This window comes from Fictibacillus sp. 5RED26, assembly GCF_015903895.1.
GTDB classification, from domain to species: Bacteria; Bacillota; Bacilli; order Bacillales; family Fictibacillaceae; genus Fictibacillus; species Fictibacillus phosphorivorans.
The window spans coordinates 1,436,163-1,493,833 of the sequence record NZ_JACZDU010000001.1; the positions used below are offsets into that span (position 1 = coordinate 1,436,163).

The following is a 57,671-nucleotide window of genomic DNA, read 5'->3' on the forward strand; positions in this document are numbered from 1 at the left end:
CTTGAATACTAGGAATTCCATAATGATCTTGAACGTTAGATGCTATTGCTTCTAGGTCCCGCTTTACATCTAGATCGGTGCTACCTCTGCCCACTAAAAGGATATGTGAATTTTTTCTTAACGTAACCGCGCTTTTAATGATCTTCTCCCATAACAAATGTGAAATGGCTTGATGTACACCGAAAGGACGTCCGTATTTCACTTCAACTTCTGGATATGTAGTCTGCAGTTGCTGAAGCTCTTTCGGTATGTCTATTTTTATATGGTTCGCACTTAATAAGAACACAGGAATGACAGAGATGCTTGTTGCTCCTTTTTCTATACAGGTTTCAAAACCTTGAGCGATAGAGGGTTCACTAAGCTCTAGAAAACAAATCTCCTTAATGGGCACATCAATTTGTGCCATACAGAGTCTCACAAATTCTTCTGCTTCCATACGTCCTTTTTCCAGTCTTGTACCGTGACAGATAAAGAGCAATGCCTTCATTTACAATGCCTCTCTTACGTCAGCAAGCTTATTCCGTTCATCGTTCAGCTGTTCAAACCATTTCAGTTCACTGCGAAGACGAACAACCTCACCAACAATGATCATACTAGGATTCTCAATATGTTCTCTAACCACAATATCCTCAATCGTATCGAGTGTACCTGTAACGGTTCGTTGACTTTCTAAGGAACCCCATTGAACGAGAGCAACTGGTGTTTCTTTGCTTTTCCCATTTTTCGTTAACTGTTCACAAATATAACCTAGGTTACCCACTCCCATATAGATCGCTAATGTATCAATACCGTTTGCTAGACTTTCCCATTTCAGTTCATCTTCTTCGCCTTTTTTACGATGACCTGTGACTACGGCATAGCTTGAAGCCATGTTTCGATGCGTAACAGGAATACCCGCATAAGCGGGTGCTGCAATCCCTGATGTTATCCCTGGAATGACCTCAAACGGTATGCGGCTTTTGGCAAGTGTTTCTGCTTCTTCTCCTCCTCTTCCAAACACGAAGGGGTCGCCACCTTTTAGGCGAGTTACTACTTTTCCTTTCTGAGCGTGTTTAACTAAGAAACTGTTGATCGTCTCTTGCTTCATGAAATGGTAGTTTGGCAGTTTACCGCAATAAATTAAATCGCAATCAGGTTTTGCATAAGAGAGCAATTCTTTGTTCACTAATCGATCATATAAAATGACATCCGCTTCCTGAATACAACGCAGACCTTTTACGGTTATCAACCCTGGATCTCCCGGACCAGCTCCGACAAGATACACTTTTCCCATCATCATCACTCCTTAAGGATTTAAAATCGTTTCACGTTCATAGAGCACAAAGCCGTTCCCCGTACGAATTCGTTTCTTTTCATAAAGAGAGATCTCATCAACTTCAGGCTGTTTCAAAAAGTACTTTTCGAGCTCGATGTCAACCAACTGAAAAGCCTGTTCATCTGTTGAAGCGGCTATCACAACAGGAATAACCTCTGATTTCAAAATCACTTCAAAACGGTATAAATACATAGCTTGACCCCCTTTTATGAGACTTTTTCTTCTAACTCTTCTGCGATTCGGTCCAGTTCTATTTGAAGATGTTCCAACCCGACACGGTCTATATAATCAAAAAAGCTTTCGGATGGAAGTTTCTTTTCTTTAAATACAGTGAGGAATCGTAAAAGTACCTTGTCAAGTGAATCTGCATGAAACTTTCCTTTAAGCTTTTCATTAAACTTTCCTCCATCATCAAGTGTGCCACCCACATAGATCTCAAAGGCTTGAACCATCTTCTTCTCTTTCGTTTTTAACAATACACCTTGTAGACCAATATCTGCGATCTGACGCTGTCCGCAAGAGTTAGGGCAACCTACCATATGAATGCGAACGGGAACATCGAGTGCTATTTTCTGATCAAGGTTCTCAGCAATTTTCCGCATCCTTTCTTTCGTTTCAACGAGTGCTAAGTTGCAGTACTCGATCCCTGTACAAGAGACGGAATGTCCTATAAAAGAAAGAGGCTGAGTAGTAATGCGTTTGAAAATGCTTTCTTTTAAAAGCAAGTCGACGTTTTCGTGTTTCACATTTGGAATAATTAAGTTTTGAGAATTCACCGTTCGAATTTCACCGTTTCCGTATTTCTTAGCAATTTCAGCAAGCTTTAAAACTTCATCAGCATGAAGTCGACCAACAGGTATGTTAAAGCCGATATAACTTAATCCGTCTTGCTTTTGAGGATGAACGCCATAGAAGTAACCTCCGTTCCAAGTTTTAAGAGCATCTTTTCCTTTAGAGTGAAGCGGTCCGGTATATTCTAATAACTTTTCTTTGAATTTATCTGGTCCCCAATCTGCCATTAAGAATTTCAGGCGTGCAAGGTGCCGTTTTTCCCGATAACCGTAGTCACGGAAAATCGTAGTAATTGCGATCGACACTTCTTTGACCTGATGCGGTTCAATAAACACATCAAGGGGCTGTGCTAAGAATGGTCTAGATGAAAGACCGCCGCCGATCTTTATGTGAAAGCCAGGAATCTCTTTATCTTCAATTTCCTTAAAAGCTGGAGTATAGGCTACACAGTTGATCTCAGCATGAGCACTATTGTTCACATTTGAACTAATGGACATTTTGTATTTTCTCGGCAAATTAGAGAAATCTTCATTATGCTGAAAGAACTCATAAACTTCCTTTACAATTTCAGTGGTATCGAAGAGTTCGTGTGGATCGATGCCCGCGATTGGGTTCCCCATGATGTTTCGCGTAATGTCCCCGCATGCACCCGCGCTCGACAACCCAACTGCTTCTAACCGATAAAAGATATCTGGAATCTGTTCAATCGTCAGCCAGTGAAATTGAATGGCCTGTCGTGTCGTGATATCGAATACGTCTCTTCCGTAATCTTTGCAAATATAAGCCAATGCTTTTACTTGTTCATAATTTAAAATGCCAGATGGAACATTGACCCTCATCATAAAATATCCATCTTCTTTAGGACGCTGCAGATAGAGCCCTGCCCACTTGAAACTATCCCATTCTTCTTTTGGGATAGAGGAGAAGCCGTTTTCTGCGTAATAAGGAATATCTTCAAATATTTTCAAGCCGTCTTTTACGAGCTTTTTTTGTTCGGTCTTATTAATCTTCGGATTTTCTGCCCATGTCTTTTCATATGCCATTCTCTCATTCTCCTTTTTATTTAGTTAAATCAGCTTCCTTTTTTCCAGAAGATTTAAGATGCTCTCTACAATCTCAGAAACGCTTTGTTCGTTAGTATATATGGTGAAATCTGGTGAAATCGGTTCTTCATAAGGTGAATCAATTCCAGTAAAGTCAGGAATTTCACCTTTTCTCGCTTTGCTATATAAACCTTTTGGATCTCTTTTTTCACATTCTTCAATCGGACATGAAACAAAAATTTCTATAAATTCCTCTTCTGAAACGATTCTTTTCGCCATTTCCCGATCTTGTATAAAGGGAGAGATAAAAGCTGTAAGTACGACTGTTCCGTTATCTACAAAAAGCTTTGATACTTCAGAAATGCGTCGAATGTTTTCACTTCGATCTTCATCAGAGAATGAAAGATCGCGGTTTAATCCATTACGAATGTTATCTCCATCCAATACATAGTTTCGGATGTTTCTCTCGTACAGTTCTTTTGCGAGCGTATTGGCGATAGTTGATTTGCCAGAACCTGAGAGACCAGTAAACCAAAGTACAAAACTGGAATGGTTGTTTTGTTTTCGCCTAGCTTCTTTTGAAATTGAACTATCGTGCCAAATGATATTGTGCGGTTTGCTCATTTGAATCTCCTATTCTATGATTTGCATCATTTCGATTTAGTCCATTTATTAATACCTCTACTACTTCTTTTCGGCTGAACGTACTAGGTGGAAGTTCTCCATTACGAAGAAGCTCTCTTACCTTAGTTCCAGATAAGATGACATGTTCTTCCGTTGGGTGTGGACATGTTTTCGAAGAAGCCATACCTTCGCATTTATTGCAATAAAAGCTATGTTCAAAAAACAACGTTTGGATGCCGATCTCATCTTCTGTAAACTGTGAAAAGATCTCTTGTGCTTCATACGTTCCGTAATAATTTCCTACTCCAGCATGATCGCGACCTACGATAAAGTGTGTGCAGCCGTAATTTTTTCTGACAATCGCATGAAAAATGGCTTCACGAGGACCTGCATATCGCATTGCTGCAGGAAATACAGCAAGAAACACGCGGTCAATAGGATAATAGTTTTTTAGAAGAACATGATAGCTTTCCATTCGAACATCAGCTGGTATATCATCAGACTTTGTTTCCCCTACTAGCGGGTTTAAGAAGAGTCCGTCTACAATTTCAAGTGCGGCTTTTTGAATATATTCATGAGCACGGTGAACGGGATTTCTCGTTTGAAAACCTACTATGGTGCTCCAACCTAATTCGTTAAATCGTTTTCTCGTTTCACTCGGATCGAGATGATACTCTTGGAACAAATTTTTCTTAATACGTCTAACAAGTGTAATCTCGCCACCTACATAAACAGAATGTCGTTCGAACAGCTTCTTAACTCCTGGATGATTTTGGTCGGATGTCTTATAAACTCGCTCTGCTTCAATTTGTTTAACAGGAGTATAAACATCACCTACTTTAAGAATCCCGTAGGTTACACCATCGTATGTTAAACGAACTTCTTCACCTCTTATAAGTGTTGATCCTGTATCAGAATCTACCGGTAACGTGATGGGCAAGCTCCAAACCGTTCCATCGCTGAGCCTTATATCGTGGACAACGGATTGATAATCTTTTTGGTTTAAAAATCCTTTTAAAGGACTATAAGCTCCAATCGCGATCAATTCAAGATCGCTGAGTGCAGTTGCATCAAGAATAATTTCTTTTTTAAGGTTGTAATGTGGTGTTTCAGGCTTGAACCGAGTGATTAATTGCCCTCCATGTGGCGTACTCATAATGTCTCTCTCCTCCTAGTATTTCTCTATTTATTCTCGTGAAGCCCGCATTCTCGTTTTCCTGTACCTGACCATCGACCGGCACGAAGGTCGTCTGCGTTAACAGCTGCCTGTGTACATGGCTCGCAGCCTATACTTGGATACCCATTGTCGTGTAGTTTGTTATACGGCAAGTCATGTTTATGTGCATATCGCCATATATCCTTCCACGTCCAATGGATGAGCGGACAAATCTTGATGCTTTTAAATCGCCCGTCCCGATTAACAAATTGCGTGTTCTGGCGGGTAGGTGACTGTTCACGGCGTAGACCTGAAAGCCAGGCTGTTACTCCGTTTAGTTCTTCTTCTAAAGGAATCACTTTTCGAATCGTGCAGCATTGATTAGGATTTAATTTCCAAAGCTCTTCACCGTGCTTACTCGCCTGTTCTTCAAGAGATAAAGTCGGTGTTTTCAATTTGATGCGAAGAGATGGATATCTTTTCTTCGCTTCTTCAATAACTTCATACGTTTCTAGAAAATGCAGATGGGTATCAAGGAAAACAATTTGAGCATGGGGCTTTACTTGATGAACAAGATCCACTAAGACGCTTCCTTCAATTCCGAAGCTGCACGCATAAACCAGATCATCTTCATACGTTTCATAAGCCCACTTCAAAGCATGCAGCGCGCCTTTTGTGGGGTTTTCACTATCAAAATCACGGGTATTTTCGTCCCATGTTTCGTACGTTAGCAATCTGCTACCTCCTTTTCGCCATAAAAAAAGCGGCTTTAACGTTTTTAGGGCTTTGCCCATTCGTTAAAACCGCCTCTAGTTTTCTAGTCAGCGAATTATTTAATTCTTATCTTCTCGTTCTTTTCAAGCTGAATCACTTTTCCATCTTGAACGACCAAAGTGATTGATCCAAATTTAATACTGCTCAGCATTTGTTGAAGCTGAGGAAGAAAATCGTTTGCACTATTTTCGTTCGCCACTCCACTGCCTCCCTTTCTAACATTCATATCTTTTCAAAGGCTCTTTCAAAAAGTTGTTGTTTTTTGTTGATTTATGTTTTGGCTTCATTGAAAAGTTGATTGGAGTGCAAGGTGCGAGACTCCTGGGGGATCAGCGGGACAGGTGAGACACCTAAGGACACAAAGTGTCGAGGTGGCTCACCGCACGCCCCCCGGAAAGCGAGCATCCTGGAACGGATATCAACCACTTTCAAGAGCAACAAAAGCCAAAAAACAAAAAAACCTTCCCATTTCGGAAAGATAGTGGAGGTAAACATATTACCTTATCTTCCAAAATGTAAATACATTCTGCTGGAGTTAGCACCTTACAATCGCAGGTTGCCGGGTTTCATCGGGCCAGTTCCCTTCACCACTCTGGATAAGAGTTTAAATTTTATAAAATCATAACATATCTGAAATGGATATCAAGACCTATTTTTTCATTTTTCTATTTTTACAAAAAATTTAAACAAACAGTTGACTTTTTATGTTTTTGAATCATATAGTATTAACTAAAATTTAATCCGTATCGCTGATCGGTAAACCGAAGGCTCTTAACACTTCTTGTTAAGGGCCTTTTTATTTTGAGGAGGAAGATTATGAAAAAGTTAATCGTATTGGCTCTAATTGGTCTTGTTGCACAGTTGATTGATGGTTCACTTGGTATGGCTTATGGGGTTACATCTACTTCATTGCTCTTAGTGGCGGGAATTGCTCCTGCGGCTGCATCTGCGTCCGTACATCTTGCCGAAGTCGTAACCACTGCCGCATCCGGCGCTTCACACATTAAATTCGGAAACGTTGATCGTCAAGTTGTTACTCGGTTAATTCTGCCGGGTTCAATCGGAGCATTTGTAGGTGCTTGTTTTTTAAGCAACCTTCCTGGAGATCTAGTAAAGCCATATATCTCTATCTTTCTAATTATCCTTGGGATTTATATCTTATATCGTTTTCTGTTTAAACTTGGAGAAAAGAAAGCAACAGCGAATGGTAAACCCTTTACGAAGAAACAACTTATTCCACTTGGATTATTAGCAGGTTTCTTAGATGCTACAGGTGGAGGAGGCTGGGGCCCGGTCACCACTCCGGTCCTTATGGCAAAACAGGATATGAAAACCAGAAAAGTGATTGGGTCTGTAGATACGAGCGAATTTGCTGTAGCTGTATCTGCTTCAATTGGATTCTTCATCGCCCTCGGCTGGGAACAAGTAGAATGGCTGTGGGTAGGGGCATTAATGCTCGGAGGAGTGATTGCAGCTCCTATTGCCGCATGGTTAGTCCGTCTCATTCCTTCTCACATACTCGGAGTATTGGTGGGAGGACTGATTATTATTACCAACACTAGAACACTTCTTCATACTCTTGGTGTATCAAATAACACGTTATTCTCAATCTACTTTGTTCTTGTTGCGTTTTGGGCAGTAGGGATAATCTATGCGATAAAAAGCAATCCAGAAAATAAAAATCCGAAATTTTTAAAAAATTCAGTTGACTATTGATAATGACCTATGTATTATAAATCTTAATTCAATATTCAAATCTTCTTATCCAGAGAGGCTGAGGGACTGACCCTATGATGCCCGGCAACCAGCGGAAACGCATGGTGCTAATTTCAGCAGAACAATTAATGTTCTGAAAGATGAGACTTCGATCGGGTGAAATCATCGGGACCTCTTCTTTTGGAAGAGGTCTTTTTTTCTGGGATAAGTTGAAACTGAATGCGATTGGATACAAAAAAATGACGTTGAGGAGAGATTTGAAAATGACTGATCAAAATGCAAAAAGACAGTATGGGTTTGAAACGATTTCTTTACATGAAGGTCAAAAAGTTGATCCGACTACAGGAGCTCGTGCTGTTCCGATCTACCAGACCACTTCCTATCAGTTCAATTCAACAGAGCACGCAGCGAACTTATTTGCCCTCAAAGAGTTCGGAAACATATATACGCGTTTGATGAATCCAACGCAAGATGCGTTTGAACAGACCATCGCAAAACTTGAAGGCGGTGTTGGTGCTCTTGCTCTTGCTTCCGGTCAGGCAGCCATTACAAATGCTATATTCAATATCGCTGGCTCTGGTGATGAAATCGTCGCTTCTACCTCTCTATATGGTGGAACGTATAACCTGTTCTCTGTCACTCTCCCCAAGCTCGGCATCCATACACAATTTGCTGAAATTGATAATCTTCAATCGTTTAAAGATGCTATTACAGAAAAAACAAAAGCCGTATACATTGAGACCATCGGGAATCCAAAAATTGATGTAGCCGATATTCAAGCGATTGCTGACATCGCACATGACGCAGGAATTCCTCTTATTGTAGATAATACGTTGGCTACGCCTTACCTTTGTCGCCCGATCGAACATGGAGCGGATATTGTTGTCCATTCTGCAACAAAATTCATCGGAGGACATGGTACTTCAGTAGGTGGAGTTATCGTCGATTCTGGAAAATTTGATTGGAGCAATGGGAAATTCCCAGGCTTGACTGAGCCAGATCCAAGCTATAAAGGAATTGTGTATACGGATGCATTTGGTCCACTTGCTTATATTCTTAAAGCACGTGTTCAGCTGCTTCGAGATCTAGGTTCGTCTATCGCACCGTTCAACTCCTTTCTATTTATTCAAGGATTGGAAACACTTGCTCTGCGTATAGAACGTCATGTTGAAAATACATTGAAAGTAGCGAAGTTCCTAGAGAGTCATCCATCGGTCGATTGGGTAAATTACGCAGGGCTTCCAAGCAGCCCTTACTATGAACTTGCCCAAAAATACCTCCCTAATGGCGCGGGTGCGATTTTAACATTCGGGGTTAAAGGCGGTGTAGACGAAGGTAAAAAGTTGATCGAAAATGTTAGCATCTTCTCTCACCTGGCAAACGTGGGAGATTCAAAATCATTGATCATCCATCCAGCTAGCACCACTCATCAACAACTCTCTGAAGAAGAACAAAGAAAATCAGGCGTAAGTCCAGAACTAATCCGTCTTTCGATCGGAATTGAAACAGTAGATGATCTAATCTATGACTTAGATCACGCATTAAAAGCGATCTCACTTTCTCCAAGTGGATTGTAGATTACAACGCTTAAGCTGCTCGAAGGAACCCTTTGAGCAGTTTTTTTGTTTCCAAGATTCTTCTTCTGTTAGCGAGCACCTTAACCGGAAACCAGCTTTATAAACAACCTTGTATACAAATACAGCATTGTCATAAATCAGTTTCTCCTTACAAATACTATTGGTAACAAATTTTAGAATGAGGGCTCATGATGTCTACCATTGTAAAAATGATTGTTTCCATGTTTTTATGTCACATTCTTTTTTTCGGACCAAAAGTCAATGCAGGTGTAGTAAATCGTTTTGAAGTAGAGAAATATGGAGATGTAATCTGGGAAGTTCCTTCAAAAAAGAAACAAGTTGCGATTACATTTGACGATGGACCAGATCCCGTATACACCACTCAGATCTTAGATGTTCTTAAAAAGGAAGGTGTACATGCAACATTTTTTCTTATTGGAAAGCGGGTTGAGAAGTATCCAGAAATCGTAAAAAGAGAGCTAAAAGAAGGACATGAAATCGGCAACCATACGTATAATCACCCTAGTTTCCACACCATTTCAAGGCATAAAGTTGTGGTTGAAACAAGAAAGACCGAGCACCTTCTCGACCCTGCTCATCATTCAGATTACATAAAATTGTTTCGACCTCCAGGCGGAACAGTTACAGAGAACAGTCTAAAAGTCTTAAAAAAAGAAGGATACAAAGTTATCCTATGGTCTTGGCATCAAGATCCCCGCGATTGGACAAATCCAGGATCTGAAAGAATCGCCAGACACATCCTAACGAATTTAAAAAACGGAGATATTATACTTTTGCATGATTCTGGAGGTAATCGCAGTCAAACGGTTGCTGCATTAAAGATTATACTTCCCAAGCTTAAGGAAATGGGTTATGAAATTGTAACGGTTGATGAACTATTAAAAATGCACCCACGATACAATGAGTTCCATGAAACTGAAATGAAGAAAGAAGAAGTACCCTTATTAATCGAATAAAGAATGAAGAGAACAATTTTAATGATTAGATTGTTCTTTTCTTTTTTATTTAAACCTCCCTACTGATCACTTTGTTTAGACGCTTGCTCACTATTTGTTTTTAACATTAAATAAAAGCGCTTGCATTTTATAATCACTGTACTATAATACTACTTGTATACAAGTATACTCGTTCTACAAAAGGAGGTTATTAAGTTGAACGATTCTATGGAATTTCTTTATCCTGAAAAGTGGCTTTCCAAAGCTTCTACTGGGGAACGTGTCGCTTGTGAGCTGAGAATGCGGATTATCTCGGGACTCATTGAAAGCGGTACCACTCTTTCTGAAAATAAATTAGCTGCTGAATATAATGTAAGCCGCTCTCCTATACGAGAAGCACTTAAGGTTCTATCGAATGAAAACTTAATTCGTTTAGAGCGTATGGGTGCAGTTGTGGTCGGCTTAACTGAAAAAGAAATTGAAGAAATTTATGATGTTCGGCTTCTTATTGAGACGTTCGTGTTTGAACGACTTGTTAAAAACGACACGGCGCACGTTGTTAAAGAACTTACAAAAATTTTTGAGATGATGCAGATTGCAATTAAGTACAAAGATGCTGATGAGTTCGCTCTTCAGGATGTCTTGTTTCATGAAACAATTATTCGTTCTATCAACCATTCGTACATCACGATGATCTGGAACAATACAAAACCAGTTATGGAAAGCTTCATTTTATTATCCATGCGCATGCATTTCAATGAAAAGTACGATGACCTTTCTCGAATCATGAAAAACCATGAACTCTATATTGATGCGATTTCATCAAAAAATAGAGAAATTATGATTCAATCGCTGCATCAAAATTTTGATGATGTTCAAGGAAAAGTAGATGATTTATGGATGTCACAACAAATGCTATCGAAAGCACGGGAGCAAGAAAAGGAGTAAATAAATGATGGATATCGACGGTTCACAACATAGAAAAAGCTATATGATAGGAGTCGACATCGGAACTACAAGTACTAAAGCAGTGTTGTTTAATGAAAACGGTGAAATTCTTTCACAAGAAAACATTGGGTACCCGCTTCACACGCCTGATATTTCTACAGCGGTACAAGATCCAGAAGAAATTTTCCGAACGGTTTTGCAAACCCTTACAAATGTTATCAAACGTTCTTCTATTCCATCCAGCTCTATTTCGTTCATTTCATTTAGCAGTGCCATGCACAGCGTGATTGCAATGGATGAAGATGATCAGCCCTTAACACCTTGCATCACTTGGGCAGATAATCGCAGTGAAGCTTTGGCACGAAAAATAAAAACACAATGTAACGGACATGAGATCTATAAACGAACAGGCACTCCTATCCATCCGATGAGTCCATTAAGTAAAATCGCTTGGATTGTAAATGATCAGCCTGAAATCGCAGCAAGAGCAAAAAAATATATAGGGATTAAAGAATTCATTTTTCAGCGCCTATTTAACGAATATGTTGTTGATCATTCTCTAGCCTCAGCGATGGGGATGATGAATCTGAAAAAGCTGGATTGGGATGAAGAAGCTTTACGTGTTGCAGGAATTAATCGTAATCAATTATCAACCCTAGTCCCTACAACAACGATCTTCAATGATTGTCATCAAGATATAGCCAAGCAGATCGGAATCGATCCGAAAACAGCATTTATTATTGGAGCAAGTGATGGCGTGCTGTCAAACCTGGGTGTAGATGCGATTGGTAAAGGCGAAATAGCCGTAACTATTGGTACGAGTGGTGCGATACGTACAATCATTGATCAGCCAAAGACTGATGAGAAAGGCAGAATTTTTTGCTACGCACTAACAGAGAATCACTGGGTCATCGGTGGGCCAGTTAACAACGGCGGTGTTGTCCTGCGCTGGATACGGGATGAATTCGCAGCTTCAGAACTTGAAACAGCAAAGCGTCTAGGAATAGATCCTTATGAAATTTTAACTAAGATAGCAGAACGTGTGCGACCTGGAGCTGATGGTTTACTGTTTCACCCTTATCTCGCTGGTGAACGTGCTCCACTTTGGAATTCAGATGTTCGAGGATCTTTCTTCGGTCTAACGTTGTCTCATAAGAAAGAACATATGATTAGAGCTGCACTTGAAGGAGTGATCTATAACCTTTATACCGTTTATTTGGCTTTGGTTGAATGTATGGATGAACCTGTGAGCCGAATCCAAGCGACTGGTGGCTTTGCTCGATCAGAAACTTGGCGTCAGATGATGTCAGATATTTTTGATACAGAGGTAGCGGTGCCAGAGGTTTACGAAAGTTCTTGCTTAGGGGCATGTATTCTAGGGTTATATGCAACAGGAAAAATAGAATCGTTTGAAGCGGCTTCAAAAATGATCGGGAGTACATATACTCACTCTCCAAATAAAGAAGCGGTAAAAGAATATAGAGAATTGTTACCCATATTTATCAGTCTATCTAGAAAACTTGAAGAAGATTATTCACGTATTGCAACGTATCAAAGAAGTTTAATCACTAGAGAAAATTAGTATTAGGGGGATCTATCATGCCATTATTTATCGTAGCTTGTGGAATTTTAGCATTGTTATTATTGATCATGTATTTCAAATTAAACACATTCATTTCTTTAATCATCATATCATTCGGTGTTGCATTAGCACTAGGTATGCCACTTGGAGAAATTGTTAAATCCATTGAAGCAGGTCTTGGTGGAACGCTCGGTCATTTGGCGTTAATCTTCGGTCTAGGTGCCATGCTAGGTAAACTGATTGCAGATGCCGGCGGTGCTCAGCGGATTGCTATCACACTCATTGAGAAATTCGGGGAAAAGAAAATTCAATGGGCGATTGTTGTTGCTTCTTTCATTATAGGTATCGCTTTATTCTTTGAAGTAGGTCTTGTTCTATTAATTCCGATCGTTTTTGCTATTTCAAAACAATTACGCGTTTCCATTCTTTATCTAGGTATTCCAATGGTAGCAGCTCTTTCAGTAACACACGGATTCTTACCTCCTCACCCAGGGCCAACGGTAATTGCAGGAGAATTTGGTGCTAATATTGGTGAAGTATTGCTTTATGGTTTTATTATTGCGATCCCTACTGTAATTCTTGCAGGACCAGTATTTACAAAGATTGCAAAAAAGATTGTTCCTGACTCATTCAACAAAACAGGAAATATCGCTTCACTAGGTGAACAGAAAGTATTTAAATTAGAAGATACACCTTCATTTGGTATCTCAGTGTTTACAGCGATGCTTCCAGTTATTTTAATGTCTATCGCTACTGTAATCACACTTGTTCAGAACACGATGGGTATTGCAGACTCAAAATCATTTGAAGTGATCCGCTTTGTTGGTGACGCATCTACTTCCATGCTGATCTCATTACTCGTAGCTGTTTATACGATGGGATTAGCTACAAATATACCGATTAAAACAGTTATGGATTCATGTACGACAGCTATCACTCATATCGGAATGATGCTATTAATCATCGGTGGAGGCGGAGCCTTCAAACAAGTATTGATCAACGGTGGCGTTGGCGATTATGTAGCTGAGTTGTTCAAAGACACTACGTTCTCCCCGATTTTACTAGCATGGATTATCGCAGCCATCCTTCGAATTTCGTTAGGATCTGCAACGGTAGCTGCATTAACAACAGCGGGTCTAGTCATCCCATTATTAGGTCAAACCGATGTTAACCTTGCGTTAGTTGTCCTTGCAACAGGAGCTGGTAGTTTAATAGCATCACACGTGAATGATGCAGGCTTCTGGATGTTCAAAGAGTATTTTGGCTTAAGTATGAAAGAAACGTTTGCAACATGGACTTTATTAGAAACCATTATTTCAGTGGCTGGATTAGGTTTCATCCTTCTATTAAATCTATTTGTATAACAAATGTAAGAAATCCCTATCGAATAATCTTCGATAGGGATTTCTTTATGTATTGTGCGTTGTAAGCTTTAATTATCATTCCGATAATTGTATATCGAATTCTTCTAGAAGATCTTTGAACGCTGGCCGTTCATTCCCGTCTCGGCCTTTGACATGTGTAGCTGTTACTAGCGAGTTTAACACTGCTTCTTCTACAGCTTCTCCAACAGCACGAAATGCTAGATCCATATCTTCTTCATGTATCGTTGGAATCATAGTAATCTGATTCGGTTTATTATGAGGAATCTTAGTTGCTGTCGAAAAACCAATCACCACTTCCCCGCTGCCGTGCGTAATAATCGAACCCGTTCTTGACAAACCTGTCACAGATCTCTTAATAATTCGGTTCAGTTGTCTTTCAGAAACGGGTAGATCTGTAGCTACGATAATCATGACAGATCCTTTGTCCTTTTCTTCCCACAATTTTAGTAAAGCTTCCTTTAATTCTTGTCCGATAGCTCTACCGTTTATCAGCAGGTCGCTTAATATGCCGAAGTTTGACAATACAAGTACTCCAATCGTAAACGTTTCATTGTCGATTGAAAAACATCTTGAAGACGTACCGATTCCACCTTTTAAGGAATAGCAAAGCATTCCCGTTCCTGCTCCAACACTACCTTCCTTTACTTCCTTTCCAGCATTTTCTATAGCTTTTACGACATGATCTCTTTTTACAAATTGTGCTCTTACATCATTCAAAAACATGTCATTACATTCACCAACGATAGGGTTTACTGTACCTGTTGTCTGGCCAATCTCAGGATTCTTATCTAACATATATTGAATTAAGGCATCTGCGGCGGTTCCTATACTCAACGTGTTAGTCAGTATGATAGGAGTTTCTAACACCCCTAGTTCTTTCATCTGAATGGTTCCCATCGTTTTCCCGAATCCATTGATCACATGACTCGAAGCGATAAGTTTGTCCATAAATGTATTTCCATCATGAGGAATGATGCTAGTAACCCCTGTTTGCATAGCTCCTTCGCTTAGCGTTACATGCCCTACTGTAACTCCTTCGACATCTGTAATTGAGTTAAAAGCCCCGGTTTCTATCTTACCAATCTTCACCCCGAAATCTCTAATCCGTTTCTGTGTCATGTAAGTAGCACCTCCTTATTTTTAGTTGAAATCTTGCTTACGAAGATATTCTTCATATGCTGATATCTTTTTACGCAACATATTATCAATTTCCATTAATACTTGTATCTGGTTTTGAACATGATCTTGGTGATTTTTTAATAAGTTCAACCTCTTATGAGTAGTTTGATCACCCTGTAAAAATAAAGAAGCATATTCCTGAATCTGAGCAAGCGGCATTTTCGTTTCTTTAAGTTTGATAACAAAACGCAGCCATTGAACATGGTATTCAGAGTAACGTCGATCACCACGAACTGTTCGCTCTGGTGAAATAATCTTTTCTTTTTCATAAAATCGCAGAGTATGTGTACTAATGTTAAGGAGTTTAGCAACTTCTCCAATGGTATACATGTCTATCACTCCAACTGATATCTAGTTTCTTGACTTAGAGTTTACTCTAATCAGTATAATAAAACACAAGAGGAATTACCAAATGAATAAATTTGAGGAGTGATTTTAATGAAATACACAGTAATTACGGGAGCGAGCTCTGGAATTGGATACGAAACGGCACTTGCATTTGCTGCTAGAGGTAAGAATTTAATTATTGCAGCTCGGAGAAAAGAAGAATTAGAGCAACTTAGAGCAAACGTATTGTCTATGTATCCAGATCTTGACGTTGTTGTTTACACAGTTGATCTATCAATAACCTCTAAAGTACATGATTTCTATGAAAGTCTTAAGGAACATGAGATTGAAACTTGGATTAACAATGCGGGCTTTGGGAACTTCGCTTCAGTTGGAGAGCAAAATTTAGATAAAATTGAAACGATGATTCATTTAAATATTGAAGCATTAACCGTTCTTTCTTCTCTTTATGTTAGAGATTATGCTGAGGTTGAAGGAACACAGCTTATCAACATATCTTCTGGCGGAGGCTACACGATTGTTGCAGACGCCGTAACGTATTGTGCATCCAAATTTTATGTGAGTGCCTTTACAGAAGGACTCGCACAAGAATTAAAGAGTAAAGGACAAGCCATGCAAGCAAAAGTGTTAGCTCCAGCTGCTACGGAAACAGAATTTGCAAAGCGTTCCATGGATCTCGACGAGTTTCAATATGAAGGAACAGTTCCTAAATTTCATACAAGTAAAGAGATGGCGGATTTTTTGCTGAATTTATATGATAGCGAAAAAGTTGTGGGTATCGTTGATGGTGAAACCTATGAATTTCACTTAAAAGACCCAATCTATCCGTATGCAGCTAGACAAAGAAAATAGTCTTACCACCTCTGAATTATGATAGACTGAATCAAGAAGATTAAGAAGTCTCCTGTTGGAGGTATGCACATGTATTCAAGCGAGATAAGAACAAAGAACCACGATCGAAAAAATGTGAATACTACTTTAAGCAATTCGTTATACACTGAAATTAAGATATTAGCTAAAAAACTTGATAAACCAGCGAATGAACTTATTGAAGAAGGTATGGTTCATGTATTGAATCAGTATAAAAAGAACAAGAAGTAAGCAAGAAAACGCACAGGAATGATTCTGTGCGTTTTTTTTATAACTCTTAACAATTAAATCGACTTAAATCACAATAAGTTGGATAAAAAGATAAGGTAGTATTTAAATTGTTGTTTCAGGGATGTGACCTACTTGAATCCTTATGTTGATGTAATTATTCGATCTATAATTGCCTTTTTTTCTATATTTTTTGCTGCTCGTATTTTAGGCAAACAAACCGTTTCAAGAATGACGATCTTTGATTTTATCGCTGTCGTCACGCTTGGTTCTGTCACTGCAAACTTAGCATTTGCCTTAGAAGTAAAAGCGCGTTATATCTTTCTCGTGTTCTTCATCTTTGTTCTTCTGATCTATCTTTCTGCATTTCTTTCCTTAAAGAGTAAAAGAGCTCGCAAATACGTAGCAGGAGATCCGACTGTCGTTATTGAGAACGGAAAAATATTAGAGCATAATATGAGGAAAATGCGTTACACCCTTGATTATTTAAATCAGCAACTTAGGCAAAAAGATATTTTCTCCATAGACGATGTAGACTACGCACTCGTTGAGAATAACGGACTTCTCTCTGTAAAGAAAAAAGAAGCGCACCTTGCTGTCACCCGTAAAGACTTACATATCTTTAAAGAAGAAGTGAAGCTCCCCATCGAGTTGATGATGGATGGTGAGATTCTACTGAACAACTTAAAAGAGAATAACATCTCTAAAGAATGGCTGTTATCGGAACTCAAGAAACGTAATCTTACAATTGAAAGTGTAGTTTATGCACTACTTACTAGCAACAATAAATTGTATATAGATATCCATGACGATAAACTACATTCTCCTATGGATGTTGAGTGATTCTCTCCATACGTCCTTTGTATAAAAAGAGAGATTCTAATAAAAGCCGCTTTAAAGTTTACATAATAATATTACAGTCCTCTTATTTCCAATTCTGCTCAATGAAAGTGTCTCTGCCTGAAGTTTCGCGCTCTTCTTTATATGCTTTTGGGTTTTTCTTGTAAAAATCTTGATGATACTCTTCAGCTTCATAAAACACGCTTGCTGGTAAAATTTCTGTTACGATCGGCTTTTTAAACTTTCCGCTTTCTTCTAAATTCTTTAAAGATTGTTCGGCAAGTTCTCTTTGTTCTTCCGTATGATAAAAGATCGCCGTTCTATATTGTGTTCCTCGGTCGATAAACTGTCCTTCATCATCCGTTGGATCAATTTGCGGCCAATACAGATCTAACAATTTTTGATACGGAAAAACCTCCGGATCAAATGTGATTTGAACCGCTTCACGATGCCCGGTCTCACCTGTTTTAATCTGTTCATAGGTTGGGTTGTTAAGTTCTCCACCTGTGTAACCAGATACGATACCATGAATGCCAGGTAGCTCATCGAACGGTTTGACCATACACCAAAAGCAACCCCCTGCGAATGTTGCAAGCTGTTTATTACTCAAACTAATTCCTCCTAAAAACAAAAACTCAATTCATAAAAAGATTTTATCGTGATAATTCAAAAAAGAACAGTGATTGCACTTACCTGTTCATAGGATAACCTATATACGACATACACTGTAAGCACTATGGATAAAGTGCGGTGAGGAATTTGAATTTTAATTTTATTGAAATTGAATCAGAAATTTATAAACGGTGTAATGAGCTTCTTTCCCTCCAAAAAACGGATGGAACTTGGCGTTTTTGTTTTGAGAATTCTGTGATCACAGATGCGTATATGCTCATTTTATTACGAACCATAGACTACAAAAATGAAAACCTTATTAAAAGGATAACCAATCGAATCCTTTCCAAACAGTCTCACGATGGCTTATGGCGTATATATCCTGATGAGGAACCGGCGAATTTGTCAGCTACGATCCAAGCCTATATAGCTCTTTTGTATTCAAAGCTCCCTCCACACACTGAAGAATCACTTCAAAACGCCAAACAATTCATTCTAAATAATGGTGGATTAAAAAATGCTGACCTTTTAACAAAAGTCTTTTTAGCTATGAACGGTTTATATCACTGGCCAGAGCTACCAATCGATCCAGCCATTCTCTTTTCACTGCCTCTTACTTCTCCCATTAACCGTTATGATATCAGCAGCTATGCTAGAGCCCACTTTGCTCCTGTTCTGTTAATGATTGAAGGTAAAAAGAAACTAACTTCAAGCTACACACCTGATCTATCAGTATCATTAGGAAAATCAGATCAAGGTTCCAACATTGAAGATTGGATAAATCTGTTCTCCTTGTTGAACATAAGAGAATCTTACATGAAAACGAAGAAAGAAAATATACTTTCATACATTCAAAACCATATCGAACCTGATGGAACACTTCTTAGTTATGGGTTAACCACTATTTTCATGGTTTACGGTCTGCTTTCAGAAGGATTTAATACATCATCACCGGTTATTCAAAACGCTCTGAACGGGTTGATGAATATGTTTTGTGAGGTAGATGATACGTTGCATCTGCAAAATTCACCATCCACTACATGGGATACGTCTCTCATGCTTTATACATTGCTTGAAGCGGGTGTTCCACATACAAACGCCCACGTATTAAAAGGAGCAAGATTTCTACTTACACAACAGCAGAATAAATATGGTGATTGGTCTGTTCATAATCCTGATGCAATCCCAGGAGGCTGGGGCTTTTCTATAGGTAATACGCAGCACCCAGATCTAGATGATACTCAAGTGTCACTCCGTACCACTGCGCAATACTGTCGTACCCACTCTTCTTATTATTCAAGCTATGAAAAAGGGCTTGGATGGCTTCTATCTATGCAGAACGATGATGGCGGATGGGCAGCCTTTGAAAAGAATACAAATCGTTATCTAATCGGAAGCCTACCCATAAAGCACGCAAAAGACGCTCTAGTTGATCCATCCACTCCAGATATTACAGGCAGGATTCTAGAATTCTTAGGAAATTATCACGGCATGAATCAAGATCATCTCTCAATAACAAAAGGTGTGAACTGGCTACGAGCGAATCAAGAATTAGATGGTTCATGGTATGGACGATGGGGAGTTTGTTATATTTATGGGACATGGGCTGCTGTTACAGGTTTAATCGCCTGTGGCGTTCACAAAAATGATAAAGAAATTCAAAAAGCGAAAAACTGGTTGTTATCGATTCAAAATAAAGATGGAGGTTGGGGCGAGTCTTGTAAGAGTGATACGAAGAGAATGTATGTTAGCCTAAACAAAAGTACACACTCTCAAACAGCTTGGGCGCTTAACACATTAACGGCTATCTCGGACCAGCCTAATCTCAGTATGAAAAAAGCTGTTAATTGGTTGCTAACTAAAAAGAAAGAAGCCAGCTATCCAACAGGAGCCGGCTTACCTGGCGCTTTTTATATCCATTACCATAGTTATGATAAAATCTGGCCGTTACTTGCGCTCTCTCACTATTATAGAAAATACTATTGAGTGGAATCATTTGCATCCTGATCCATATTCTTATCCTTCTTTCGCAAAATACCTATACCTAACACAACAAGTAAGATCAGATATAAAGTAAACCACCATAATGTCCAATTTCTCCCTACAAAATCTGTAAATTCCATTGTATTCGTGTGCATATGGTTACTCAACGCCCATATTAATAATCCGGCTGGAAGTAAAAAGGGATGATAGTTCGGAAACTTAGATAGATGCTGTAATCCCTTTAGTGCTGTAAATAGACAAATGACAATCTTAACAAGAATTCCAAATATCCATACAACACCAATGATGACCTCTACTCTCTCAAAAATATTGATGATTGAAATATCTCTCATCAACTCATAAGTAGGATAACTTTGCCGTTTAACCATATAAGCTCCTTCAACACCTACAGCAATAAATACGGTTAAGATAAGAGCTAATCCTCCAAACAAGATTCCTCCCAGATAGTTCTTAGAGAGTTTTTCTTTGTTTTTCACATAAGTGAGAACACTTCCTAAAAGAATGATCTCGATGAATGGAAATCCAGTCGTCGTATACGCACCTTGTGAAATTTTTAACATCCCTTGTTCGAAAAAAGGCTGCAAGTGTGAAAATCTGAATTGATTCGTAGTAAGGGCTAACGAACAAATGAAAAAGAGAATCATAAAAGGCGTTAAAAACTCATTTACACGACCAATGTTATTTAATCCATAAAAGCAGGAATATGCTGCAAGTAGAACGATCATAATCTGAAAAGTCCATGGACTTGACTCTGGTATAACATTTGAGATCATAAAGTTACTAAGGTTTCTAACCACATAGGAAGCTAAATGTAGAGCATAAAAGATGATGATAATATTTAATATCGTGCCAACTACCTTACCTCCAGCTACTTCGGTGATACGAAAAATAGAGCGAAACTGGTACCGTTTAAGAATCAATATCCAAATAATGTTTAGGGTCAAACCGATTATTACCGCAAATAACATAGAAATCCATGCATCCTGAGCAGAGAAAAAAGCGGTTAAGTTAGGTGCCATTAGCAAGGAACTACCCATTATAAAACTGATTACGATTAAAACAAGCTGCCATCGATTTATAGTATGGTTCATGTTTATCCTCCAAACATCAGTTTATATAGTGGTGAATATATAGCATCGATCCATTTTGAAAAAGGAAGCCATTGTCTATTGGAGAGGAATGCTGCCACATTCAACATTGAAAAAATCCAAAAAGTCGTAAGTGTAATACGATAGGGTTTATTTTTGCTCATGAATGGTTTCCACCCTCGCTCCTACAGATTCAAGTTTTATGGATACATTTGTTTCTAGTTCCGCATCGGAAAACTCTTCACTCCAATTTTCTTTGTATTTCTTCCAGACTTCAGGATGCTTATTATAAAGCAACTTCCCTAATCCAAAAACATCCGTCTTTTCTTTCTGTGCCTTTTTCACCGTGCTTTTTATATGACGTGCTAGCTCCTCATTTACTCGTTTTTCCATCTCGATAAGGGTCCTTGGATCACCAACATCGACTGCACATGTCACTTCTTGTAGAATGGCTTTCCCTTTTACATTTACTACATATTTCAAATGACCATTTGTGTAATGAACCTTTGTTTTAGAGTCAACGTCTTTTACCATGAATCCTACGTTACCTTTCTGACTATCACATTTGTGACTCAAAATAAAAATATCCTTTACTCTTTGATTGATAATAGACCAACCTCTCGTTTGATCATTGTTCAACCAGGTCACCATTTTTTCTTTGTTGAAGACAGCCAGTCCAGTAATTCGATAAGTTTTATCATTTGCATTTATATTTTCTAAATTGGATGTTTCGCTTTGACTATCATTTATCTGAACAATTTCTACGCCTTGAATGACCGGATCCCTAAATTCACCATATCGCCAACGAACGACATCTTTCTCCTTAATTCCATCTGATATACCAGTAGAGGTGGCAGCTAAGCGCACTCTGTTCTTTAATGATTCACCAGGGTTCTTAAAGATTGGCGTATAAATAGAGAGAATATTTTTGGCAGTCGAATTTTTTGCAACAAACATGATGAGATTATCCCGAACTTCATGGTTTCGCTCCATAAAATCAAATAATGGAGCTAACCCTTCGGTCCTTGCATATTTTTCACCAATAATGACACTTGTAATATGTGAAAAAAGCAATTTTCGAGGTAAAATGTTTCTTCCTTTTTCAACAGCATCATAAAGGGTCTCACCTGAAACGGTATACGTGTAAACCGATCCCCCAGATCCTCCTGATGGTGCACCACCTTGCCCACCTGCTGTGCCTCCTGGATTCACCACTTGAAAATGAACGATCGTTTTATTCTTTTTATAATCCACACCAATAGAGGATACAATTAGGAGTTCGTTAAGCTCTACTCGACCAGCACATCCAGATAGTATCAATGAGAATGAGATGATTACAGCAACTATATTCCATCTCCTCATGATTTTTTTACCCATTTTCTATGCAGTTTCGTTTGTGTCCACCATAAAGGTAGACGGAGTAGGCTGTCTTTTTGTTTTCCCGATTGAAACGGCGCTAACGGTGAGAAGTAAGGTTTTCCCATGGACGTTAGCGAACATAGGTGGATCAGTAGACCAATCATGAAAAAAATCATTCCAAAAATGCCTGTTGTTGCTGCTAAAATCATTAGTACGAACCTTAGCAAACGTGCAGCACCACTAAACCCATAATAAGGTGAGACGAAGCTTGAAATTGCTGTCAATGAAACGACAATTACGATAGCTGGGGAAACAAGTCCTGCGGCTACAGCAGATTCACCGATTACAATCGCTCCTACAATCGAAACAGCAGAACCAATTGGACGGGGCATTCGAATACCGGCTTCACGCAAGATTTCAAAGATTGTTTCCATAACAAGTGCTTCAACGAATGCTGGAAACGGTACACCTTCTCTTTGAGCGGCTAAACTTACTAGAAGATTAGTGGGAACCAACTCTTGATGAAAGGTAGTGACAGCAATATATGCCGCCGGAAGTGCTAATGATATCATGAAAGAGATAACCCGAATCACACGAATAAAGCTTGAAAGATCAAAGTGATGGTAATAATCTTCAGCCGCTTGGAAAAAAGATATAAAGGTTGTTGGTGTGATAAGGACAAATGGTGTACCCTCGAACATGATTACAACGTTACCTTCAGATAGTGCTGCAGCTGCTACATCTGGTCGTTCTGTAGATTGAAAGGTAGGAAAAGGAGAGTATCCGTTCTCATCGATTAATTCTTCAAGCATTCCACTTTCGAATATTTTGTCAGTGTTTAGATTCGATACCCTTTTTATCACTTCTTGTAAGACTTCTTGATCGACCTGGCTTTCCAGATAGGAAACTAAAATCGTTGTTTTCGTTATTTTTCCTACTTCAAACGGCTTAAAGCGTAAAGTAGGGTTTGAGATTCGGCGTCTCAGCAAGGTTGTATTGGTCTGAAGCGTTTCAATAAATCCTTCACGTGGACCTCTTACCATTGTTTGTGCTTCAGGTTCTTCTACACCGCGTGTCTCCCACGTTTCAAGGGGAATAGAGTATGCCTCTGTCATCCCATCTACAAAAATAATGACCTGGCCTTTTAAGACAGGGGTTATGATCAAATCGAAATGAGGACATGGACTTATCATTGCAGAAACTTCTGTTTGATGTATAAGTTCTTTCGGTTGTAACGTTTTATTTGCTAGTTGTGTGCGTTTTATAGGCTCAATAATGGATAATTCAAGTTGTTGTTTGTTGATCAATCCTTCGATGTAACAAATGCCAAAAGGAATAGGCATCTCTAAAAACTCTACGATTTTTACATCGATACTCTCTCCCAGAATGTTCTTGATTTCTGCTACATTCGTCTTTAGATCAGAGGATACATGAAGATGGTCATAATTTTTAGTTGATGAAGAGGAATCGTGACGTTTTCTTTTGAAAAATTGCTGGCTCATCTCTTTCCCTCCTTCTAAATCATTGATGTTCTCAGCTTTTGTAACTGCCTTCTGTTTTATACAGTCTAGGTAAATGGCAAGACACAAAAACCACCTGCATCTAAGGACAGGTGGTTTTTAGAATCATGATTGATTTTGAATAATGTCATGAAACTCAACTGCATTCATATATTTGGTAATACCAACATCAATAATTGGTATTACCATAAGAATGAGGTGTAACTTACCATGAACAAGCGTTCTTCCGAAATGATTGGCCAACAAATCATCCAATCCATTCTACAAGGAAAAATAGAAATTCATGAATCAATCCCTTCTGAAAGAGATTTATCATCGATTTACAATGTAGGAAGACCAACAATTAGAGAGGCTTTGCAGCGATTAGAGCGGGATGGCTGGATCGTTTTTCACAAGGGAATGCCAGCCACGGTAAATGAATATTGGAAACAAGGAAACTTAATGACGATCGTTACCATTCTTCAACTGCAAGACGAAATTCCTGATGAATTTATTGTGTATATGCTTGAACTTAGGGTTTCTTTAACCCCAACATATATAAAAGATGCGGTTAAATATAACCGAGTAAAACTAATATCTTTGTTTTCATCTCTGGATGAATTGAAAGATGAACCAGCTTCATATGCTCTTTTTGATTATCATCTGCAGCAAGAAATGGCTCAATTATCTCCTAACCCGATCTATTGCCTAATCCTGAATAGCTTTAAAGATGTTTATTACAGAATGGCACTCCAATACTTCGAAGATTCCTCTTCTCGATCGTTATCTAAACAGTATTACGTAGCCCTGTTAGAATCAATATTAATCGGTGACATTGAAGGAACTGAAAAAATAACGCAATCCATGATGGAAGATAGTCTAAATCTTTGGAAGAAAAAGATGAATGGAGGAAAGAACAATGAAGAGTAAAGGAATATATCGAGATTTTTTCTTGCATTTTGATATAGTAGTTATGATAATTATTTTCTTCTTAATAACCAGCTTTCTGTTTACGATGAACCTTACGACAACAGTTCTACTTTTCTTTCCACTAGGTATTTTGATTTACATGTTCAGCGAATATCTCACGCATCGTTTTTTCTTTCATATTAAAGCACCTAAAAATACAATTCTGTTCAAATTAATAAAGAGATTACACTATGATCATCATAAAAAGCCAAATGAATTAAAGTTGTTATTCCTGCCAATTTGGTATAGCATCCCTAGCCTCTTTCTTTTATCCACCCTCTTTTTTTTCTTCACACAAGCAATTCAGTACACCTTGTCTTTTTCTATCGGTCTTTTATTTATGTTTTTCGTCTATGAATGGAAACATTATGTGGCTCATAGGCCGCTGAAACCGAAAACCAGGTTTGGCAGATGGATTAAGAAGACACATACTTTGCATCATTATAAGAACGAGAACTATTGGTACGGCGTTTCAACTCCCTTTATCGATGTATTGTTTGGGACGTTAAAGGATGAAAAAGAGGTGGAATTGAGCGATACTGCTAAAGACTTAGAAAAAAGGAGTAAAGAGTGAATAGAATAAGTCCAATTAAACTTTTCCTTTAATTGGACTTCGTATCAGTTACTCAAGAATTCAACTGTATCTCTTTTAACTTTTGTCGCTGCTCATCTGGCCACCATGCTCCGCAATCATCAGAGACGATACACACTGAACATTTTTCAAGATCATATACTTTCATACCACTAATGGGTGGCGAATAGAGGTGGAGTGTGACAAGAGCGCTATTTTCTTCAGCCTTCATCTTATGGATTCCTCTTTTAGGTGCGTAGAAAATCTGGTCTTTAGTGTGAGTCGATGTAAATAATTCAGAAGGCAACCCATTTTCACTAATCTCATAAACAGTATTTTCGGAAGAACCACTTAGCACTTTGATCCATCCTTGAGAAAAACCGTGATCATGCGGAGCACACTCTAATTGTGACCAATTCATTACCAATAATTCTACATCTTCGTTCTGATATAACAGCTTTCTATAATACGGTTTACTCTCTGAAATTTTAAGTTCTGTTTGAACATCCTCGAGCTCTATATTTAAAGAAATCAACGCTGTCTTGAGATCTTCCTTTGAAGGATCGCTTAATAAGTCGAGTATGTTCATTGACTTTTGAATCGTTCTCACCATGTTACCTCCTTCTAAAGTTTATTAAGAATGAAAGATAGCGAAGAACCCCTCTTATTGTATGAACATGAACTTGCCACTTATGTGAATGATAGTAAATTTTGTTCGCTAATAAAAAAATCGCCTAGCAGGTGCTAGACGATTTAAAATAAAGGATTTTGACGCACATCTATCCAATGTTCCGATTGTTCAAGCTCTCCAGCTAATTGCAGCAACAAATTCTCGTGACCTCTTGCCGCAATGACCTGCACTCCTATCGGTAGTCCATCTTCTGTAAGATGCATCGGAACGGACATAGCCGGTTGTCCAGTCAGATTCGCCAACTGAGTGAAAGGAGTTCTAGCAAGATTTTTTCGAGCAATCTGATCGACGATTCCTGCCTTTTTTAATAACCCACCAAGACCGGTTCTACCAACAGTACGAATAAGAAATTGTTCAGAAGCGGTCGGCTGAAGTTCTCCAATCATAGCCGGGGGAAAAGCCGTCGTAGGCGTTATGTAAAAATCATAAGTTTCATGAAAGGTCTCCATCTGGAGAGCTGCAATATCCCATTCTCTAATACTGAGTACAAATTCTTCTGCTGAAGTTGCTTTTCCTAGCAAAGCAAGCAGCCAAGTAGAAGGTTCTACATCTCGGTAGGTCACTTTTCGGCCAAGAATACTTTCTAGAGACGTTAAAGTAGCCGCCGTTTCACCAAAGTACATTGTTAAATAACTTTTTGCTAGCTTAAGCCCATCAACAGGAGCATCAACTTCTTCCACATCGTGCCCCATAGACTCTAATATTCTTGCAGAATTAAGCACTGCATCTCGACATTCAGGATGAACTTCTGTTTTGATCGGCGATGTAACAGAAAAAGCAATTCTTAACTTCCCATCAATTGGAGTACTAGAAGCATCTAGGAAACTGCCTTTATATTTTGGAGTATAAAAGGCACCTGCTTTCTCATGACCATGCAATTGATCCAGCATGGCAGCACTGTCTCTAACGGTTCGTGTTAGGACGTGTTCAGCTGACGCTCCTTGCCAGGAACGGCCTAAGTTAGGACCGACGGGGGTTCTTCCTCTTGTTGGTTTTAATCCAAACAAACCACAATAAGATGCCGGAATTCGAATGGAACCACCTCCATCATTAGCACCGGCAAAAGGAACCATACCAGAGGCGACAGCAGCTGCTGAACCTCCACTTGAACCGCCAGGCGTATGTTTCAGATTCCATGGATTCCGGGTTGGACCGTACTGAACGGGTTCGGTATAAGCGACTAACGCAAACTCCGGAACGTTCGTCTGGCCGACTAATACAACGCCAGCTTTTCTTAATCTTCGTACATATTCAGAATCTATCTTTGCCCGGTAAGAAAGGAAAGCTTTCGAGCCAGCAGTAATCGGTTCACCTTCCACCTCTTGTGAAATATTTTTTAACAGCGTAGGTACACCTGCAAACAGTCCACTTTGTTCATTGTCAGCCATCACCCGTGCCTTTTCATACATCGTATTTATAACAGCATTGATTTTCGGATTTAGAGTATCAATCCTTTTGATGGACTCTTCAAGCAGTTCAATCGGCTGGACTTCTTTTTTTCTAACTAACTCTGCAAGCCCTAATCCATCATAATCTTTGTAATTGAACCCTTTCATCTACTTCACTCCTGAACTTTGATGAGTATGACTTAAAAATCATTGTTTAATAGAATTTGTGCATCTCAAGGAAATGAAGTCATCTCATGCTTTACGTTCATTACCCCTTTTGAAATTACCGGTTATTTTAGCCATAATCAGCTGTTCTGCCATTTCGCTGTCTGCTGCTTTGATTCTATTTAAAAACTTTTCTGCTTCCTTTCCTTTAAGAATTTTCACTTGTTTTCCGTAGTAATCTAAAAATACGTTGTGATCTTTTGTTTCTCGATAACTAAAAGGTTTTTCTTCTAATCGATTTCTTTTATCAATACGTTCCACGTTTCCTTGTCACCTTCTTGAGTTCTATTATTTACATATATTTCTTATGTGTATTACATGTACTTTTCAACATACACGTTCATTAGTCCTTCTAAACTGAAATACGATTCTCTATGGTTTGTATACTAGATGACCAGACTACAAAAAAAGACATTTTTCTAACGTAGTAGAAAAATGTCCTTTCCGTATATTTCACTTTTACTAATTTTGCGATTCAACAATAGTGTTAGAAGCAGAATTTAGTCTTTCTACAATCCTTCTCTTTTGGTAAAGCATGGTTCCTGTTTCTGCAAGATCACTGATCATTGAACGATTGGCGAATGCTCCAAATATAATTCCTGCTATAGGTACCATCTGAAACAGCTTTTTCCAACCAAATGACTCTGTAAATGTTAATGTGACCTCTCTCCATCCTTGTATTTGAGAAACGACTTCTCTTGATTTCATTTCATCCTTACTGATTGCAGCAAGTTCATTAAGAATCGCTTCTTTGCCTACATAATCAGAAGTAGAAAATTGGAGGCATTTTAAGATATAGACTCGTTCTTCCTTATTATTTGGATCATATCCGTGTATGATCGCGATTTCTTGTAAAGTTTTTAAAGAGATTGCTAATATAGCAGGTATATCAATCGCTAGTGTGAAGATACCTCCAATTCCAGTACTGGCTCCTTGTAGAGTTGCAGCACTTTTTCGTTTGTTTGCAAGCTCTAAGGAAACGTTCTTCATTTCTTCAACGGGTATGGTTTTAAAGTCGGCTAATTCATGTATCGATCTACCTGTTTGTTTTTCGAAGAACTGAAAAACCGATTGCTCTTTAGATAGATATTGACCACCGTTTTGTATGTATCCACCAATCTCATCAAGCAGTGTTCCAATCTTATTTTGAATGAATTTTGGTGTCACTTTATCTAGCAGCTTAAACGGTAGGCGAGTAATTCGCTCCCAGAACCATAACCCTTTTTGATCTTTTTCCCATTTCTCGATCTGTTGAAGTTCTTTTAATAAATACTCTTTCGATTCCATCGTTCTTCATCCTATCTATATGTTCATACCTATTGTACGCTGTGTGCTAGATTTAGTTTCAACATTGAAAAACCGTCTAGAAGCTATTTCTAGACGGTTCATTTTGTATTAGCTTATTGTTGCAGGGCTTTTAATGACTCTCGAATAAAGGCAGGAATATCATCTGGTTGGCGGCTCGTTACAAGATTACCTCCACAAACGACAACCTCTTCATCCTTAACTGTTGCCCCAGCGTTTTTTAGATCAACATGAATGGACTTAAATCCGGTAATGCTTCTTCCGTTTAGAACCTCTGCAGAAATCAAGAGCTGCGGACCATGACAGATTGCAAATACAGGCTTCCCTTCATCAGCAAAATGTTTCGTAAACTGAACGAATTCGTCATCACCTCTTAAAATATCAGGCGAAAATCCACCGGGAATGAAAAGCGCATCATAATCATTAGGCGACACTTCTGAAATTGCGGCATTTGTCGTCACTTGAGCTTCCTTTTGTTTTCCTTCAAGTGTTGCCCCTTTTTCTGAGCCGATAACGGTTACCTCATGGCCAGCTTCTCGAAAAGCTTTTGCCGGTTCCGTATATTCTACATCTTCAAACATGTTTGCGAGTACTGTTGCAATTTTAGCCATTACTTAACCACTCCTCATTTTTTGTATACAATTGTTGTATTACCATTGAGGAAGTAAATTAAACCCTTTTTTTAAGTTCTTGCTTTAAAACAGGGACACAATATATAGATGAATCATCAAGACAGCGGCTAATAATCCGAGTAATGACGCTATGTTCGTTTCTGTTCTTGAGCCTGTTTTCGTGTAGAAAGGAAAACGAAAGCGAATAGGTAACGGATAAAGAAGTTGAATACCCCTAGATGTCGCAGCATCTAGAATAAGATGCGAAAGTACTCCTACTACCAAGCCGATGCTTAAACTTTCTTCATAACGCCAATCTATCCATTGTGGCAACAAAAATAATACTAAAATCATCATCCAGCTATGAGTAATCGTACGATGCCCGAATGTCTTAGAAATTGTTTTTGATAAAAAAACGGTTTTCTTCCCTAAATATGATCCTGGATGACAAAGATCTGGAAGCAAGCTGCCAAAAACAGCCGCACCAAAAAAAGTCAGTTCATGCTGCAGAGTCTCTGGAGGCAAATCAGTGAAAGCCTTGTAAGCAGCCCCTCCTACAACGCCTCCAAGTAGATGTGTGTTGCTCTTCATGTTATGTATCTCTCATTTCTCTCGTTGTGTCGTTTCCCTTACTGTTTTATCTTCTTCATTTACTAATTATAGAGAGTTCTTATTTACATGATTTTTAATTCTTGACTTCTTTGATAAGTTGATTGGAGTGCAAGGTGCGAGACTCCTATGGGACGAGCGGTCAGGTGGAGACTCCTAAAGGCGCAAAGCGGCAGGAGGCTCACCGTACGCCCCATGGAAAGCGAGTATCCTGGAACGGAAATCAACTACTTTCATGAACTACAAAGAATTAATACATTCAAAAAAGAAGAAAAGAGCAGCAAACGCTACTCTTTTGATTGTTCAGTTGAAACCAATGATTTAATTCGAGTAATCGGCCCTGTTTCTCCGGTATCCACAACAAACGAACCATTGTTATATCGATCAGCTGGTTTGTAATTCAATGTAGAAATTGTCTCAACTTTACCTGAGCTTGTTTGTAGTACAAACTGTACTCCATCTGCTGTAATTAACTTCATACCCACGATTCGATGAGGGTTCGATTTTAACTCCCTCACCATCACAAGACCACGTTTAGCACGCGATGTTCTTTCAAATTCTGAAATCTTCATCTTTTTAAGTGCACCACGCTGTGTAGCAATAACAACTTGTGCCTTCTCAGGGTCTTCTGGTAGTGTAAACCCACTAACCACATGGTCCCCAGCTTTTAAATTTATGCCTTTAACGCCAGACGCTCTTTGTCCAACGATTGAGATCTCATCTTCAGCAAACCATAAACCTAGTCCAAAATGTGTCGCAATGAAAACATCTTGCACTCCGTTTGTTAACGAAACGTCTACGACTTCATCATCTGCTTTTAGCTTAACGGCCATCAGTGGACGGTTATAACGTGTCGCTTTGTAAGACTTGAGTTCTGTTTTCTTCGCCATACCCTGCTTAGTAAAGAAGATTAGATATTGATTCTCTGTAAACTCTTTAATCGGGTATGCTTTAATCAGTTTTTCATCTTTATCTAGGCCAACAAGACTTGCTAAGTGCTGCCCCATGTCTTTCCAGCGGATCTCAGGCATCTCGTACACAGGCAGGTAAACGTAGTTTCCTTTGTTCGTGAACATAAGTAGCGTTTCTGTTGTGTTGAGCTGAGACGCCATCAGAAGTGAATCGGTATCCTTCATGCCTGGCGGTTCACCGTTAGAAGCACTGTATGAACGAACACTAGAGCGTTTTACATAGCCGTCTTCTGTAACAGTCACCATGACATCTTCAGACGGAATCATGACTTCCATGTCGATCTTGATCTCTTCAATTTCCGCTTCAATGATTGTTCGGCGTGGATCAGCGTATTTCTTCTGAACCTCGGACATCTCTTTTTTGATAACGTTAAACAGCTTTTTCTCGCTGTCTAATAGTGAACGAAGATACGTAATTTTTTTCGCTAATTCCTCAGCTTCCGATTGAAGCGTCGTAATATCGGTATTCGTCAAACGATAAAGCTGTAACGTAACGATCGCTTCAGCTTGTGGTTCTGTAAACTGAAATTTATCAATAATGTTGTCTTTAGCATTTCGTTTATCTTTAGAAGCACGGATCGTTTCAATTACTTCGTCTAAAATTGAAATAGCTTTAATTAAACCTTCAACAATATGTGAACGTTCTTCCGCTTTTCTTAGGTCATATCGTGTTCTTCGAGTAACAACTTCTTTTTGATGCTGAATGTAAGAATGAAGAATCGCCTTCAAACCCATCAGCTTCGGTGTCTTATTATGAATCGCTACCATGTTGTAATTATAGGAGACTTGAAGATCGGTATTTTTAAAGAAATAGTTTAGAATTCCTTCTGCATTACCGTCTTTACGAAGCTCGATCACGATTCTTAGACCCGTTCGATCTGTCTCATCCCGGATCTCAGCGATACCATCTACTTTTTTATCTAAACGCAACTCATCCATGCGCTTAACAAGGTTCGCTTTGTTCACTTCAAAAGGAACTTCAGTAATGACGATCTGCTGACGGCCACCTTTTAAGCTCTCGATCTCCGTTTTTGCACGAATGACAAAGCGACCTTTTCCTGTTTCAAACGCCTTCTTAATGCCATCTAGACCTTGAACGATTCCGCCGGTTGGGAAATCTGGCCCTTTAATCACCGTCATTAATTCCTCAAGAGAAACATCCGGGTTATCGATCTGCATCGTAACTGCATCGATTACTTCACCAAGGTGATGTGGTGGGATATCTGTCGCATAACCAGCAGAGATCCCTGTTGATCCATTGACTAATAGATTCGGATAACGGCTTGGTAATACGACCGGTTCTTCGGTTGTATCATCAAAGTTTGGTGCGAATTCTACTGTCTCTTTATCAATATCACGGAGTAGCTCAGAAGCGATAGCTGATAGCCTCGCCTCTGTATAACGCATAGCAGCTGCAGGGTCTCCATCGATACTACCGTTGTTACCGTGCATCTGAATAAGCACATTTCTTACTTTCCAGTCTTGACTCATACGAACCATTGCTTCATAAACGGAAGAATCACCATGTGGGTGATAGTTACCGATTACGTTTCCGACCGTTTTTGCTGATTTTCTGTATGGTTTTTCGTTCGTGTTTCCTTCTGCGAACATCGCATATAAAATACGGCGCTGAACGGGCTTCAGGCCGTCTCTTGCATCAGGTAATGCACGCTCCTGAATGATGTATTTACTGTATCTTCCGAAGCGGTCGCCGATTACGTCTTCTAACGGCAGCTCTCTAAATTTCTCAAGCAGTGACAATCTTTAAACCTCCTCAGAATGCTGACAAGTTCTCGTTATCTAGTATGTTCGTTTCTTCGTTTATGCCAAACGCAACGTGTTCTTCGATCCACTTTCGTCGCGGTTCTACTTTATCTCCCATTAGGACAGATACACGTTTTTCAGCACGGGCAGCGTCATCAATTCTTACTCGGATCAACGTACGTGTGTCAGGATCCATCGTAGTTTCCCATAATTGGTCAGCATTCATCTCACCTAGACCTTTATAGCGTTGGATGATATAGCCTTTTCCGATTTTTTTCTGTGCTTCTCTAAGCTCGTCTTCATCCCAAGCATATTCGATGACTTCTTTCTTACCAGTCCCTTTGCTTACTTTGTAAAGTGGAGGAAGTGCGATGAACACTTTTCCTTCTTCAATAAGCGGCTTCATGTATCGATAGAAAAAAGTGAGTAATAAAACTTGAATGTGTGCACCATCTGTATCTGCATCAGTCATGATTACAATCTTATCGTAGTTCACATCTTTTAAAGTAAAATCAGAGCCCACTCCAGCTCCAATCGCATGAATGATTGTGTTGATTTCTTCGTTCTTGAAGATATCAGCAAGCTTTGCTTTTTCTGTGTTGATTACTTTTCCTCGTAGTGGAAGGATCGCCTGGAATTTACGGTCTCGCCCTTGCTTAGCTGAACCTCCTGCAGAATCACCCTCTACAAGATAAAGTTCATTTCGTTCTGGATTCTTTGATGTAGCAGGCGTTAATTTACCGCTTAACATCGAATCCTTACGTTTGTTCTTTTTACCGTTTCGAGCATCTTCACGTGCTTTACGTGCTGCTTCACGTGCTTGTGCGGCTTTAATACTTTTACGGATAAGCATTTCACTAATTGCAGGATTTTCCTCAAGGAAATACGCTAACTTAACCGCTACAACCGCATCCACAGCAGAACGAGCTTCACTCGTTCCTAGTTTACTCTTCGTTTGCCCTTCAAATTGCAGAAATTCTTCGGGAATACGAACGGAAACAACAGCTGTTAAACCTTCACGGATATCAGATCCATCTAAGTTTTTATCTTTTTCTTTTAACATGTTCGTTTTTCGAGCGTATTCGTTAATGCTTCGAGTAATAGCCGTTTTCGCACCCGATTCGTGCGTTCCGCCATCTTTTGTTCGAACGTTATTTACGAACGATAATACGTTTTCTGCATAACCATCGTTATATTGAAAAGCAAAATCCACTTCGATCTCATTTTGTATGCCCTCAAAACTCACAACAGTATGAAGAGAGTCTTTATCTTCGTTCAAATATTTTACGAATGCCTCAAGACCTGTATCGAACTGAAATTCGTCTTTTTCTCCGTTACGTGCATCTTCAAGTACAATCTTGATCCCTTTTAATAGAAATGCGGCTTCTCGTAAACGTTCACTTAACGTTTCATAGTTATAGTTGATCGTAGAAAACATGGTCGGGTCTGGTTTAAAGTGTACGGTCGTTCCAGACTTACGCGTATTTCCGATCACTTCAAGGGTTGTTACAGGTTTTCCGCCATTCTCAAAACGTTGGCGATAAGTCTTTCCGTCACGATGGATGGTTACTTCCAACCATTCAGATAGTGCGTTTACAACGGAAGCACCTACACCATGCAATCCTCCAGATGTTTTGTATCCCCCTTGACCAAACTTTCCACCAGCATGAAGAACAGTAAAGATGATTTCTGGTGTTGGTTTTCCGAGCTTATGCATACCCGTTGGCATTCCGCGGCCATCATCTGATACTGACACACTATTATCCTTGTGAATTTTCACATGTATGTAATCACCGAATCCGCCTAATGCTTCGTCAACGGCGTTATCTACAATTTCATATACGAGGTGATGCAATCCTCTAGCATCCGTACTTCCAATATACATACCTGGACGTTTTCGAACGGCTTCTAAACCTTCGAGCACCTGTATGGCATCATCGTTATACTCCATTAATGACTTATTACTAGCCAAGTTGTGTTGCTCCTTTCACGTTGCTGCAGTACTACTATAATAGCAGAACGTTTGTTTCTATACTACTGTTGTCTGTATATTCTCCTCTTATTTCTCGGTATATCGACTGAAAACCTTTAGTGTCGAAAAGAATATTTTTCTAATAAAAAGTGACTTTACAAGATAAGCATGGGAAAACCACCCGTATGATTGCGGGTGGTTCATTACTACCGTATCATAGCATGTTCCACTTTAATGCACTTATCCATAATATAAGGAATCGTCGCACTTTGCAAAATCTCTTCTGCTTCTGCACTATAAAGACCGAGCTGTGCCCAAAAGAAACCAGCTTTTATTTTCGCAGCAGAACGAGCAACTTCAGGCAAATATTCACTGCGTCTAAACACGTTAACAATATCTACATGCCCCTCGATCTCTTCGAGCGTTGCAAACGCCTTTTGCCCTAAAACCTCTCTGACATTAGGATTTACAGGGATAATCTCATAACCGGCATTCTGCATATATTCTGAAACCATATAAGATGTGCGAAAGGGTTGATCAGATAGACCGACTACAGCAATGCGTTTTCTTAATTTTAACAGGTTTTGGATATCTTGTGTCGTTGCAGCTCCCATCTTTATGTCCTCCTAGTGTCTTTTTATATAGTTTTAGACAAATTATGTAGAAATGAAACCTTTTCATAAAGAAAACTTGGCAGACGCCAAGCTTTTCAAGCCTTAGTTGAACTTATACTAACGTACTAAGTGAAAAAAACCGGCAATCTCGAATCTTGTTATCGAGAACCGCCGGCTATAATTCATTATTTCTCTAAGCGGTAAATATCACTATACTTCTTTTCGAAGTAAGCGATCAGATGATCTGGGTTTAGACCCTCACCTGTTACGTCTTTTAAGATTTCAATCGGCTTCTTCATCTTTCCGTACTGATGCACATTTTTCGTTAACCATTCTTTGATCGGAAGAAGGTTTCCAGACTCCATAAGTGCATCGAAATCAGGAATGTCGTTTATCATCGCATTTTTAAGCTGTGCTGCATAAATGTATCCAAGAGCATAGGACGGGAAGTAACCAAAGCTTCCGCCTGACCAGTGTACATCCTGAAGCACTCCTTCCGCATCGTTCTTAGGCGTAACACCGATATATTCTTGCATCTTTTCATTCCAGATGCGCGGAAGGTCTTTTACTTCGATTTCGTCGTTAAACAAGCCTTTTTCGATTTCATAACGAACGATAACATGAAGTGGATATGTCATCTCATCAGCTTCAATACGTATGAGCGAAGGCTCGACAACGTTAATAGAGCGGTAGAAATCTTCAAGCTCTACTCCGTTAAACTGTGCACCCGAAACCGTCTTTAACATGTTGTATTGATTTTTCCAGAATCCAAAGTGACGACCGACAAAGTTCTCCCAGAACAGAGACTGAGACTCGTGAATGCCCATAGATGTTCCAGTAGCAAGTGGTGTTCCAACAAGTTCATCTGAAATGTTTTGCTCATAAAGTGCGTGTCCACCTTCATGAATGGTTCCGAATACAGCCGTACGGAAGTCGTTTTCCATATACTTCGTTGTTACTCGAACGTCTCCCGGGTTTAATCCGATTGCGAACGGGTGAACCGTTTCATCCAAACGACCAGAATCAAAGTCATAACCCATGTCTTTTAGAACATGCATGCTGAATTCTTTTTGCTTTTCTTTCGGGAAATGTTCGAATAAGAACTTCGTATCAGGCTGTCCTGCTTCTGTAACTTTTTGAAGAAGAGGTACGATTCGATCACGAAGTTTAGAGAACGTCTCATCTAAGATTTCTACTGTAACACCAGGCTCATACATATCTAAGAGTGTGTTATATTTATTTCCTTCATAGCCCCAATAGCCGATGAACTTCTTATTATAATCAACAAGTTTTTCTAAGTATGGCTGGAATAAGGAGAAGTCTGAAGCGTTCTTCGCTTCTTCCCAGACCGTTTCTGCTTTTGATTGTAAAATGACATACTCTTTAAATTCTGCAGGAGGAATCTTGGCATTACGCTCGTAATCTTTTTTTACTTCCTCTAGCGTCTTCTTCGTAACATCAGAAAGAGAGTCTTGTATATCAGACTTAGAAAGTTCTTCGATATAACTCTTCATTTCTTCAGAAGTAGACATCGCAAAAACATCCGAAGATAATGTCCCGATTACTTCAGAACGTTGCTCGACCCCTTTTTTAGGTGCGCCTGTACGAAGGTCCCAATACATGAGGCCGATGGCTTCATTGATGTGTACCATTTTTTTCACATAATCTAAGAATTCTTTTTCAACAGTTACTTTTGTTTGCGTCATTTGCTATTCCATCCCTTCACGGTTTCATAAAAAACATACCGCTATATGAATTCGTGACGCAATAAAAAAGTCCTGCTGGTCGATTTTATTTTTTTCTAAAAATCTTCTTTAAAAAGTTCTGCATACGTTGCAAAAGAAGGATCAATATTGTTTGCGTGACCAATTGATTGATGTAGGACACTTTGAATTTCGGCTTTATGATGATCTTCCAGGTGTGGTTGTATGTTCTGTAATGCCTTTTGAATGCTATCTAAATGGCTGAATTGTGTGTACATAATATAACCTGCCTTCGTTTTATGGTTAGGCATAGTATGTACGTGTATAAGAGGTCTTTAAACTTTGTTTCTGTAATTGGTGATGATCAATGTAGTAGTGAGTATGTATTGTGTTATTTAAATTCGGTTTTATATTGCTATTTCCTAATGTCTTTTAATAAAAATTATTAAATATGTACGGTACGTGAAATTATTATAGTTTTATTGCTATTAAGGTGTATGATTCACATAAAAAAGGCTGACTCGATCAAAAAAGTCAGCCTTCCTTATTGGTTTGGGCGGTAGAATCCAAAAGTTTTGTCCTTGAATCCACAAATTTTGTAGTTCAATCCACGAGTTTTGCTTCTCAATCCACAAATTTTCAGCTTTTATCCGCGAGTCTACAATTTTCGACACTCGCGGCTCCCCATACCATATATGCATGTATTCAAAACACACTCATCAACTCTGGTGCTGTCTAGGTGGACGTTTTCCAAAGTATTGATAATAGTCCGTCTTCAAATCACCGTTGTACAGCTTACGCTTCTTCGTTGCTGAACGGCCATAATATTCTTCAAACTTTTCATTCGAAGTGATCACATACACACTCCATGTATCATACGGTTTCATCGCCATACCTAGGTCGCGATACATTTGTGCTACTTCTTCTCTCTCACCTAGTCGCTCTCCGTAAGGCGGGTTCGTCACAAGACAACCGAAATCTTTTCTAGTCGTGAAATCGCGGACTTGCATCTGTTTAAACGTGATAAAATCATCGAATCCAGCTTCGTTAGCATTATTCTTAGATAGTTCGATCATCTTATGATCAATATCAGAACCTTGAATCTCAAGAGGTAGATCATATTTTGCAACATCTTGAGCCTCACCAACTGCCTCATACCAAACCTTTTTATCGATCCAGTTCCATTTTTCTGAAGCGAACTCGCGATTTAAACCAGGCGCGATGTTTTGGCCGATCATCGCAGCTTCTATCGGCAATGTTCCTGAACCACAAAATGGATCAGCGAAAGGCTTGTCTGGCGTCCAATTCGTTAGCATAATAAGAGCTGCAGCCATCGTTTCTTTAATCGGCGCACCTGAATGCAACTCACGGTATCCACGCTTGTGTAGACCTGTCCCACTCGTATCAAGAGTTAATGTCGCGATATCTTTATGAATCGCAACCTCGATTCGATACAATGCTCCGTCTTCAGGGAACCATGTTTTACGGTTATACGCCGTTTTCAAGTTATCTACTACTGCTTTCTTTACGATTGCTTGGCAGTCGGATACAGAAAATAGCTTTGATTTTACGGACCGGCCGATTACGGGGAACTCCCCGTCTTCAGGAATAAAATCAGCCCAAGGAAGTGCCTTCGTTTGCTCGAAAAGTTCATCAAACGTCTCTGCTTTAAACTCACCAACCACTAATTTTACGCGATCTGCCGTTCTTAACCATAAGTTAGCTTTTACTAAAGTTTTCTCATCACCATCAAAATAAACTTTCCCGTTTTCAACTTTCACATTCTCAAAACCTAGCGCGCGAACTTCATTGGCTACAAGAGCCTCTAATCCCATAGCTGCTGTTGCCAGCAGTCTTAATTGTGTCATAATATGAACTCCTTAATCTTCATCGATTTCTATAGTAATAAGTATACCCTTATTTCAGGACACTTTTTATGTAAATAGAAAAAGCCCCGGTAAACGGGGCCCTCATTCAGCTTTAATTTAGGTACCAATAACGTTCTGTAAGCCATGTTCTGTTCCTTAGTACTACAAACGGCTGGTAGCCTCGTACACCGGTGGTAATCATCTATCTACAAAAAGCCTTGGCTTCTTGTTCTCCCAATCGTTCAATTCCGAAATGGGAAACTCCCCTACCATAATTTGGGTTTCTCGCTCGTGGGGTTTACCTCGTTCCACTCCCTTTGTTTCCATCGGGACTACGTCACTGTGGCACTTTCAAGGTATTAACACCATATCCGAAGACTTAGGTGCGTTCCCTGCCGTTAGTCCAGTAAGCTTTATACAAGCAAACCAATCTACCCTGGCTTATTTTTTGGCCAGGCACGATCATTACGGTCATCTCAGATCCGTGCGAGCATGGACTTTCCTCTAAACCAGAAGATCTGATCCAGCGATTACCCGAACGCTATTGATTTAAGTTTTAAAAGCAAGATTCATTATAGCATGCTGAATGGATAAAAACAAATGGTTAATAACTGGAATCAATCGTACAATTTGCTGCCAAAAACATGTTTTTCCAAGTTAGACAAACGCTGAAGAATATCGGAGTTCGTCGTGCTTGAAGTTACTGAAGACATTCTGCGTGTTTGCTGATGATCAGTAGTATTTTGAGCTTCTTTACGCAGTCGATTGTTTTCTTGCACAACTGCATCATACTCTTTTTGGAAATTTTCATAATCCTTAATAATAAGATCTAAGAATTTGTCTACTTCGTCTTGATCATAGCCACGAAAGCCTTGTTTAAAGTCTTTTTCCAAAATTTCTTTCGCCGTTAAATGAAAACGCTGTTCACTCATGTGAATCACCTCACACAAAGATTCTAAAATTATTTTTTCACTACCTGACCTAAATGTCAATTTTTTTCGACTTTAGATTCATTTATTCATTACGATTGTATTGTTCCTCTTGTACAAGAACATCCAAGTCATAAGGAGTAATATAAAATATTTCGTACGAATTGTCCATTTCCTGCTTTTGTTTAGCTGCCTGTAAATAATACTTCGGCGAACCGTCTTTTTCTTCGTCGTATAAAAGCAACACGGCATCGCTTTTTTGCACAAGAAATTGATTTTTAACACGAAGCTGCCCTGGCGACTCGTATGGCTTTCGGCTGACCGAATCAACAAAATCGGCACCAGCTAAAATTTCATGATATTTTTCTTGAACGTTTTCTTTCCAACGAGCTTCTTGCTCTAAGAACGGTGTAAGAACTGCAAGTTTTAGATCGGGGTATTCCGCTTGAAGATCAAACACCACTTCTGCAGCCCACATTTCAACACCTGGCTGCCCACTGATGATCACCCATTCAAGTCCTTCATCAAGAAGCGAGACTAACTTTTGTCCAATCGCTTTCTTTATATAGTATACCCCTTCATGTTTGTCACTAAAAATCCCCAGTTCATGAGCTTTGTAGCCACTGACAAGCAGTGTTTGAAGCATGTGAAAATACCTCCTATTAATGAAAAACACCCGGCTCTGTCTATAGCCGGGGCTTCATTAAAAGTTTTGTGTTGTGTGACTGATTTGATTGCCAATCATTACTGTTAACCCGACGATTACAAAAAATAGAACAACAATCCACTGCTTCACGTACCATCTCTCCATAGCTTAAAATATATATTTCCCTATCCCTATTCCGGGTTATTTTGCGAAAACAATCGAAACCGTCAGGAAATATGACGAAAACCTAGTAGAAATATAAGGTTTTATGACGTTTTTTGCGCTTACCCGGGGAATAAAAAAAGGGGGAATTTATTTTCTTAAGAACATTTTCATGTCCTCTTATATTCTACAAAAAACAATGCCGTTTGAGAAGAGATATTTTGCAGGAATTCATAAATTTGACGAATTTTTACGAATATTGGATGACGCGTTGTTCTAATCGTTCGATTCTTTTCAAAAAACGCTGTTTTTCCTGTTCTTCTTTCCTCTTTGTTAACCTTTTTTTGCCCTTCCACCTTGAATAGGCCATAACAGCAAAATGAAGAGCTTTATCGTAATCTTTTCGTATGTGCTCAAAATACTTAGAAAGTTCAACCGCTGGCTCTTCATCTAAATGATCTTCTTCAAGCAATTCCAACCAATACTGGACAGAGATTTCTATCTCATTACACTTTTTGTTTAGAGCAGCTAATGATTTTTTTGATTGAGATATATGTGAATTTCCCGTTTCCAGAACCTCGTTATAAAAAGACATCGCTTGTTCTTGTTCGTTTAAAGCTTCAAACCATCTCGCAGATTCATACGTTTCTTTTTCGGTACGAAAACCATTACCTGTCACAATCCCAGACATATGAGTATATAGCGTGATGAGCGAAAGAACATCCCACTCGTTGTGCTGAAAAACTCCTTCAAGGAGCGAAGGATCTCCTTCATTGCAATATTGAAAATAGAGCATGGGCGCAAGATAACCAGGTGTATCATGAATCCGATTCACGCCAAGTATCTCTTTTTCCACTACAGAAAGCTTAACCGCAGGTAACGTATCTTTCCAAAGCCTCCTAGCGCCATGAAGAAGATCAAAGTGACCAAACTCTGGCAATGAAGGTACAAAATCACGAATTAAAGTATGCCGCGTTTTCACTTGTGGCCAATCAAAGGATTTTCCGTTATACGTTACTAGATTCCTCAGTTCTTTCACATGATTTAAGAAGTAATGATAAAGAGCAACTTCAGATCCTGGTCCTGGTAGGAAGAACTGGTGCACTAAAACGTGATCTCCCTTGATCTGACTCATACCGAGCATAAAGATCGTATTCCCAGCTCCACCACTTAAACCAGTTGTTTCTGTATCAAAGAACAAAAGGTCAGAGGCTTCTAAATCCCTTGCATGTAAAGGATGATCAGCATCAGTATCCTGCCATTTCGACACAGCGTCCAAAACGTCAGAAAACCGATAACGCCCCCACTTTGTGTCAAGAGGATATTCTACTTTTCGGATGATGCAATAATCCTCTTCGAAAAAATAAGCTGACGCCCCAAATTTCTCCCAATAATCCGCATGATCAATCCTGTTACCTGATGAATCCTCAAGTGGTTGCTTGCTCTGTACAGGAGGCGTTGAAACCGGATTTACCATATGTTTTTTTAGTCGATTTAGTTTACTTTGAATCGACATGCTCTGTCGCTCCTTTAATTTGAGAAATCAGCTTTACAGCTAGATTCTTGCTGTTATTTCCTTCTTCTAATGTACCCGTGCAAGACGGACAGCCACTTTCGCAAGGACAACGTTGGATCATAGAGAGCGCTTGGTCAAGAACAGTATCCCAAGAGCCATACACTTTTTCACTCAGACCTATTCCTCCTGGGTATCGATCGTAAATAAAGATTGTAGGTTGTTGATTATGTACCGCTTTAACTTGCGGTACAACATGAAGATCATTTGCATCACACATAACAAATAATGGAGCGACATGCCGCAGTACGTGTGCGATTCCAAGGAGGCCCGCTTCGAGTTTTTCTTCACTTAAATCGTTATTTTCAAACGTTAGCCAAGTGGAAGAAGTGTGCAACTCTTCTTCCGGAAGATGAATCGGTCCTGACCCAATATTGTCATGTGTTTCAAATTTAATCTTTTTAAAGATAGTTGCCTTTGCGACTACCATAACATCACCGTAGGCTTTTGCATTTTGCTCATCTGTCGTTTCTTTGTCTACTTCTAGTACATTTAGCGATACAGCAAGGTTTGCATCTGTAAAGTAATCAACATCCACTTCCCGAACGAAGGCTTTCTTTTCTTCGTAATCGAGCTTCTCAACCTGATATTGTGTACCTTGATGAAGGTAGATCGCTTCTTCGTGAAGAAGTGTCATCGAACTAAAACGATCCATCTCGCCAATCACTTTCACGTCAGCGACATTACTTTGATCGATGATCACAACGTTCTCCTGTGATGCAGAGCGAAGTGAAATGTTATGAGCAGGAAAGGAATCATTCATCCAGTAAAAATGCTTTCCTCTTTTATGGAGCACTTGCTCATCAACTAAAAATTCTAAAACATCCTGTATCTCTTGATCACCAAATTTCTCACTCTCTTGAAACGGAAGTTCATACGATGCGCATTTTAGATGATCCACTAAAATAATGAGATTATCAGGATTCATACGAGCAGACTCTGGTGATCGTTCAAAAAAGTAATCTGGATGCTGTATCACATATTGATCGAGTGGTGAGGAAGAAGCAACCATGATCACAACGCTCTCATCCTGACGTCGCCCCGCCCGTCCAGCTTGTTGCCACGCACTAGCGATCGATCCCGGATAACCTGTCAAAATACAAGCGTGAAGCTGACCTATATCTACGCCTAGTTCTAATGCATTTGTTGAAACGACTCCCATGATGTCTCCGTTACGAAGTCCTTTTTCAATGGCGCGTCGCTGTTTAGGAAGATATCCCCCTCTATAACCTTGTATGGACTTTGTACCAAACTCTTTTTTTACAAGTTCTTGCAAGTAAGTAAGCAATATTTCCACTCGTACACGACTGCGTGCAAAAACGATCGTTTGAATATGGTTTTCTAAGAATAGCTTCGCAAGATTTCTAGCTTCAAGTGTAGCGCTTCGCCTTACGTTTAACGGTTTATTCACAACGGGCGGATTATAAAAGAGAAAATGCTTACGACCGGCTGGTGCTCCGTTGTTGTTGATCAGAGTCATCGGGTTTCCAGTAAGTTGCTCTGCCAACTCTTTTGGATTCGCAATAGTTGCAGATGTGCAGATAAAAATGGGGTCACTGCCATAAAAGTTACAGATCCTTTTCAGTCGACGTATCACATTTGCGACATGACTTCCGAAAACGCCTCGATATGTATGTAACTCATCTACCACTACATATTTCAGATTTTCAAAAAGCGATACCCATTTTGTGTGATGAGGAAGAACAGCAGCATGAAGCATATCGGGATTCGTCATAACAATGTTTCCCGCTTTTCTGACCACTTGTCGAATATTTGCTGGAGTATCCCCATCATACGTATAACTTTTTATATCCAAACCCATCTCATCAATCAGTTCGTTCATCTCTGACTTCTGATCTTGTGCAAGAGCTTTTGTTGGGAAAAGATACAAAGCTCTTGCCTCGGGATTATTAGCGACCTCCTGTAAAACAGGAAGGTTATAGCAGAGCGTTTTTCCAGACGCGGTAGGTGTAACAGCTACAAAGCTTTCACCGCGTAAAGCAGCTTCATAGGCAGATAATTGGTGAATATATAAGGAAGAAATCCCTCTTTTAGAAAGAGCAGATTGAATAGTTGGATGCAAAGAGTCAGGAAGTGGCACTGAAACCGCCTCTCGTGGCTCGATAGTTTTCCATTGAACAATTTGTTTAGCTAGTTCTGGCTCTCGTAAAACGTCCATAACTTGCTGGATTGATTTTTTTCGAAACATGTTTACCACCTCACTTCTATTTTAACGAATATCTGTTCGTAATGAAACAGAGACTTAAAGGGAATGTTCAAGTCTTAATTGAGGCATTTCAACAAATTTGTATAATTTCAAATTTTATTTGTTAATTTTTGATAAAAAATAGACATTTCTTGAAGGAAAATAGAAAATGATGAAGAATTTAATACTTTAATATTTCATAAGCATAAATATTTAAATAACGTTTATTGTAACGTAGTAAAGAAATAGTTTAGATTTCATAATACCCCATGCAAAACTTGTTTTGGAATAATGTGTTATAATTAATATATTAAAATAACTTAGGGCCTTTGACTTTTCTTAGTCACCCTCCGTTAAGGAAGGGAGTGCAAGAAAATGAAAAAGATTAGTGTTTTTATGGATGATTATCGGAGCCCGCCTGAAGGATATGTCTTCGTTGAAACAATAGATGAATGTTTGGATCTTCTGAGGAACCATGATATTGAACACTTATCATTGGATCATGATTTACTAAGCAGAACGAGAAACGGCATGATGCTTGTACAAATGATGGTTAATGAAAAGTTATTTGCGAACCGAATAACCATACATTCTGCCAACTCTGTTGGAGGCAAGAACATGTACAACTGCCTTAAACAAGCTCAAAAAGACTCAATCATGCCCCACACCATTATCGTTTCCTTACGCCCACTCCCACTAAAATATATCCCGCCACGCGTGCTTCAGCATTATATTGATATCAAATAGGAGGAAACAGCTTTACAGATCACTTGGCAAACTAGCTGTTTCCTTTATATCAACAGACCATGCTATGATGGTCGTGCTATCTCTTACATTATTTCTTCTTATTTCATCTAATAGGAATCGAACGCCTTCTTCCATACCGTTATCGCTCAATACTTTTTGTACCTCTCCAGCATCTTCAAATGCAACACCCGGACATTCAGTCAGCCCATCCGTCGTCATGAAAATATGGTTAAGTCCCTTTCTCATTTCTTTCTTACCTGAGCTATAACAAGGTACTGGAAGTTCAAATGTGTTCACTTCACCGACCCACTCATAAAAACTACGCTGAACAAGCTGTCTTTCACCTAGTGCAATCAGCTCAGGATGGAAAAGATGAAGAATACAATCGCCAATTGAGAACCACCACAAATATTTTCCTTTTCGAACAACGATCAGACATGCCGTTTCACCTGTTGTTTTTCGACAAGAATCCATAAAATCAGGATCTTGAAAGATATTAAGTATAAGATAATCTAGCTTTTTAAGAGCTGCACTTGCAGATTCAGAGAGAACAGACTTAATTTCATTCTCATTCTTTTCAAAGTGATTTAGAACCAGTTCAACACTTTGTGCTGTTTTATGACCATCAAGTACCATTGTAAACTCCCAGTTTTCTGCTTCGTTCGCCCACACTAAGCATCCATCTTCATTTTTATATGAACCTGCTTTAGAATTACCTCCAAACCTGCCCAAGGTTACGTTTTGTACTTCTGTTATATCTAATTCATCTATAAATGTTTTATCGCTTCCAACCCACTTCATATTAGGACTCTTCATCACTATTCTCCTCCAAATAATTTCTCACTCGTTCGCAAACTTTTACTATATCTTCATTCATTCCAAACGGAGCATCTGCCCAACTATAGACTTCATTCGGTCCCCAGTACTCTTCTGGTGTATTTGGATATCGTGGAACGATGTGCATATGAAGATGTGCAACAGAATTACCTGATACGAGTGCATAAATGTGCTCAGCGTTTTCTGTCTCTTTCACTGCTTTGCTCACTCGAGCCATGATCTGGCCGAATGCATTGGCTTCTTCAATCGTCAGATCACCAAGACCTGGTGCGTGTCGTTTCAGATCGATCATGATATGCCCTAGGTAAGAAGGGCGAACACCTTTATCGATATGGCCCACATAAACATAATCATCTTCAAATATTTTTACACCAACTGTATTGATAGTGCCTGTATGTTTGTCGCAAATAAAACAATCCTTACTCATTGCTATCTCCCCCTTAATACAAAAAAATCCTATCATCTCGATAAAGAGACGATAGGATTTTCCTAACGTGGTACCACTCTTCTTTGTTTGCAAAGAATCCATGCAAACCTCAGAACCTAATTACGGAGGTTAACCGTACAGACTTCATTTTAGTCTGTCCACTCCTAGGCGAGTTCAGGATATATGTTGACTGCATTGCACCCAATCAGCAGCTCTCTAAACAACAAATAGATCCTTACTACTCCTAATCATCACGTTTAAACGATGAAAACTTTTACTAATGATAAGATGATTAGAAATTTCTGTCAAGTCTGTTTTTTCTGATTTTATGTAAGCTGTTAGTGATGAATTGAATTTTCACAATTCCCTAATGTATTGATGAAAATAATAGATGTACGGATTATCTTTGTCCTGTATTCCTTTGACTCTAGAAACCTCTTTCCAATCTCTTTCGTTGAAATCTGGAAAGAAAGTATCTCCTTCAAAGGCATGGTGTATTTTTGTAAGGTACATTTTAGTTACCATCGGCATAAACTGCCTATAGATTTCCTCTCCACCAAAAATTATGACTTCTTCATCGCAGTCACAAGTTTTCAACACCTCGTCAATAGAATGGACAACGATACAATCTTGAGGTGAGAAATCTTTTTTTCTTGTAAGTACAATGTTCTTCCTTCCAGGCAACGCTTTACCAATAGATTCAAAGTTTTTCCTACCTAGAACGATGGTTTTTCCAATCGTAATCTTTTGTACGTACTTCCAATCTTTTGGCAACCTCCAAGGTAAATCATTGTCTTTGCCTATCACTCTATTTTCATCCATAGCAGCTATTATTGAAAAGTTCATAACCGAATCTTACCTTTCTTTTAAGGTGATCTCTAAACTCAACATCTTTTCTATCGATATCCCTGCCTCTATGTAACTTCTAACTAATTTCCAGCAATCATTTTCCCATCTAAAAGTCTGGAAAAATAAACTAGCCGTTTCAATTGGTTTATCATCAATAATTAGAGATGCCCAAAGAATTGCCATCACTTCATCATCTTTTAAAGTTAAGATTACGTCTTCTTTTAGAATCCACGTTGCTTGCTTTTCACTTAATTCCTTAAATGCATGATTCCATCCATCAATCGATTCTTCATAGCCAAAATCATAAACATCCTTGCCTCTAATTTCCCGAGCTGTGTATTTTGACGAAATTACATCCTCTATACCTTTGATAGAAAAGGTACTCCAATTTTTAATAAATTCTTTGTAAAACTGATTAAAAGTTCCTCTCATCTTTCCTCCTAAAAAGGGGTTTCATATATTTACTATGATTATCAAACTCACCTATATATTCAAATCCATTTTCAACATAAAACTGGTTTAGTTTAATATTATTTGCAACACAATCTAACTTGATATACTCTCTACCATGTTCAACATTTGCTTGAATCCAATTCACAATTTCTTTACCAATCCCCTTATTCATAAAAGACGGACGCACAGCTAATCGGTGTATATAGAGAGAAGCATGGACTTCATCTTTACCGAATATATGCTCGTCCCACTCTGTTTGTTCTGGTGATAAGGTAAATGTAGCAACCAGTTGTTCATTCCATGTAACCTTGTATGTATGGTTTCTCTGAATTGCACGTTTGATCTCTGTATCTTCACCACCACCGAGCAAAAATCTCCATTGATCAATATTTCTATCTTTCAACCATTGTGCACAATCTTTTAATAGACTCATAATCATTTGCAGATCTTCTCCAGATGCTCTTTGAATATCTGTTGATTTCAACGATTTCATTAATATTCTACCTCCTATCTATGCTCAGAGTAACTTCTTTATCTTTTATGTGATTCCTTCAAGATTCCCTCATGAATAATGAAAAGCAGCAACTTTAAAAGTTGCTGCTCGGTTCAATAACACATTATAGCTTACCTATACCAAACCTGACTCAAACGTTTTATTATCAATCAACGCAAGCTTGTTGTCAGCTTTATCTCGTTTTTCATCCATTATTTATTTCGATTATGGTTCTCTATTACTCCTCCCAACTCATTTCCTAACTCAACAATGGATTGGTTGATGCGCCATATATAATAGAGGTGATGAATTAGATCACGCTGAGATTGCTTACGGCTAGGCGCAAGTCGCTCGAACTTCTCTCGTTCTTCTTCTAAAGTTTGAAGAACAAATTCACCTTCATTCTCTGTTACAAGATTAGATAATGAATCAATATTGTTCTTTATTTTCGTCTCGATTTGAATAAAACCTTCGAGCAGTTCTTCAGGATAATCAAATCCTTTTCTGTAAGCAGAAGCGACCAAATGTTTTGCGTAATAATTGATAGCAGCTAACCTTGTCATCCAACTTACCATATCAGCGTAAATCGGTGATCCTGGGCGTTGGAGAAAGGATTGCGCTTCATCCCTGATCGCCTGAAGTTTTAAATCCAGCTTAAACGCACTTTCGGACAAATTCTTAACATTTACATCTTCTCTAAATCCTCTCACGTACTCGGTCACAAAAGGAGCAAGTTCTTCTAAGAATTCGTTGATCGATTCAGCAACTTTTACTTTCGTTTTCTTCGGAAAGATCAAATAAGAGACAGCTAACGCTATGGATGCCCCTGCAATCGTATCAAGAACTCTGGATCCAATCAGTGAAAACGTAATGCCACCTAATAAAAGATCGTACATAAAAGCGATCAACATAGTGATAAACACACTCATCAATGTGTACGAAACCGTCATTAAATAGAAGGCTAGAAAAACAACCACAAAAAGAAAGATGACTTCCAAAACGGTCTGTCCGGAAAGAAGTTTAGCAAGGACAAAACCGATAACTGCCCCTATAATCGTGCCTAAAGAACGCTGATATCCTTTCGTATAAATCCGTCCGATGGACTCAGTCCCAAGTAGTACGACAAATGCTGTAAGAAGAACCCAATAGGGCTGTGCAGGTGAGATGATCAAACCAACAATAATAGATAGAATTGCTGCTAAGAGTGCTTGATATGCTTTTTTAGTAGACGGCTTTAACACTTTGTCCTCTGTTTTCGTATCTTCTTCGCCCACTTTATCGACGGTCTCTTCTTCTTTTTTATCTTCCGATTGAGAATAGAGAGATTGTTGTATCGTTACAGCACCTTCTATCACGTGATTAGCGATCGATTCAATTCGGCGGATAAGATAGATCCACCCTTTTGGAGGCGCTTCTTGTTCAAAAAGTTTCATGATTAATCTGCGAAGTTGCTGAACCGATTTTTCAGCAGGAAGAATATTTTGCTCTTTCACATGTGGAGCGAGTACCTCGACATCACGAACAGCAACCGTCACAGCAATGAGAAGTTGCTTAATCTCATCTACTTGAAGAGCATCTGCCTTTTTCAATCCTCGTACCGAATCCACTAACGTTTCAATCAACATACCCGTATCAAAAACGTAAAGCCGAAGTTGACTTGGTAAGAGACCTGGCCATATTTTTTTTACATCATGCTCGGTGATATAACCAGAAACAATTAATGCATATTCTCTTAGCTTGGAAACGTTCTTCTCTAATTCTTCCTTACGTTTAAGGCTTGATTCTTTATCTTGCATCGCTTCGATAAGGAGGTTAAGAGTCAGGTTGCTTTGTATATGAAACGAATGAATACTTCGTTTTAAATTTTTCGCCGTATCTTGAAACAAGAAGAAATTAAGGATAAAGGCATAAGCTACACCGAACCATATTCCAACATAAAACCACGGCAACTGGTCACTGGATAACTTTAAAACAGAGGAAAAATAAACGGTCATAAAGAAGATCATGAACAAGGAAAAATAACGTGTACCAAATCTTGAGAAATAAAAACTGCTAAAGACACTTAACACTAAAACTGCATCTATGTAATACGCATTGTTTGCGACAAGAGAACCAATCGTAATGCCAAACATAGCAGAAACTCCGAGCCATAGCGTGGTTATTCGCATCTCTTGTTTTGTATCATCCATAACGACCATGATGCCCATCAGCCCTAGCATACCGGAAACAATAGCTGGTGTGATGCGTCCAGAGTGACCGGTGTATCGCATGATAAGAAGGGTCGTGAATACAGCAAGAATTAAACTAGCAGTCGCCCTTCCTGCTTTTTGCAACCGCACATATCCAGGGTCAGCTGCTACCATTTTCGCTAACCAATGGTGCTTGTTATATATTCGTTGCACGGTTCCCCTCCTTTTCTAAAACTATAATTGAAAATGATATCATGTAGATATTTTTTCACCAAATGAACTGCTTTAATCTACCCTTAACATATTTCTAATTCTAGTTATAGCATTCCCTTATTCGTCACTTTTTTTAACTTACTATCTATACTTTTTCTAGGACAATCCTTATATCTGTTTCTGACTGAGCTCGGTTTAATAAAAGATTTTAACCGACTATTCATTTCCTGCATACATTTATATAACTACAAATATGTCTTTGCCGGGAGTGGAATTAATGGGATCTACAGAGTTAACAGGAAGAATAATCTTTAAAGGTGACCCGGGCTATAAGGAAGCCGTTCGAAACTGGAACCCTTATGTCAACACATATCCTCTTGTATTCGTATTCGCACAGAATGCATGTGACGTCAGTAATGCAATTAAATGGGCTCGAGAGAACGATGTTCCCTTAAGGGTCAGAAGTGGCCGACATGCTCTAGACAAAGAGTTCAATGTTGTAAAGGGTGGAATCGTTATCGACACAGGTGATATGGATAAAGTGCACTTAGATAAGAAAAAGGGAATTGCTACTGTTCAACCTGGAATTCGAGTGGGACCTCTTGTAAAAGGTCTTGCTAAAGAAGGTTTCATGGCGGTGTTTGGCGATAGTCCGACTGTTGGAATCGGTGGTATAACAACCGGTGGAGGATTCGGATTACTCTCACGTACAATTGGTGTAATATCTGATAACCTTCTTGCACTTGAGACAGTTGATGCAAAAGGACGGATTCTAAAAGCTAGTCCAACTTGCAACGAAGACTTGTTTTGGGCTTCTAGAGGAGGCGGTGGCGGTACGTTTGGGTATAACACGGAGTACACATTCAAAGTACATCGTGCACCTGAAACCGCAACGGTCTTTAACATTATTTGGCCATGGGAACAGCTCGAAACCGTATTTGAAGCATGGCAGAATTTAATGCCATTTGTAGATTCACGATTAGGCAGCTATATAGAGATCTATAGCAAAGTAAATGGATTATGTCAGGTAACCGGCCTTTTCTTAGGTTCAAGACCTGAATTGATTCAAATCATACAACCTTTACTTAATGCTGGGACACCTTCGGAAGTAGTCATAGAAACGCTCTTCTACCCAGATTGTATAGATTTCCTTGACCCACCTGAGCCACCTTATGCTGATCAAAACTTTAAATTCTCATCTTCTTGGGCGACTAATCTTTGGCCAGAAGAACCGATTAAGGTAATGAAACAATTTTTAGAAGAAGCACCTGGAACAGAATCTAATTTCTATTTTACCAATTGGGGCGGTGCGATAAGCAGCGTGCCTAAAGACAAAACAGCCTTCTATTGGCGAGATCCTTTGTTTTACACAGAATGGAACGCAACATGGGTTGATAAATCTGAAGAAGCGAGTAGTCTTGCATCAGTCGAATCTGTGCGTCAGCAGTTAAAACCTTATACAATAGGTTCTTATGTAAACGTCCCAGATGAAAACATTCAGAACTTCGGAAAAGCATATTGGGCAACAAACTTTGCTAGGCTGCAAAGAGTAAAAACAAAATATGATCCTGAGAATGTATTTAACCATCCTCAGAGTGTCCCACCACTTTTTTAAAAATTATCATTAGCAATAGTTATCCGTTATTTTGATGATCGGATAACTATTGTTTTTTTACTTTGCTGGTTTCGTAAACTCTTTTGGAAGTTGTTCATTTCCGTTACAGGCACTTTCTACTCAAAGCAACGATTAAAGTAGACGCAATACTCTTTAGGAAAATAGTGATTACATAAAAAACATAATAGGGTTTTACAAATTATGTTAACATAAAAAGATATAAATAATGCGAGGTGTCTTATGTATACGCCAACAGAGAGAGATTCTTATTTTCAGCGTACGATCGATATGTTAAATGTACTACCAATGGTTGAAGGTGTTGTTCAATTAGGTTCAGGTGTAACGGGTTATAAAGACGAATTCTCGGATATTGATTTAATGGTAGCTTCGTCCACTGAGGATGAAGTCATTAGAGCGAAAGATAATATTCAACATTTTTACAAAGGTTTGAATCCCGTTATCATCAAAGAGAAGCAGTTTTCAAAAAATATTTATCTATTGATTGTTATTCTAGAAAACTCGTTGGAATTCAATGTTTCAATTCTTCCGAGGAATTTATTAAGTGTAAGATCTCCGTTGTGGAGAGTAGTTTTGGACAAAACAGGCTTAGTCTCTGAGAAGATGGAAAAAGAGGACCGTACTTTTTCAAACAAAACGGTAAAGTATGCTCCTTTCGAAGATCCTGTTTTCGAATTTGTTTATTGTTACATAAGATTAGACAAAGAGTTGAAGCGCAAGAATCTCGTATATGCACTAAAGGTGCTAGAGTCGATGAGAGATTATACGTTAATCGTACAGGCATTGAATGAGGAAAAAAAACTTCATCAGTTTAAATCTTACGACTCGTTCAATAGTAACTTCCTAGAGAAATACTTTTCAACTTATCCAAAAGATATTACGTGTGACAATTTGGTTGAATCCGCTTCTTTATTAAAAGAATTGTTTATACATACCGTAATGCAGAGTTCAATATATACACTAGATGATTCATTACTTGAGTTGTTAAAACCAAAGAATAAGGTATAAACTTTTAAAAGCACTGTACATGCAGTGCTTTTAAAAGTTTCCTATAAGACTTCTAACTAATAAAGCTTGTTCTTATAGCCTTCTATTAGGTCATTTGCAATTCTTTCTTCTGTCATTTCAGGTAGATTAACATGAGCTGCTAGAATCTTTGCCGCGTTAGGGAGAGCTTCTTTGATTTCCCAACGTTCAGGTTCCCAAAGTCCGGATCGTTTAAACGCTTTCCCACAGTGCATATAGCATTGTTCTACTTTTACAAGAATTCCAAGACTCGGAACTTTTCCGCCCACTGCCATATTTACGAGTACTTCTTCATCTTTAATAATAGCAGCTTCACCGTTAATCCGCAGCGTCTCGCCCATTCCTGGTATTAGAAACAGTAAACCTACTTTCGGATTTGAGAGAATATTAAACATTGAATCTACCCGCTTATTCCCTGGTCGATCTGGAATCACGAGATGGTGATCATCTAACACATGTACAAAGCCAGCGGCATCACCTCTAGGTGAACTATCACAGTTTCCTTCCTGATCTGATGTAGCTAAAATTACAAATGGTGAATGAGCGATAAAGTCTTTGCAATGTTCATCAATCTCAGAAATAACTTTATTCTGCCCTCTAAGACTTGGAGTTCCGAGCACAAGCCTCAGTTCTTCTTGGCTTTTCACATAATTTAAAGTTTTCACTTTCTTTTCATCCCCTTATTTTCTAAGAGCATCCGCTGCTAGATGTGCATCTGCTTTCTTGACGTAAATGTCGTATTGCGTGTTATCAATGATTGACCGTTCTCTATCACCAAATGCCTGCCCCGGTATCCTCACCTTATATGGCACACCATCTACTTTGAGCTTAGCTGTAACATTAAAATAGTTTTCCTGACCAAACGCAGTATAGATGAGATTCATGTTACGGTAACGATACTTATGAACGAGAGAACCAACTATGATTCCGCCCAACACGATTACAAGGAAAATCCATCCAAATACCGGCATGCTTCACAACACCTCTTTTAGAGTTTTTATCCGAATAAAAGATCCAGTACAGATCCCAACTGCCCTTTTTTTCCTTCAAGAACATTAGGATCATACACCTCTACAAATCCGCAATTTTTACATGACACGAATAAAAAGTGGTTGTGCTGAATGTCGAGAAATTTACTTAAACCCGAACCAGTCATGGCTAGTTCTTTTGTTCTGCAACGCGAATGGCTACACTTGTTACATTTGAATCTGCTTTTAATCGCTTCTTCTACTCTGCTCATTTAACAAATACTTTCTGCTCTTTACTTACATGGTTAAATCAATAATAGGTTGATGGAAAAATTTAGTCAACGAGTGAAAATACCCCCATAAATGAATGGTTCTCTCTTAATAGTGTATAGAGTACATAAAAAAGAAATGACAGAAGCACGAACACTGTAAGGAGGCAAAACATGGAGCCGTATGTAAAGGATGCTCTGCTTGAATGGAAAGATGAGATTGAGCAACAAAAGAAAGAAATAGATGAAGAGTACGAAAAAGTGAAAACAGAACTTCAACTCTATTCTTATAAATTTGGAATCACGAAACAAGTCATCCAATCCACAATCAACGAAGAAATGATTAAGAACATTAAGAAGACCTATCAACAGCCTTTTGAGGAAAAGTATAATGAGTTGAAACAGCAGCTAAAAAAGCTTGAAGAAAAACGCAGCGTTTTTAACATGTTTGTTGAAAAGATCGAGATTGCTTCTGTTAAAGAATCCAATTCATAAAAAATTAAAGCTTGGAAAAGATTCCAAGCTTTTTTACTGCAGTTTTATAGCGCAAACTATGTTCTCACTTACAATTACTTCACAACTTGAGCAATTACTTCTTTCTTCAAGGCTTTTTCTTTTGTCTTCTCTCTTAAAAAGAGTCCAGAATACATGAAGAAGGCTCCGATCATGATCACAACACCCATATACACACTCATCATCATAGGTACTAAAAAAGCCCCTAAAATGATCGTCGAACGTGCTAACATATCAGCTCCACTGAATGAAACATTTGCAAAAGCAGAGTATGATCCTCTCTTGTCGCTAGGTATCATGTTTGCTTTTTCCGCTTCTTTAATTGGAGAGTAGATCAACTCACCCATTGTAGCGATTACATTAAATAGAAGGAGAACATACCAAGCGTTCGCTGACGTAACGGTCACGTAACCGATCCCATATAACAACAACCCAATCAATAAGGCATTCTTCTTAGAAAAACGATCCATAATTCGGTTGATCAAGAACGTGAAACAAACAACCATCAACATATTTTGAATGTTTAGCATACTGAGCATGCGAACCCCAGTGATCTCAAAGTTACCAATATGAAAAGAGTCGAATGTTTCAGCCAAACGGATACCAATATAGCTATTTAGTGTAAATTCTGCAGAAAAGATAAATGTTCCACCAATCACGACTTTAACAAATGCTGAATCTTTTAAAGCCACTCTGTAGTTTTGAAACAAGTCCAGAAACACATTCTCGTGTGTTTTTTCCAGAAAACCAGTGAACTCATCACGCAGCCAAATTCCATAAGCAATAGGGATGCTGATTGACGTAACGGTCAACATCACGAAAAGTTCAATCTGATGACTCACATAGAGCAATCCACCTAAAGCGGCTCCTATCGCCATTGACAAGTTAATCATCCAATAATCAAGCGTGTATACTTCTTTCCTATTTTCAGGTGTTGTCGAATCCATGATGATCGCATGCATGGCAGGTCTGCCTAAGCTGCTCGTAATGATGAATCCAATATAAGCGATCGCGAAGAGCAGAATCCAATTTTGATCCGGAAGTAAGCTAACGGTCATGAGTAAAAACATGATTGCATTTAAGCAAGAAGTCGTCATCAACACTTTCTTTCTTGGAAAACGATCGGATATGTAGCCACCGATTAAATTTACAACAAATCCGATGACAACCGTTAAAATTAAAAATGTTCCTGCCCAAACTTTGCCCTTTTCAGTAGCAAAGAATAAGGCCATAAATGGCATGACGGCCGATGAAACGGCACGATTAAAGAACGATGTGATCAACCGTACTTTAATATTTTGGGGGTATTCTCTCCATCCCATATTGTCCCCTCCTTCTCTGTATTGTAATATTAAAATAGACTACAAATGATAAAAATGGACAATTAAATAAAACATGTCTACTTTTAAACTGGAGGAGAACATGGATAACAAACTTCTCATTCTATGGAGATACTTTCCATCAGGTCATATACGAACAGAAGAGATTGCTGAAGTACTTCAGATCAGTCAAAAGCAAACTACCCGATATTTAAAGAAATGGAACGATGAAGGATGGTTAACTTTTACTCCAGGTCGAGGAAGAGGAAATGTTTCACGACTACAATGGTTGAAGAATATCGAAGAAAACTTTGAAGATGAAGTTCTTCTCAAGTTGGATCATGAACCGGTTGAAATCAGCAGTAAATATTTGATGTATGATTGGTCAACGGATACGAAGATAAGATTGATGAACAAATTTCATACCCAATTTGGTTTCGTACAGAAAGCGAAAGACAAACTCGTCGTTCCAAAGCGCTTTCCGTTTAGAACTCTACACCCTTTAGATGCAGCAGATGCACATAGCGCAAATATGGTATCAAATGTATTTAACCGACTCGTATCTTTAACCGATCAAGGAGAAATCCTACCTGAACTTGCTCACAGCTGGGATGTTTCACCTACGAAACTACGACTTTATTTAAGAAAAGACGTCTGCTTTCACGACGGATCTGTTCTAACAGCAGCAGATGTAATCAACTGTTTAGAGAAACTAAGATTTCATGAGCAAAACAGAGAGTTATGGACACCGATAGAGGATATTGTTTCTAAAGCGCCACTCGTGGTCGATATTCTGTACCCTGGAGGCTGCAGCTATATTCTTCCATTGTTAAGCACAATGACTTCGAGTATATACAAAGAAAGCAAAGGAAGAATATATGGAACTGGAGGGTTCTTAGTCGAAGTGGACACCGACCAAAAAACAACGCTTGTCGCTTTTAAAGACCATTTTCAAGAGCGGCCATTACTCGATGCGGTTGAATTCGTAAAAGTTCCGAAAGACTTTCCAATCGTTTATCACTCATCTATGGAACCAGATCATCATGAAACCTTTCAAGTAGAG

Annotated in this window: 58 protein-coding genes, 1 other RNA gene, 2 riboswitches and 1 other annotated feature (2 of these 62 cut by a window edge); of the genes, 17 read left to right on the forward strand and 42 right to left on the reverse strand. The window is 38.9% G+C overall.

Annotated features, from left to right (window positions below; genetic code table 11):
* The 8 genes from IHV10_RS07455 to IHV10_RS22775 all read right to left on the reverse strand — a co-directional run.
* A protein-coding gene (locus IHV10_RS07455; protein WP_197127975.1) for a sirohydrochlorin chelatase crosses the window boundary here: on the reverse strand, window positions 1–487 show its 5' portion. Its footprint begins 266 nt before the window's first position; 487 of the gene's 753 nt are visible here — the first part of the coding sequence; it begins with the start codon at window positions 485–487; the stop codon falls past the left edge of the window.
* Complete coding sequence (cobA, locus tag IHV10_RS07460; protein WP_197127976.1) at window positions 488–1,273, reverse strand: uroporphyrinogen-III C-methyltransferase; 786 nt, start codon at window positions 1,271–1,273, stop codon at window positions 488–490.
* A 12-nt stretch (window positions 1,274–1,285) separates the two neighbouring features.
* Window positions 1,286–1,507 (reverse strand): DUF3906 family protein, encoded by a 222-nt coding sequence (locus IHV10_RS07465; RefSeq protein ID WP_066394287.1) that lies wholly within the window; start codon window positions 1,505–1,507, stop codon window positions 1,286–1,288.
* A 14-nt stretch (window positions 1,508–1,521) separates the two neighbouring features.
* Window positions 1,522–3,150 carry a nitrite/sulfite reductase gene (locus IHV10_RS07470; RefSeq protein WP_197127977.1) on the reverse strand — a complete coding sequence of 543 codons (1,629 nt, stop codon included), beginning with the start codon at window positions 3,148–3,150 and terminating at the stop codon, window positions 1,522–1,524.
* A gap of 24 nt (window positions 3,151–3,174) precedes the next feature.
* The gene (cysC, locus tag IHV10_RS07475) at window positions 3,175–3,774 is read right to left on the reverse strand and encodes an adenylyl-sulfate kinase (protein WP_197127978.1); all 600 of its coding nucleotides are present in this window, start codon (window positions 3,772–3,774) and stop codon (window positions 3,175–3,177) included.
* Window positions 3,740–4,930, reverse strand: a complete 1,191-nt coding sequence (gene sat / locus IHV10_RS07480) for a sulfate adenylyltransferase (protein WP_197127979.1) — start codon at window positions 4,928–4,930, stop codon at window positions 3,740–3,742. Before sat ends, cysC begins: the two co-directional genes overlap by 35 nt.
* A gap of 26 nt (window positions 4,931–4,956) precedes the next feature.
* A complete protein-coding gene (locus tag IHV10_RS07485) occupies window positions 4,957–5,664 on the reverse strand; it encodes a phosphoadenylyl-sulfate reductase (protein WP_197127980.1) in 708 nt (235 codons plus the stop codon).
* Between the two features lie 95 nt (window positions 5,665–5,759).
* Window positions 5,760–5,903 (reverse strand): YezD family protein, encoded by a 144-nt coding sequence (locus IHV10_RS22775; protein ID WP_370629648.1) that lies wholly within the window; start codon window positions 5,901–5,903, stop codon window positions 5,760–5,762.
* Between the two features lie 299 nt (window positions 5,904–6,202).
* A riboswitch (SAM riboswitch) is annotated at window positions 6,203–6,307 on the reverse strand.
* A 213-nt stretch (window positions 6,308–6,520) separates the two neighbouring features.
* Between IHV10_RS22775 and IHV10_RS07495 the strand changes: the two genes are divergently transcribed.
* The 6 genes from IHV10_RS07495 to IHV10_RS07520 all read left to right on the forward strand — a co-directional run bounded on the left by IHV10_RS07495 (window position 6,521) and on the right by IHV10_RS07520 (window position 13,847).
* Window positions 6,521–7,420 (forward strand): sulfite exporter TauE/SafE family protein, encoded by a 900-nt coding sequence (locus IHV10_RS07495; RefSeq protein ID WP_197127982.1) that lies wholly within the window; start codon window positions 6,521–6,523, stop codon window positions 7,418–7,420.
* Between the two features lie 42 nt (window positions 7,421–7,462).
* A riboswitch (SAM riboswitch) is annotated at window positions 7,463–7,567 on the forward strand.
* Between the two features lie 116 nt (window positions 7,568–7,683).
* A complete protein-coding gene (locus IHV10_RS07500; RefSeq protein WP_197127983.1) occupies window positions 7,684–8,997 on the forward strand; it encodes a homocysteine synthase in 1,314 nt (437 codons plus the stop codon).
* A gap of 188 nt (window positions 8,998–9,185) precedes the next feature.
* A complete protein-coding gene (locus IHV10_RS07505; protein WP_197127984.1) occupies window positions 9,186–9,974 on the forward strand; it encodes a polysaccharide deacetylase family protein in 789 nt (262 codons plus the stop codon).
* Window positions 9,975–10,169: 195 nt separating this feature from the next.
* Window positions 10,170–10,901, forward strand: a complete 732-nt coding sequence (locus tag IHV10_RS07510; protein WP_197127985.1) for a GntR family transcriptional regulator — start codon at window positions 10,170–10,172, stop codon at window positions 10,899–10,901.
* Window positions 10,902–10,944: 43 nt separating this feature from the next.
* Window positions 10,945–12,483 (forward strand): gluconokinase, encoded by a 1,539-nt coding sequence (gntK, locus tag IHV10_RS07515; protein ID WP_197128243.1) that lies wholly within the window; start codon window positions 10,945–10,947, stop codon window positions 12,481–12,483.
* A gap of 17 nt (window positions 12,484–12,500) precedes the next feature.
* Window positions 12,501–13,847, forward strand: coding sequence for a GntP family permease (locus tag IHV10_RS07520; protein ID WP_197127986.1), 1,347 nt, complete (start codon window positions 12,501–12,503; stop codon window positions 13,845–13,847).
* A gap of 75 nt (window positions 13,848–13,922) precedes the next feature.
* Here IHV10_RS07520 and IHV10_RS07525 read toward each other — a convergent pair whose 3' ends face one another.
* Both IHV10_RS07525 and IHV10_RS07530 read right to left on the reverse strand, forming a co-directional pair.
* A complete protein-coding gene (locus tag IHV10_RS07525; RefSeq protein WP_197127987.1) occupies window positions 13,923–14,987 on the reverse strand; it encodes a P1 family peptidase in 1,065 nt (354 codons plus the stop codon).
* A gap of 21 nt (window positions 14,988–15,008) precedes the next feature.
* The gene (locus IHV10_RS07530) at window positions 15,009–15,377 is read right to left on the reverse strand and encodes a MerR family transcriptional regulator (RefSeq protein WP_197127988.1); all 369 of its coding nucleotides are present in this window, start codon (window positions 15,375–15,377) and stop codon (window positions 15,009–15,011) included.
* A 108-nt stretch (window positions 15,378–15,485) separates the two neighbouring features.
* Here IHV10_RS07530 and IHV10_RS07535 point away from each other — a divergent pair, with 108 nt between their 5' ends.
* From IHV10_RS07535 to IHV10_RS07545, 3 genes are all read left to right on the forward strand, one after another.
* A complete protein-coding gene (locus IHV10_RS07535; protein WP_197127989.1) occupies window positions 15,486–16,247 on the forward strand; it encodes an SDR family NAD(P)-dependent oxidoreductase in 762 nt (253 codons plus the stop codon).
* Window positions 16,248–16,316: 69 nt separating this feature from the next.
* Window positions 16,317–16,496, forward strand: a complete 180-nt coding sequence (locus IHV10_RS07540) for a hypothetical protein (RefSeq protein ID WP_197127990.1) — start codon at window positions 16,317–16,319, stop codon at window positions 16,494–16,496.
* 132 nt (window positions 16,497–16,628) lie between these two features.
* On the forward strand, window positions 16,629–17,336 hold the full coding sequence (locus IHV10_RS07545; protein WP_197127991.1) for a DUF421 domain-containing protein: 708 nt from the start codon (window positions 16,629–16,631) through the stop codon (window positions 17,334–17,336).
* Window positions 17,337–17,418: 82 nt separating this feature from the next.
* On the opposite strand, the gene msrA is transcribed toward IHV10_RS07545, so the two are convergent.
* Entirely contained in the window at window positions 17,419–17,943 is a 525-nt protein-coding gene (gene msrA, locus IHV10_RS07550) for a peptide-methionine (S)-S-oxide reductase MsrA (protein WP_197127992.1), read from the reverse strand.
* A gap of 149 nt (window positions 17,944–18,092) precedes the next feature.
* Here msrA and IHV10_RS07555 point away from each other — a divergent pair, with 149 nt between their 5' ends.
* A complete protein-coding gene (locus IHV10_RS07555; protein WP_197127993.1) occupies window positions 18,093–19,931 on the forward strand; it encodes a terpene cyclase/mutase family protein in 1,839 nt (612 codons plus the stop codon).
* Here the strand turns inward: IHV10_RS07555 and IHV10_RS07560 are convergent.
* The 4 genes from IHV10_RS07560 to IHV10_RS07575 are packed head-to-tail and all read right to left on the reverse strand — an operon-like array spanning window position 19,925 to window position 23,898.
* Complete coding sequence (locus IHV10_RS07560; RefSeq protein ID WP_197127994.1) at window positions 19,925–21,040, reverse strand: GerAB/ArcD/ProY family transporter; 1,116 nt, start codon at window positions 21,038–21,040, stop codon at window positions 19,925–19,927. The two genes, IHV10_RS07555 and IHV10_RS07560, sit on opposite strands and share 7 nt — an antisense overlap.
* A gap of 2 nt (window positions 21,041–21,042) precedes the next feature.
* Window positions 21,043–21,201, reverse strand: a complete 159-nt coding sequence (locus tag IHV10_RS07565; RefSeq protein ID WP_197127995.1) for a hypothetical protein — start codon at window positions 21,199–21,201, stop codon at window positions 21,043–21,045.
* Window positions 21,188–22,399: a Ger(x)C family spore germination protein gene (locus tag IHV10_RS07570; protein ID WP_197127996.1), complete on the reverse strand. Its 1,212-nt coding sequence runs from the start codon at window positions 22,397–22,399 to the stop codon at window positions 21,188–21,190. Before IHV10_RS07570 ends, IHV10_RS07565 begins: the two co-directional genes overlap by 14 nt.
* Window positions 22,396–23,898, reverse strand: a complete 1,503-nt coding sequence (locus IHV10_RS07575) for a spore germination protein (RefSeq protein WP_197127997.1) — start codon at window positions 23,896–23,898, stop codon at window positions 22,396–22,398. Before IHV10_RS07575 ends, IHV10_RS07570 begins: the two co-directional genes overlap by 4 nt.
* A gap of 228 nt (window positions 23,899–24,126) precedes the next feature.
* Here IHV10_RS07575 and IHV10_RS07580 point away from each other — a divergent pair, with 228 nt between their 5' ends.
* Window positions 24,127–24,825 carry a GntR family transcriptional regulator gene (locus tag IHV10_RS07580; protein WP_197127998.1) on the forward strand — a complete coding sequence of 233 codons (699 nt, stop codon included), beginning with the start codon at window positions 24,127–24,129 and terminating at the stop codon, window positions 24,823–24,825.
* On the forward strand, window positions 24,815–25,438 hold the full coding sequence (locus tag IHV10_RS07585; RefSeq protein ID WP_231618145.1) for a sterol desaturase family protein: 624 nt from the start codon (window positions 24,815–24,817) through the stop codon (window positions 25,436–25,438). The genes IHV10_RS07580 and IHV10_RS07585 overlap by 11 nt, the downstream gene beginning before the upstream one ends.
* A gap of 52 nt (window positions 25,439–25,490) precedes the next feature.
* On the opposite strand, the gene IHV10_RS07590 is transcribed toward IHV10_RS07585, so the two are convergent.
* The 17 genes from IHV10_RS07590 to IHV10_RS07670 form a co-directional block, all read right to left on the reverse strand.
* Window positions 25,491–26,048 carry a cysteine dioxygenase gene (locus IHV10_RS07590; RefSeq protein ID WP_197128000.1) on the reverse strand — a complete coding sequence of 186 codons (558 nt, stop codon included), beginning with the start codon at window positions 26,046–26,048 and terminating at the stop codon, window positions 25,491–25,493.
* Window positions 26,049–26,188: 140 nt separating this feature from the next.
* Entirely contained in the window at window positions 26,189–27,682 is a 1,494-nt protein-coding gene (locus tag IHV10_RS07595) for an amidase (protein ID WP_197128001.1), read from the reverse strand.
* An 84-nt stretch (window positions 27,683–27,766) separates the two neighbouring features.
* Window positions 27,767–28,000: a hypothetical protein gene (locus IHV10_RS07600; protein WP_197128002.1), complete on the reverse strand. Its 234-nt coding sequence runs from the start codon at window positions 27,998–28,000 to the stop codon at window positions 27,767–27,769.
* 201 nt (window positions 28,001–28,201) lie between these two features.
* Window positions 28,202–29,026: an EcsC family protein gene (locus IHV10_RS07605; RefSeq protein WP_197128003.1), complete on the reverse strand. Its 825-nt coding sequence runs from the start codon at window positions 29,024–29,026 to the stop codon at window positions 28,202–28,204.
* Between the two features lie 113 nt (window positions 29,027–29,139).
* On the reverse strand, window positions 29,140–29,655 hold the full coding sequence (locus IHV10_RS07610; protein WP_197128004.1) for a type 1 glutamine amidotransferase domain-containing protein: 516 nt from the start codon (window positions 29,653–29,655) through the stop codon (window positions 29,140–29,142).
* 84 nt (window positions 29,656–29,739) lie between these two features.
* Window positions 29,740–30,246 (reverse strand): metal-dependent hydrolase, encoded by a 507-nt coding sequence (locus IHV10_RS07615; RefSeq protein ID WP_197128005.1) that lies wholly within the window; start codon window positions 30,244–30,246, stop codon window positions 29,740–29,742.
* 305 nt (window positions 30,247–30,551) lie between these two features.
* Window positions 30,552–32,996: a DNA topoisomerase IV subunit A gene (gene parC / locus IHV10_RS07620; protein ID WP_197128006.1), complete on the reverse strand. Its 2,445-nt coding sequence runs from the start codon at window positions 32,994–32,996 to the stop codon at window positions 30,552–30,554.
* Window positions 32,997–33,009: 13 nt separating this feature from the next.
* Complete coding sequence (gene parE, locus IHV10_RS07625; protein WP_197128244.1) at window positions 33,010–34,950, reverse strand: DNA topoisomerase IV subunit B; 1,941 nt, start codon at window positions 34,948–34,950, stop codon at window positions 33,010–33,012.
* A 227-nt stretch (window positions 34,951–35,177) separates the two neighbouring features.
* Entirely contained in the window at window positions 35,178–35,585 is a 408-nt protein-coding gene (locus IHV10_RS07630; protein ID WP_197128007.1) for a CoA-binding protein, read from the reverse strand.
* 185 nt (window positions 35,586–35,770) lie between these two features.
* On the reverse strand, window positions 35,771–37,291 hold the full coding sequence (locus tag IHV10_RS07635) for a carboxypeptidase M32 (protein ID WP_197128008.1): 1,521 nt from the start codon (window positions 37,289–37,291) through the stop codon (window positions 35,771–35,773).
* A gap of 95 nt (window positions 37,292–37,386) precedes the next feature.
* Window positions 37,387–37,566, reverse strand: a complete 180-nt coding sequence (locus IHV10_RS07640; RefSeq protein ID WP_197128009.1) for a hypothetical protein — start codon at window positions 37,564–37,566, stop codon at window positions 37,387–37,389.
* Window positions 37,567–38,007: 441 nt separating this feature from the next.
* On the reverse strand, window positions 38,008–39,156 hold the full coding sequence (locus IHV10_RS07645) for a THUMP domain-containing class I SAM-dependent RNA methyltransferase (protein WP_197128010.1): 1,149 nt from the start codon (window positions 39,154–39,156) through the stop codon (window positions 38,008–38,010).
* Between the two features lie 133 nt (window positions 39,157–39,289).
* Window positions 39,290–39,698: RNase P RNA component class B (rnpB, locus tag IHV10_RS07650), an RNA gene on the reverse strand.
* Window positions 39,699–39,773: 75 nt separating this feature from the next.
* Window positions 39,774–40,088 carry a cell division regulator GpsB gene (gene gpsB, locus IHV10_RS07655; RefSeq protein WP_197128011.1) on the reverse strand — a complete coding sequence of 105 codons (315 nt, stop codon included), beginning with the start codon at window positions 40,086–40,088 and terminating at the stop codon, window positions 39,774–39,776.
* An 82-nt stretch (window positions 40,089–40,170) separates the two neighbouring features.
* Window positions 40,171–40,731, reverse strand: coding sequence for a DUF1273 domain-containing protein (locus tag IHV10_RS07660; RefSeq protein WP_197128012.1), 561 nt, complete (start codon window positions 40,729–40,731; stop codon window positions 40,171–40,173).
* Between the two features lie 412 nt (window positions 40,732–41,143).
* On the reverse strand, window positions 41,144–42,409 hold the full coding sequence (locus IHV10_RS07665) for a ribonuclease H-like domain-containing protein (RefSeq protein WP_197128013.1): 1,266 nt from the start codon (window positions 42,407–42,409) through the stop codon (window positions 41,144–41,146).
* Entirely contained in the window at window positions 42,393–44,675 is a 2,283-nt protein-coding gene (locus IHV10_RS07670; protein ID WP_197128014.1) for a DEAD/DEAH box helicase, read from the reverse strand. Before IHV10_RS07670 ends, IHV10_RS07665 begins: the two co-directional genes overlap by 17 nt.
* Window positions 44,676–45,047: 372 nt before the next feature.
* On the opposite strand from IHV10_RS07670, the gene IHV10_RS07675 reads away from it, so the two are divergent.
* On the forward strand, window positions 45,048–45,419 hold the full coding sequence (locus IHV10_RS07675) for a cyclic-phosphate processing receiver domain-containing protein (protein ID WP_197128015.1): 372 nt from the start codon (window positions 45,048–45,050) through the stop codon (window positions 45,417–45,419).
* Window positions 45,420–45,431: 12 nt separating this feature from the next.
* Here the strand turns inward: IHV10_RS07675 and IHV10_RS07680 are convergent, their stop codons facing one another.
* The 6 genes from IHV10_RS07680 to IHV10_RS07705 form a co-directional block, all read right to left on the reverse strand.
* Window positions 45,432–46,235, reverse strand: coding sequence for a protein phosphatase 2C domain-containing protein (locus IHV10_RS07680; RefSeq protein ID WP_197128016.1), 804 nt, complete (start codon window positions 46,233–46,235; stop codon window positions 45,432–45,434).
* The gene (locus IHV10_RS07685) at window positions 46,222–46,683 is read right to left on the reverse strand and encodes an HIT family protein (RefSeq protein WP_197128017.1); all 462 of its coding nucleotides are present in this window, start codon (window positions 46,681–46,683) and stop codon (window positions 46,222–46,224) included. The genes IHV10_RS07680 and IHV10_RS07685 overlap by 14 nt, the downstream gene beginning before the upstream one ends.
* Window positions 46,684–46,724: 41 nt before the next feature.
* Window positions 46,725–46,944, reverse strand: a binding site (T-box leader).
* 96 nt (window positions 46,945–47,040) lie between these two features.
* A complete protein-coding gene (locus IHV10_RS07690) occupies window positions 47,041–47,529 on the reverse strand; it encodes a dihydrofolate reductase (RefSeq protein WP_197128018.1) in 489 nt (162 codons plus the stop codon).
* A gap of 9 nt (window positions 47,530–47,538) precedes the next feature.
* Window positions 47,539–47,964 carry a flavoprotein gene (locus IHV10_RS07695; RefSeq protein ID WP_197128019.1) on the reverse strand — a complete coding sequence of 142 codons (426 nt, stop codon included), beginning with the start codon at window positions 47,962–47,964 and terminating at the stop codon, window positions 47,539–47,541.
* Window positions 47,948–48,478 (reverse strand): GNAT family N-acetyltransferase, encoded by a 531-nt coding sequence (locus IHV10_RS07700; RefSeq protein ID WP_197128020.1) that lies wholly within the window; start codon window positions 48,476–48,478, stop codon window positions 47,948–47,950. The genes IHV10_RS07695 and IHV10_RS07700 overlap by 17 nt, the downstream gene beginning before the upstream one ends.
* A 212-nt stretch (window positions 48,479–48,690) precedes the next feature.
* Window positions 48,691–50,880 (reverse strand): FUSC family protein, encoded by a 2,190-nt coding sequence (locus IHV10_RS07705; RefSeq protein ID WP_370629649.1) that lies wholly within the window; start codon window positions 50,878–50,880, stop codon window positions 48,691–48,693.
* Window positions 50,881–51,157: 277 nt separating this feature from the next.
* On the opposite strand from IHV10_RS07705, the gene IHV10_RS07710 reads away from it, so the two are divergent.
* Window positions 51,158–52,495 (forward strand): FAD-binding oxidoreductase, encoded by a 1,338-nt coding sequence (locus IHV10_RS07710; RefSeq protein WP_197128021.1) that lies wholly within the window; start codon window positions 51,158–51,160, stop codon window positions 52,493–52,495.
* Between the two features lie 240 nt (window positions 52,496–52,735).
* The gene (locus IHV10_RS07715; RefSeq protein ID WP_197128022.1) at window positions 52,736–53,521 is read left to right on the forward strand and encodes an aminoglycoside 6-adenylyltransferase; all 786 of its coding nucleotides are present in this window, start codon (window positions 52,736–52,738) and stop codon (window positions 53,519–53,521) included.
* Between the two features lie 56 nt (window positions 53,522–53,577).
* Here the strand turns inward: IHV10_RS07715 and IHV10_RS07720 are convergent, their stop codons facing one another.
* The 3 genes from IHV10_RS07720 to IHV10_RS07730 are packed head-to-tail and all read right to left on the reverse strand — an operon-like array spanning window position 53,578 to window position 54,779.
* Complete coding sequence (locus IHV10_RS07720) at window positions 53,578–54,204, reverse strand: pyridoxamine 5'-phosphate oxidase family protein (RefSeq protein ID WP_197128023.1); 627 nt, start codon at window positions 54,202–54,204, stop codon at window positions 53,578–53,580.
* A 15-nt stretch (window positions 54,205–54,219) separates the two neighbouring features.
* Window positions 54,220–54,510, reverse strand: coding sequence for a hypothetical protein (locus IHV10_RS07725; RefSeq protein WP_197128024.1), 291 nt, complete (start codon window positions 54,508–54,510; stop codon window positions 54,220–54,222).
* Window positions 54,511–54,536: 26 nt separating this feature from the next.
* Window positions 54,537–54,779 (reverse strand): zinc ribbon domain-containing protein, encoded by a 243-nt coding sequence (locus IHV10_RS07730; protein ID WP_197128025.1) that lies wholly within the window; start codon window positions 54,777–54,779, stop codon window positions 54,537–54,539.
* Window positions 54,780–54,950: 171 nt separating this feature from the next.
* On the opposite strand from IHV10_RS07730, the gene IHV10_RS07735 reads away from it, so the two are divergent.
* On the forward strand, window positions 54,951–55,271 hold the full coding sequence (locus tag IHV10_RS07735; RefSeq protein ID WP_197128026.1) for a hypothetical protein: 321 nt from the start codon (window positions 54,951–54,953) through the stop codon (window positions 55,269–55,271).
* A gap of 74 nt (window positions 55,272–55,345) precedes the next feature.
* Here IHV10_RS07735 and IHV10_RS07740 read toward each other — a convergent pair whose 3' ends face one another.
* On the reverse strand, window positions 55,346–56,611 hold the full coding sequence (locus IHV10_RS07740) for an MDR family MFS transporter (protein WP_197128027.1): 1,266 nt from the start codon (window positions 56,609–56,611) through the stop codon (window positions 55,346–55,348).
* A gap of 100 nt (window positions 56,612–56,711) precedes the next feature.
* Between IHV10_RS07740 and IHV10_RS07745 the strand changes: the two genes are divergently transcribed.
* Window positions 56,712–57,671: the 5' portion of an ABC transporter substrate-binding protein gene (locus tag IHV10_RS07745; protein WP_197128028.1), read on the forward strand. It continues 693 nt past the right edge of the window; the window shows 960 of its 1,653 coding nt (coding positions 1–960); its start codon is at window positions 56,712–56,714; the stop codon falls past the right edge of the window.

Bases quoted from the DNA above. Each gene is read 5' to 3' on its own strand.
- IHV10_RS07670 (WP_197128014.1), bottom strand. From the start codon at position 44,675: ATGTTTCGAAAAAAATCAATCCAGCAAGTTATGGACGTTTTACGAGAG.
- parE (WP_197128244.1), bottom strand. From the start codon at position 34,950: ATGGAGTATAACGATGATGCCATACAGGTGCTCGAAGGTTTAGAAGCC.
- IHV10_RS07540 (WP_197127990.1), top strand. From the start codon at position 16,317: ATGTATTCAAGCGAGATAAGAACAAAGAACCACGATCGAAAAAATGTG.
- IHV10_RS07575 (WP_197127997.1), bottom strand. From the start codon at position 23,898: ATGAGCCAGCAATTTTTCAAAAGAAAACGTCACGATTCCTCTTCATCA.
- IHV10_RS07715 (WP_197128022.1), top strand. From the start codon at position 52,736: ATGTATACGCCAACAGAGAGAGATTCTTATTTTCAGCGTACGATCGAT.
- IHV10_RS07595 (WP_197128001.1), bottom strand. From the start codon at position 27,682: ATGAAAGGGTTCAATTACAAAGATTATGATGGATTAGGGCTTGCAGAG.
- sat (WP_197127979.1), bottom strand. From the start codon at position 4,930: ATGAGTACGCCACATGGAGGGCAATTAATCACTCGGTTCAAGCCTGAA.
- IHV10_RS07495 (WP_197127982.1), top strand. From the start codon at position 6,521: ATGAAAAAGTTAATCGTATTGGCTCTAATTGGTCTTGTTGCACAGTTG.
- IHV10_RS07605 (WP_197128003.1), bottom strand. From the start codon at position 29,026: ATGGAATCGAAAGAGTATTTATTAAAAGAACTTCAACAGATCGAGAAA.
- IHV10_RS07660 (WP_197128012.1), bottom strand. From the start codon at position 40,731: ATGCTTCAAACACTGCTTGTCAGTGGCTACAAAGCTCATGAACTGGGG.
- IHV10_RS07505 (WP_197127984.1), top strand. From the start codon at position 9,186: ATGATGTCTACCATTGTAAAAATGATTGTTTCCATGTTTTTATGTCAC.
- IHV10_RS07590 (WP_197128000.1), bottom strand. From the start codon at position 26,048: ATGGTGAGAACGATTCAAAAGTCAATGAACATACTCGACTTATTAAGC.
- IHV10_RS07630 (WP_197128007.1), bottom strand. From the start codon at position 35,585: ATGGGAGCTGCAACGACACAAGATATCCAAAACCTGTTAAAATTAAGA.
- cobA (WP_197127976.1), bottom strand. From the start codon at position 1,273: ATGGGAAAAGTGTATCTTGTCGGAGCTGGTCCGGGAGATCCAGGGTTG.
- IHV10_RS07565 (WP_197127995.1), bottom strand. From the start codon at position 21,201: ATGAGCAAAAATAAACCCTATCGTATTACACTTACGACTTTTTGGATT.
- IHV10_RS07635 (WP_197128008.1), bottom strand. From the start codon at position 37,291: ATGACGCAAACAAAAGTAACTGTTGAAAAAGAATTCTTAGATTATGTG.
- IHV10_RS07680 (WP_197128016.1), bottom strand. From the start codon at position 46,235: ATGAAGAGTCCTAATATGAAGTGGGTTGGAAGCGATAAAACATTTATA.
- gntK (WP_197128243.1), top strand. From the start codon at position 10,945: ATGATAGGAGTCGACATCGGAACTACAAGTACTAAAGCAGTGTTGTTT.
- IHV10_RS07675 (WP_197128015.1), top strand. From the start codon at position 45,048: ATGAAAAAGATTAGTGTTTTTATGGATGATTATCGGAGCCCGCCTGAA.
- IHV10_RS07640 (WP_197128009.1), bottom strand. From the start codon at position 37,566: ATGTACACACAATTCAGCCATTTAGATAGCATTCAAAAGGCATTACAG.
- IHV10_RS07735 (WP_197128026.1), top strand. From the start codon at position 54,951: ATGGAGCCGTATGTAAAGGATGCTCTGCTTGAATGGAAAGATGAGATT.
- gpsB (WP_197128011.1), bottom strand. From the start codon at position 40,088: ATGAGTGAACAGCGTTTTCATTTAACGGCGAAAGAAATTTTGGAAAAA.
- IHV10_RS07730 (WP_197128025.1), bottom strand. From the start codon at position 54,779: ATGAGCAGAGTAGAAGAAGCGATTAAAAGCAGATTCAAATGTAACAAG.
- IHV10_RS07645 (WP_197128010.1), bottom strand. From the start codon at position 39,156: ATGACACAATTAAGACTGCTGGCAACAGCAGCTATGGGATTAGAGGCT.
- IHV10_RS07685 (WP_197128017.1), bottom strand. From the start codon at position 46,683: ATGAGTAAGGATTGTTTTATTTGCGACAAACATACAGGCACTATCAAT.
- IHV10_RS07665 (WP_197128013.1), bottom strand. From the start codon at position 42,409: ATGTCGATTCAAAGTAAACTAAATCGACTAAAAAAACATATGGTAAAT.
- IHV10_RS07580 (WP_197127998.1), top strand. From the start codon at position 24,127: ATGAACAAGCGTTCTTCCGAAATGATTGGCCAACAAATCATCCAATCC.
- IHV10_RS07740 (WP_197128027.1), bottom strand. From the start codon at position 56,611: ATGGGATGGAGAGAATACCCCCAAAATATTAAAGTACGGTTGATCACA.
- IHV10_RS07690 (WP_197128018.1), bottom strand. From the start codon at position 47,529: ATGAACTTTTCAATAATAGCTGCTATGGATGAAAATAGAGTGATAGGC.
- IHV10_RS07560 (WP_197127994.1), bottom strand. From the start codon at position 21,040: ATGAACCATACTATAAATCGATGGCAGCTTGTTTTAATCGTAATCAGT.
- IHV10_RS07725 (WP_197128024.1), bottom strand. From the start codon at position 54,510: ATGCCGGTATTTGGATGGATTTTCCTTGTAATCGTGTTGGGCGGAATC.
- IHV10_RS07530 (WP_197127988.1), bottom strand. From the start codon at position 15,377: ATGTATACCATTGGAGAAGTTGCTAAACTCCTTAACATTAGTACACAT.
- IHV10_RS07695 (WP_197128019.1), bottom strand. From the start codon at position 47,964: ATGAGAGGAACTTTTAATCAGTTTTACAAAGAATTTATTAAAAATTGG.
- IHV10_RS07570 (WP_197127996.1), bottom strand. From the start codon at position 22,399: ATGAGGAGATGGAATATAGTTGCTGTAATCATCTCATTCTCATTGATA.
- IHV10_RS07610 (WP_197128004.1), bottom strand. From the start codon at position 29,655: ATGGCTAAAATTGCAACAGTACTCGCAAACATGTTTGAAGATGTAGAA.
- IHV10_RS07700 (WP_197128020.1), bottom strand. From the start codon at position 48,478: ATGAAATCGTTGAAATCAACAGATATTCAAAGAGCATCTGGAGAAGAT.
- IHV10_RS07465 (WP_066394287.1), bottom strand. From the start codon at position 1,507: ATGTATTTATACCGTTTTGAAGTGATTTTGAAATCAGAGGTTATTCCT.
- IHV10_RS07585 (WP_231618145.1), top strand. From the start codon at position 24,815: ATGAAGAGTAAAGGAATATATCGAGATTTTTTCTTGCATTTTGATATA.
- IHV10_RS07470 (WP_197127977.1), bottom strand. From the start codon at position 3,150: ATGGCATATGAAAAGACATGGGCAGAAAATCCGAAGATTAATAAGACC.
- IHV10_RS07500 (WP_197127983.1), top strand. From the start codon at position 7,684: ATGACTGATCAAAATGCAAAAAGACAGTATGGGTTTGAAACGATTTCT.
- IHV10_RS07520 (WP_197127986.1), top strand. From the start codon at position 12,501: ATGCCATTATTTATCGTAGCTTGTGGAATTTTAGCATTGTTATTATTG.
- IHV10_RS07535 (WP_197127989.1), top strand. From the start codon at position 15,486: ATGAAATACACAGTAATTACGGGAGCGAGCTCTGGAATTGGATACGAA.
- IHV10_RS07710 (WP_197128021.1), top strand. From the start codon at position 51,158: ATGGGATCTACAGAGTTAACAGGAAGAATAATCTTTAAAGGTGACCCG.
- IHV10_RS07525 (WP_197127987.1), bottom strand. From the start codon at position 14,987: ATGACACAGAAACGGATTAGAGATTTCGGGGTGAAGATTGGTAAGATA.
- IHV10_RS07615 (WP_197128005.1), bottom strand. From the start codon at position 30,246: ATGAAGAGCAACACACATCTACTTGGAGGCGTTGTAGGAGGGGCTGCT.
- cysC (WP_197127978.1), bottom strand. From the start codon at position 3,774: ATGAGCAAACCGCACAATATCATTTGGCACGATAGTTCAATTTCAAAA.